The organism is Pontibacter fetidus, assembly GCF_010119545.1.
Taxonomy (GTDB): Bacteria; Bacteroidota; Bacteroidia; order Cytophagales; family Hymenobacteraceae; genus Pontibacter; species Pontibacter fetidus.
Genome location: NZ_JAAEAA010000008.1, coordinates 57,672 through 115,342, shown reverse-complemented (window position 1 = coordinate 115,342; position 57,671 = coordinate 57,672). Strand labels below are relative to the sequence as shown.

Annotated in this window: 52 protein-coding genes (1 of these 52 only partly in view); 16 read left to right on the top strand and 36 right to left on the bottom strand. The window is 46.1% G+C overall.

Annotation, left to right across the window (positions count from 1 at the left end; genetic code table 11):
• The 6 genes from GWO68_RS08045 to GWO68_RS08020 form a co-directional block, all read right to left on the bottom strand.
• Positions 1 to 696 carry the 5' portion of a nucleotide-diphospho-sugar transferase gene (locus GWO68_RS08045; RefSeq protein WP_162345918.1) on the bottom strand. 240 nt of this gene lie to the left of the window's left edge, so only the first 696 of its 936 coding nucleotides appear in the window; its start codon is at positions 694 to 696; its stop codon lies beyond the left edge, outside the window.
• A 49-nt stretch (positions 697 to 745) separates the two neighbouring features.
• Entirely contained in the window at positions 746 to 2,044 is a 1,299-nt protein-coding gene (locus GWO68_RS08040; RefSeq protein ID WP_162345917.1) for an O-antigen ligase family protein, read from the bottom strand.
• Complete coding sequence (locus GWO68_RS08035) at positions 2,041 to 3,282, bottom strand: glycosyltransferase family 4 protein (RefSeq protein ID WP_162345916.1); 1,242 nt, start codon at positions 3,280 to 3,282, stop codon at positions 2,041 to 2,043. The genes GWO68_RS08040 and GWO68_RS08035 overlap by 4 nt, the downstream gene beginning before the upstream one ends.
• Before the next feature lie 39 nt (positions 3,283 to 3,321).
• Entirely contained in the window at positions 3,322 to 4,839 is a 1,518-nt protein-coding gene (locus GWO68_RS08030) for a lipopolysaccharide biosynthesis protein (protein ID WP_162345915.1), read from the bottom strand.
• 88 nt (positions 4,840 to 4,927) lie between these two features.
• Positions 4,928 to 7,300, bottom strand: a complete 2,373-nt coding sequence (locus tag GWO68_RS08025) for a polysaccharide biosynthesis tyrosine autokinase (protein WP_162345914.1) — start codon at positions 7,298 to 7,300, stop codon at positions 4,928 to 4,930.
• Positions 7,301 to 7,308: 8 nt separating this feature from the next.
• Entirely contained in the window at positions 7,309 to 8,073 is a 765-nt protein-coding gene (locus GWO68_RS08020; protein WP_162345913.1) for a polysaccharide biosynthesis/export family protein, read from the bottom strand.
• A 349-nt stretch (positions 8,074 to 8,422) separates the two neighbouring features.
• Here GWO68_RS08020 and GWO68_RS08015 point away from each other — a divergent pair, with 349 nt between their 5' ends.
• On the top strand, positions 8,423 to 9,412 hold the full coding sequence (locus tag GWO68_RS08015) for a polysaccharide deacetylase family protein (protein WP_162345912.1): 990 nt from the start codon (positions 8,423 to 8,425) through the stop codon (positions 9,410 to 9,412).
• Positions 9,413 to 10,010: 598 nt separating this feature from the next.
• On the opposite strand, the gene GWO68_RS08010 is transcribed toward GWO68_RS08015, so the two are convergent.
• From GWO68_RS08010 to GWO68_RS07970, 9 genes are all read right to left on the bottom strand, one after another.
• Complete coding sequence (locus GWO68_RS08010; RefSeq protein ID WP_162345911.1) at positions 10,011 to 10,640, bottom strand: class I SAM-dependent methyltransferase; 630 nt, start codon at positions 10,638 to 10,640, stop codon at positions 10,011 to 10,013.
• A 148-nt stretch (positions 10,641 to 10,788) separates the two neighbouring features.
• Complete coding sequence (locus tag GWO68_RS08005; protein ID WP_162345910.1) at positions 10,789 to 10,998, bottom strand: hypothetical protein; 210 nt, start codon at positions 10,996 to 10,998, stop codon at positions 10,789 to 10,791.
• Between the two features lie 327 nt (positions 10,999 to 11,325).
• Positions 11,326 to 11,964 carry a hypothetical protein gene (locus GWO68_RS08000; protein WP_162345909.1) on the bottom strand — a complete coding sequence of 213 codons (639 nt, stop codon included), beginning with the start codon at positions 11,962 to 11,964 and terminating at the stop codon, positions 11,326 to 11,328.
• A 38-nt stretch (positions 11,965 to 12,002) separates the two neighbouring features.
• Positions 12,003 to 12,536: a CopD family protein gene (locus GWO68_RS07995; RefSeq protein ID WP_162345908.1), complete on the bottom strand. Its 534-nt coding sequence runs from the start codon at positions 12,534 to 12,536 to the stop codon at positions 12,003 to 12,005.
• Positions 12,537 to 13,398: 862 nt separating this feature from the next.
• Entirely contained in the window at positions 13,399 to 14,772 is a 1,374-nt protein-coding gene (gene hemN, locus GWO68_RS07990) for an oxygen-independent coproporphyrinogen III oxidase (RefSeq protein WP_162345907.1), read from the bottom strand.
• Between the two features lie 129 nt (positions 14,773 to 14,901).
• Entirely contained in the window at positions 14,902 to 15,195 is a 294-nt protein-coding gene (locus tag GWO68_RS07985; protein ID WP_162345906.1) for a type II toxin-antitoxin system RelE/ParE family toxin, read from the bottom strand.
• Positions 15,192 to 15,416, bottom strand: coding sequence for a hypothetical protein (locus GWO68_RS07980; protein ID WP_162345905.1), 225 nt, complete (start codon positions 15,414 to 15,416; stop codon positions 15,192 to 15,194). The genes GWO68_RS07985 and GWO68_RS07980 overlap by 4 nt, the downstream gene beginning before the upstream one ends.
• Before the next feature lie 62 nt (positions 15,417 to 15,478).
• On the bottom strand, positions 15,479 to 15,883 hold the full coding sequence (locus GWO68_RS07975; protein WP_162345904.1) for a hypothetical protein: 405 nt from the start codon (positions 15,881 to 15,883) through the stop codon (positions 15,479 to 15,481).
• A gap of 78 nt (positions 15,884 to 15,961) precedes the next feature.
• Positions 15,962 to 16,537: a hypothetical protein gene (locus GWO68_RS07970; RefSeq protein ID WP_162345903.1), complete on the bottom strand. Its 576-nt coding sequence runs from the start codon at positions 16,535 to 16,537 to the stop codon at positions 15,962 to 15,964.
• A gap of 131 nt (positions 16,538 to 16,668) precedes the next feature.
• Here GWO68_RS07970 and GWO68_RS07965 point away from each other — a divergent pair, with 131 nt between their 5' ends.
• Positions 16,669 to 17,781, top strand: a complete 1,113-nt coding sequence (locus GWO68_RS07965; RefSeq protein WP_162345902.1) for an alanine racemase — start codon at positions 16,669 to 16,671, stop codon at positions 17,779 to 17,781.
• A gap of 259 nt (positions 17,782 to 18,040) precedes the next feature.
• On the opposite strand, the gene GWO68_RS07960 is transcribed toward GWO68_RS07965, so the two are convergent.
• Positions 18,041 to 18,844 (bottom strand): hypothetical protein, encoded by an 804-nt coding sequence (locus tag GWO68_RS07960; protein WP_162345901.1) that lies wholly within the window; start codon positions 18,842 to 18,844, stop codon positions 18,041 to 18,043.
• 132 nt (positions 18,845 to 18,976) lie between these two features.
• Here GWO68_RS07960 and GWO68_RS07955 point away from each other — a divergent pair, with 132 nt between their 5' ends.
• Positions 18,977 to 19,372, top strand: a complete 396-nt coding sequence (locus GWO68_RS07955) for a hypothetical protein (protein ID WP_162345900.1) — start codon at positions 18,977 to 18,979, stop codon at positions 19,370 to 19,372.
• Here GWO68_RS07955 and GWO68_RS07950 read toward each other — a convergent pair.
• A complete protein-coding gene (locus GWO68_RS07950) occupies positions 19,369 to 20,385 on the bottom strand; it encodes an IS1595 family transposase (RefSeq protein WP_162345899.1) in 1,017 nt (338 codons plus the stop codon). The two genes, GWO68_RS07955 and GWO68_RS07950, sit on opposite strands and share 4 nt — an antisense overlap.
• A gap of 90 nt (positions 20,386 to 20,475) precedes the next feature.
• Complete coding sequence (locus GWO68_RS07945) at positions 20,476 to 21,135, bottom strand: hypothetical protein (RefSeq protein ID WP_235941989.1); 660 nt, start codon at positions 21,133 to 21,135, stop codon at positions 20,476 to 20,478.
• Between the two features lie 431 nt (positions 21,136 to 21,566).
• Between GWO68_RS07945 and GWO68_RS07940 the strand changes: the two genes are divergently transcribed.
• Positions 21,567 to 21,785: a hypothetical protein gene (locus GWO68_RS07940; protein ID WP_162345898.1), complete on the top strand. Its 219-nt coding sequence runs from the start codon at positions 21,567 to 21,569 to the stop codon at positions 21,783 to 21,785.
• A 36-nt stretch (positions 21,786 to 21,821) separates the two neighbouring features.
• On the opposite strand, the gene GWO68_RS07935 is transcribed toward GWO68_RS07940, so the two are convergent.
• The 6 genes from GWO68_RS07935 to GWO68_RS07910 are packed head-to-tail and all read right to left on the bottom strand — an operon-like array spanning position 21,822 to position 28,453.
• Entirely contained in the window at positions 21,822 to 23,213 is a 1,392-nt protein-coding gene (locus GWO68_RS07935; protein ID WP_162345897.1) for an alkaline phosphatase family protein, read from the bottom strand.
• Positions 23,206 to 24,438: a metabolite traffic protein EboE gene (gene eboE / locus GWO68_RS07930; RefSeq protein WP_162345896.1), complete on the bottom strand. Its 1,233-nt coding sequence runs from the start codon at positions 24,436 to 24,438 to the stop codon at positions 23,206 to 23,208. The genes GWO68_RS07935 and eboE overlap by 8 nt, the downstream gene beginning before the upstream one ends.
• Positions 24,439 to 24,449: 11 nt before the next feature.
• Positions 24,450 to 25,643 (bottom strand): 3-dehydroquinate synthase, encoded by a 1,194-nt coding sequence (locus tag GWO68_RS07925; RefSeq protein WP_162345895.1) that lies wholly within the window; start codon positions 25,641 to 25,643, stop codon positions 24,450 to 24,452.
• Between the two features lie 27 nt (positions 25,644 to 25,670).
• Entirely contained in the window at positions 25,671 to 26,582 is a 912-nt protein-coding gene (eboC, locus tag GWO68_RS07920; RefSeq protein WP_162345894.1) for a UbiA-like protein EboC, read from the bottom strand.
• A 1-nt stretch (position 26,583) separates the two neighbouring features.
• Entirely contained in the window at positions 26,584 to 27,525 is a 942-nt protein-coding gene (locus tag GWO68_RS07915; protein ID WP_394367161.1) for a TatD family hydrolase, read from the bottom strand.
• 37 nt (positions 27,526 to 27,562) lie between these two features.
• Positions 27,563 to 28,453: an EboA domain-containing protein gene (locus GWO68_RS07910; RefSeq protein ID WP_162345892.1), complete on the bottom strand. Its 891-nt coding sequence runs from the start codon at positions 28,451 to 28,453 to the stop codon at positions 27,563 to 27,565.
• A gap of 260 nt (positions 28,454 to 28,713) precedes the next feature.
• Between GWO68_RS07910 and mug the strand changes: the two genes are divergently transcribed.
• A complete protein-coding gene (gene mug / locus GWO68_RS07905; RefSeq protein WP_162345891.1) occupies positions 28,714 to 29,268 on the top strand; it encodes a G/U mismatch-specific DNA glycosylase in 555 nt (184 codons plus the stop codon).
• 683 nt (positions 29,269 to 29,951) lie between these two features.
• Here the strand turns inward: mug and glgP are convergent.
• Positions 29,952 to 31,604: an alpha-glucan family phosphorylase gene (glgP, locus tag GWO68_RS07900; protein ID WP_162345890.1), complete on the bottom strand. Its 1,653-nt coding sequence runs from the start codon at positions 31,602 to 31,604 to the stop codon at positions 29,952 to 29,954.
• Positions 31,605 to 31,926: 322 nt separating this feature from the next.
• Here glgP and GWO68_RS07895 point away from each other — a divergent pair, with 322 nt between their 5' ends.
• A complete protein-coding gene (locus GWO68_RS07895) occupies positions 31,927 to 33,003 on the top strand; it encodes a transglutaminase domain-containing protein (RefSeq protein WP_162345889.1) in 1,077 nt (358 codons plus the stop codon).
• A 614-nt stretch (positions 33,004 to 33,617) separates the two neighbouring features.
• On the opposite strand, the gene GWO68_RS07890 is transcribed toward GWO68_RS07895, so the two are convergent.
• The 5 genes from GWO68_RS07890 to GWO68_RS07870 form a co-directional block, all read right to left on the bottom strand.
• Positions 33,618 to 34,265 (bottom strand): YczE/YyaS/YitT family protein, encoded by a 648-nt coding sequence (locus GWO68_RS07890; protein WP_162345888.1) that lies wholly within the window; start codon positions 34,263 to 34,265, stop codon positions 33,618 to 33,620.
• 69 nt (positions 34,266 to 34,334) lie between these two features.
• A complete protein-coding gene (locus tag GWO68_RS07885; RefSeq protein WP_162345887.1) occupies positions 34,335 to 35,798 on the bottom strand; it encodes an aminoacyl-histidine dipeptidase in 1,464 nt (487 codons plus the stop codon).
• Between the two features lie 119 nt (positions 35,799 to 35,917).
• Complete coding sequence (locus GWO68_RS07880) at positions 35,918 to 36,202, bottom strand: GNAT family N-acetyltransferase (RefSeq protein ID WP_162345886.1); 285 nt, start codon at positions 36,200 to 36,202, stop codon at positions 35,918 to 35,920.
• Between the two features lie 448 nt (positions 36,203 to 36,650).
• Entirely contained in the window at positions 36,651 to 38,000 is a 1,350-nt protein-coding gene (locus GWO68_RS07875; RefSeq protein WP_162345885.1) for a TonB family protein, read from the bottom strand.
• On the bottom strand, positions 37,987 to 38,574 hold the full coding sequence (locus tag GWO68_RS07870; RefSeq protein WP_162345884.1) for an RNA polymerase sigma factor: 588 nt from the start codon (positions 38,572 to 38,574) through the stop codon (positions 37,987 to 37,989). The genes GWO68_RS07875 and GWO68_RS07870 overlap by 14 nt, the downstream gene beginning before the upstream one ends.
• A gap of 188 nt (positions 38,575 to 38,762) precedes the next feature.
• On the opposite strand from GWO68_RS07870, the gene GWO68_RS07865 reads away from it, so the two are divergent.
• Positions 38,763 to 40,619: a YfbK domain-containing protein gene (locus GWO68_RS07865; protein WP_162345883.1), complete on the top strand. Its 1,857-nt coding sequence runs from the start codon at positions 38,763 to 38,765 to the stop codon at positions 40,617 to 40,619.
• A gap of 114 nt (positions 40,620 to 40,733) precedes the next feature.
• Positions 40,734 to 41,360 carry a hypothetical protein gene (locus tag GWO68_RS07860; protein ID WP_235941988.1) on the top strand — a complete coding sequence of 209 codons (627 nt, stop codon included), beginning with the start codon at positions 40,734 to 40,736 and terminating at the stop codon, positions 41,358 to 41,360.
• 98 nt (positions 41,361 to 41,458) lie between these two features.
• Here the strand turns inward: GWO68_RS07860 and GWO68_RS07855 are convergent, their stop codons facing one another.
• The gene (locus GWO68_RS07855; protein ID WP_162345881.1) at positions 41,459 to 43,255 is read right to left on the bottom strand and encodes a glycosyltransferase family 2 protein; all 1,797 of its coding nucleotides are present in this window, start codon (positions 43,253 to 43,255) and stop codon (positions 41,459 to 41,461) included.
• A 134-nt stretch (positions 43,256 to 43,389) separates the two neighbouring features.
• Between GWO68_RS07855 and GWO68_RS07850 the strand changes: the two genes are divergently transcribed.
• Entirely contained in the window at positions 43,390 to 44,727 is a 1,338-nt protein-coding gene (locus GWO68_RS07850; RefSeq protein WP_235941987.1) for a glycoside hydrolase family 2 TIM barrel-domain containing protein, read from the top strand.
• A 1,141-nt stretch (positions 44,728 to 45,868) separates the two neighbouring features.
• Here the strand turns inward: GWO68_RS07850 and GWO68_RS07845 are convergent.
• Positions 45,869 to 46,768 (bottom strand): polysaccharide deacetylase family protein, encoded by a 900-nt coding sequence (locus GWO68_RS07845; RefSeq protein WP_162345880.1) that lies wholly within the window; start codon positions 46,766 to 46,768, stop codon positions 45,869 to 45,871.
• Between the two features lie 560 nt (positions 46,769 to 47,328).
• Here GWO68_RS07845 and GWO68_RS07840 point away from each other — a divergent pair.
• The 6 genes from GWO68_RS07840 (at position 47,329) to GWO68_RS07815 (ending at position 52,012) form a co-directional block, all read left to right on the top strand.
• Entirely contained in the window at positions 47,329 to 48,135 is an 807-nt protein-coding gene (locus GWO68_RS07840) for a M57 family metalloprotease (protein ID WP_162345879.1), read from the top strand.
• Between the two features lie 256 nt (positions 48,136 to 48,391).
• Positions 48,392 to 48,829, top strand: coding sequence for a hypothetical protein (locus GWO68_RS07835; RefSeq protein ID WP_162345878.1), 438 nt, complete (start codon positions 48,392 to 48,394; stop codon positions 48,827 to 48,829).
• Positions 48,830 to 48,987: 158 nt separating this feature from the next.
• The gene (locus GWO68_RS07830) at positions 48,988 to 49,428 is read left to right on the top strand and encodes a hypothetical protein (RefSeq protein ID WP_162345877.1); all 441 of its coding nucleotides are present in this window, start codon (positions 48,988 to 48,990) and stop codon (positions 49,426 to 49,428) included.
• 682 nt (positions 49,429 to 50,110) lie between these two features.
• Positions 50,111 to 50,545 carry a large conductance mechanosensitive channel protein MscL gene (gene mscL / locus GWO68_RS07825; protein ID WP_202923702.1) on the top strand — a complete coding sequence of 145 codons (435 nt, stop codon included), beginning with the start codon at positions 50,111 to 50,113 and terminating at the stop codon, positions 50,543 to 50,545.
• Between the two features lie 182 nt (positions 50,546 to 50,727).
• Positions 50,728 to 51,141: a hypothetical protein gene (locus tag GWO68_RS07820; protein ID WP_162345876.1), complete on the top strand. Its 414-nt coding sequence runs from the start codon at positions 50,728 to 50,730 to the stop codon at positions 51,139 to 51,141.
• 64 nt (positions 51,142 to 51,205) lie between these two features.
• Positions 51,206 to 52,012 (top strand): hypothetical protein, encoded by an 807-nt coding sequence (locus GWO68_RS07815; RefSeq protein ID WP_162345875.1) that lies wholly within the window; start codon positions 51,206 to 51,208, stop codon positions 52,010 to 52,012.
• 85 nt (positions 52,013 to 52,097) lie between these two features.
• On the opposite strand, the gene GWO68_RS07810 is transcribed toward GWO68_RS07815, so the two are convergent.
• From GWO68_RS07810 to GWO68_RS07800, 3 genes are all read right to left on the bottom strand, one after another.
• Positions 52,098 to 52,289 carry a cold-shock protein gene (locus tag GWO68_RS07810; RefSeq protein WP_162345874.1) on the bottom strand — a complete coding sequence of 64 codons (192 nt, stop codon included), beginning with the start codon at positions 52,287 to 52,289 and terminating at the stop codon, positions 52,098 to 52,100.
• 309 nt (positions 52,290 to 52,598) lie between these two features.
• Positions 52,599 to 55,037, bottom strand: coding sequence for an outer membrane beta-barrel family protein (locus GWO68_RS07805; protein WP_162345873.1), 2,439 nt, complete (start codon positions 55,035 to 55,037; stop codon positions 52,599 to 52,601).
• A 306-nt stretch (positions 55,038 to 55,343) separates the two neighbouring features.
• Positions 55,344 to 56,246, bottom strand: a complete 903-nt coding sequence (locus GWO68_RS07800) for a DUF3575 domain-containing protein (protein WP_235941986.1) — start codon at positions 56,244 to 56,246, stop codon at positions 55,344 to 55,346.
• 352 nt (positions 56,247 to 56,598) lie between these two features.
• Between GWO68_RS07800 and GWO68_RS07795 the strand changes: the two genes are divergently transcribed.
• Complete coding sequence (locus GWO68_RS07795) at positions 56,599 to 57,309, top strand: response regulator transcription factor (RefSeq protein ID WP_162345872.1); 711 nt, start codon at positions 56,599 to 56,601, stop codon at positions 57,307 to 57,309.
• A 91-nt stretch (positions 57,310 to 57,400) separates the two neighbouring features.
• Here the strand turns inward: GWO68_RS07795 and GWO68_RS07790 are convergent, their stop codons facing one another.
• A complete protein-coding gene (locus tag GWO68_RS07790) occupies positions 57,401 to 57,610 on the bottom strand; it encodes a response regulator transcription factor (RefSeq protein WP_162345871.1) in 210 nt (69 codons plus the stop codon).
• Positions 57,611 to 57,671: the final 61 nt, after the last annotated feature.

Genomic DNA, 57,671 nt, shown 5'->3' with positions numbered 1-57,671 from the left:
TGAGTTGCTATAGACTGTAAAATCCCACTGGTAATCCCACACGTCGCCTTTTTCTATATTCAGGTAAGTATCATCAACTTTGCTCAGGCGGTACGCTTTTTCAAACTTGTTGAGGAAAATATCGTCCAGGTACCCTTTTCGTTTCAGCTCAGGGTAAGTGGTAATGTTGAAGTCGTATAGTTGCCAGGCACGGCGCCAGGTAGCCCAACCCCAGCTACTGACTTTGTTAGAGAAATAATACGAGTAATCTGAATCACGGCGCCAGCCGTTCAGGTAGTTGTTGCCGCTGATGTGCATTACGCGGGTATCGTTTTTATACTTCTGCAGCAGTTCCTGGCAAAACCAGAAAAAGCTTTTTGAAGGCACACAGTCGTCTTCCAGAATAATTCCTGCTTCCTCGTTCTCAAAAAACCAGGTTATAGCCTGAGCCGGAGCAACACCACAACGCAGGTTCTCTTCCCTGAAAAGTGTTTTTACTTCGCAATCCCAGTCTACCTGCTCCACTATACGGCGGGTCTCAGCGCATTTTTCTATATCTGAGGGTACATGAGGGCGCGGGCCATCGGCAGCAACATATAGTTTGGTCGGCTTCACCTGGCGGATGCGGTCGAATACTTTCTGGGTCGTGTGTGCTCTGTTAAATATGATCAGCAGCACAGGCGTGTGCAACGGATTATGTTCAGTAGAAATACTCATGTTGTAAGGGTTTAATATAGCATACTGCTATTTTTTGCAGAGGTTGTGTTTAAAAGTACACTGCCGGCCTGCCTTGCTGGCGTCGTGCCATCATGCGGCTGGCAAAGTCTTGCAGGTAGGTTTGGCGTGGTACGCTTTCTTTCTCCATAGCAACTATACAAAGGCCTAAAACGCCATAGTAAAATGGAGGCAGCACGTACGAAATGCCAAATATGAAACCACTGCATACAAACGTAAACAGGATGATCTGGTTGGTAGTTAGCTGAAACTTTTTTATACCCTGGTAAATAGGGCGGAAGGCAGCCGTCAGAAACAGCGACAGCCCGATCATACCGGTATAGAATAGCACATCCACATAAAAACTATGGAAGAAGTGTCCTTTGCCATCTTCAAAAACTGGCTTGTCAATATCATCGCGGTAAAACTGTATAGGTAGTTCAAAGCCTTTAAAGCGCATACCGGTCACAAAGTTGTCCTGGATAAAAGGCAGGTACGACATCCATTGCTGGTAGCGCCAACCCCCTGTACCCTGCGACTCCATGTTCTCGATATCAGAGAAGTTCTCCATTACCTTGTCGATGATCTCGGGGTGGATGGAAAACAGGAACGCGCTGCTTGCTATGCCCATCACCAACATAACCGTAACTACAGGCAAAAGCTTAGTGGCAAAGTTTATAGGTTTAGGCGTCTTAAACTTGATGAGCAGGTAATAAATGGCCAGCATAACAGCTGTTACCACCCAAACCGTGCGGTGCTGGAAAAAGAAGATCGTGAGCAATACAAAAAAGGTCATACCCAGGTTATAGAGGCCACCTTTATAAAAGTAATTGCTCATGAAATAGAACAGCGGCAGCACCATCATATAAACCGAGGTAGAGTGAATACCGCGTTCGTGGTGCGTAAACGAAGATATACTTAGCGCATCCGGATTGATAAGTATGGCATTCATCCAGAAAAAGATAAGTATAAAGTATACCAGGTGTACAAACTTGAGGTGATAATGCCCTTTGTAAAACGTGTACATCGAAAAGATATAGTAAAACAGCAGCACCTTCAGGAAAACGTGCGGGTATACCATAAAGCTGTCGTACACATACTTCGACTCAAACACCAGGGCAAAGACGTAAGCAGTAAGCAACGCAAAGGCAAACTTCATGTAGTTTGACATGCGCCTGAAATAAAAGATGCTGTATACAAACGAGATTGCTGCGGACCCACGGATAATCAGGTTAAGCAACGCCCCCTGCGATGGTGGATCGTGTGGTGCGGCCAGCTCCATGAACATGTTGTCCATAGTGAAGATGACCATAAGGGGGATGGCAAATAATAGCGAGTAATTCAGTTTCATAAGAAAGTATAGCCTAACACGTTCGCAACCATAGATGCTTTGGCGATTACGTTATTTTGTGCTTTGGCTTCGGGTGCTATAGTTGGTTGATGTGTTTTCCCCAATACGTTGTTATAATAGTTCAGGTGTTGTTCTACGATCACGTCTTCAGAAAAATGCTGTGCAGCAAACCGGCGGGCATGGCGCTCATAACTGTCACGAAGGGAGGCATCTGCTAAAAGCCTGTGCGCGGCTTCCGAAATAGCAGCGGCAGAACGTATGTCGCAAAGTATACCAGCCTTTCCATAGTCGAGTAGTTTAGGTATAAAGCCGCTTTTTTTGCCACCTACAACCACTGTTCCGGCAACCATAGCCTCCAGCACCGCCATCCCGAAAGACTCTTCCTCTGAAGGATGCAACATTACTTTAGCGCCTGCCACATGCTTAAACAATTCGTCTGAGGTCATGCAACCTAAAAAGCGTACGCCTTCGGCCAGGTTATGTTTTTTAGCATACGCATGGGCCAGCCCGTTCTCTTCATAGTTTATGCCTATCAGGTGGTATTCCAGTTTAGGGTGCTGCTGCCGTAGTTTAGCAAATGCCTTCAGGGCTAACGGAATACCTTTTCGTTTAGTAAAACCCTGTACCACCGATACGATGTAATTGCCCTTAACTATAGTTTCGGGTAACAGATCGGGCAGGTGCTCGGGGTAAAAGTTGTTGATTATAGTCGTTTTTTTCCGGATCCAGGCAGGCAGTATACTATAGGTATAAGCTGAGTTGGCAACAAGGTGCTTTGTTTTACGCACCACAATTTCGTTCATCAGGAAACGCACAAAACGAAACACATCGAATTGTTTCAGCAGGATCTTATACGCCACATCATGTACCGACACTACCGTTGGTAACCCGGAACGTAAAGCCGCCCAGGCATACTCGTAGGTCCAGAAAGCGCTGATGATATCGGCTGGGTAGGCTAAGATATGCTGTTTAAGGCCTTCGATCTCTTGCTTGTAAAAGCGCCTGCCGGGCTGTTTCATTTCTAAACTGACGCATACCGTGAGGTGTGTGTCATGCAGAACTATAGGTTCTGGGATTGAATTAGAGTTTGTATATACTACCACGTCGTAGCCACGGCGCAACAAGGCGTTTACTAAGTGGGAGGTAAGCGGGAAAGCATTGGTTTCAGGAAGTGAGGCAGGCCTATTTTCCCATTCCAACAAACTTAAATTAACGGGTCCACAAATTCCTATCTTCATCTAATTATGTACTTTGGATTTCTGTAGCAGGCTTAACTTTTACTCTGATATAAGGCCTGTTCGCTGAATAATTTTGTGCAGGTATGAGTCTGTTTTACCTTGAAGACCAATTTTTTCAAACACTATCTGTAGTTCCTGGCGCAGCAGTTTATGCGGGAAAAGCAATGTAAGTACAAGAAGCAGTACAGCACCGGTTGCCATTTGTGCAATAAGTATAGCCAGTGCCGGCAACTCTGCCGACCGCATAACAGTGCTCACGATATAGATACCGACTGCTACCAGCACGCCGTTAATCAGGCCCGGCATATAAATAGCCAGTTGCTTACTGTGGGGCAGATCCAGTTCTTTATGCATAATCTGCTGGTACATCAGCATCCTTACAAACTCACCTAAAAGCACAGCGCCAGCAAAGCCAACCAACCCGTAGTCGCGGAACAACAAAAAGAAAACACAGATCACAACTATAAACAGTATGTTCAGAATGATCTTAGGGTTAAGTATAGCTTTGGCATCACAAACAATACCGGCAAACATGGTAATAAAGCCCATTGGTATCGCTAAAGCCAGCACCTGTAACACTGGCACCGATTCGCCCCATTGATCGCCTAATACGATGCGAATAATCTCTGGTGCAGCCACCATAATACCCAGGCAAATAGGCATAATTAGCGCTGCCAGCAGTGTTATACTTGACAGGTATACTTTCCCCAGTTTTTCGTTATCAGATTGCAGGCGACTGTACGACGGCATAGCCACTTTTATAAGCGTGCGCGTTAACTGGTACATAGGCAGGTTAACCAGCATAAACGCCCGGCTATACAAACCCAGTTTGTGAGTTCCTAAAAAGCGCCCGATAAGTACGGTAGGCAGGTTCGCGCTGATATACTCCATAAAACTGATAAGCGACATGCGGCTGCCATAGTCGAATAGCGGCTTAAACGATTCCCATTTAAATGAAGGGAGTACCGAATGGCGCACCGAAAAATAAGCCCCAAGTGCGTACGTAAGCGATTGCATCAGGGAAGCATACACCAGGGCCCATACCCCAAAATCAAGGTAAGCAAGTATAATACCTACCACTAAATAAGAGAAAATGTAAGAGCTCGTCTCGATGATGCCAATCGTCTTAAAACGCATTTCACGCTCCAACAGGCTGATTGCCGTCATGGAAAGGCCGTTTATCAGGAACACAAGGCCCATGACCCGCACGATGGGCGCTACATTTGGCTCTTTAAAATAAATAGCGGAGAACGGCGCGATGATCCAGGTTAGTAAAAAGAAGAAAATGCCCAGCGCTACTGAGGTGGTAAAAGCAGCCCGGATGTTATCTGCGGTTATATCTTCCTTCTGGATGATGGCTTTACTCAGCCCCATGTTGGCGAAGTAGCCGCTAAACCCCAGAATGGTACCGGCTATACTAACCAGACCAAAGGCCTCCGGAGCCAACAGACGGGCCATTACCGAAGTATAACCGATCTGCATCACAGCGTTTGCAAAAGTAGAAGCTGAGCCCCACTTTATCCCGCTTACCGCCTTGGATGCTAAATTTTTACTCATAAACTATAGTTTGTCTTTTACCTGGTGGCAACTATATCTATAGTTGCCACCAGGCAGACTTTATAAAGGGTTGTGTTTAGAGGCCGTGCTACACATAATAGTAGGATGCCTTTTTCTTGTAGCCGTACTCGTAGGTGTTGCTGTAATCCAGGTCGTTGATGACCATGTAGATATTCTTTATCTTTTTGGCAGCATACAATTCGTTTATCTGGCCCAGCATGGTCTTATCTGTATACTTATGCTTCACTACATACAGGTTGGTGTCCATGTGCTTCATCAGGATAAAGTATTCTGATACAAACCCGATCGGTGGGGTATCAACCACAACGTAATCATACTTTTCTTTCAGCTGATCGAGCAGTTCGCGCATTTTAGGTAACTCCAGCAACCTGATCGCATTTTCAGGAATAGGTCCGCACGGAATGATGTCCAGGTTCTCAACAGCAGTTTGCTGAATGACTTCTTCCAGTGGCAAGCCCTGCATCAGGTAAGACGAAAGACCGGCTGCATTATGGGTATCAAAATATTTTCCGAACGTAGGTTTGCGCATATCCGATTCTATCAGCACCACCCGCTTACCAGACATCGCCAGTTCGGAGCTCAGGTTAACAGAACAGAATGTTTTACCCTCGCCGGAGATAGACGAAGTAACACCAATCACTTTAAAGCTGCCCTCTGATAACAGGTACTGCAAGTTGATACGCACCGATCGGAACGACTCAGCTATAGCTGAACGCGGATTGTTCATAACAGCTAGTTTATCAGACTTACTGCCATGCGCAATTACCCCCAGGAACGGGATGCTTGTGATCGCGCTTAGGTCGTTTTTGCCTTGTATGGTGTTGTCTACGTTGCTCATCAAAACGATAAAGCCGGCAGGTATAGCTAAGCCAATAAGCAAGGCAAGCATATAGATCATTTTAGGCTTCACGTTTATTGGGCCTACACTGGCCAGCGCTGCGTGGTCTACAATCTTTTTATCGGTGGTGTTGGTAGCAAGCGAGATGGCAGCTTCTGCACGTTTCTCCAGTAAGAAATCGTAACGCTTGTTGATGAATTCCATCTGGCCCTGCAGGTCCATCAGGCGGCGCTCGTTCTCAGGTATCTTGGCCAGGTTGCCCTCAATCTGCCCCATACGGCGGTCCACATCCTGTATAGAAATGTCGGCAGAACGGATCAGGTTTTTAAGGTTGGCAACGATAGAGCTTTTAGTGCTTGCAATCTTGCCTTCCAGTACCTGTAGCAACTGGTTCTTTTGGGTAGCATTTACCTCATAACCAGCTTTTTGCTTGTTCAGCTCCGATAACTCTAAGAACAGGTTGTTCAGGTTAGGGTTCTGGATACCGGCTACCGTTGGCGACACCGACTGCGCAATGCCATTGCCGTTCTGGATCTGCTCCAGGATGTTCTGGTAGTATATTTTATCTGTAGTGATGCGGGCTTTTTCCATTTCCAGCTGCGATAGTTTCTCGTAGCTGATGTTAGACTGCACATCAATGTTGGCTATTCGGTTAGCTGAACGGAAAGAAGACAGGGCCAGTTTGCTCTGGCGAAGCGAATCTGTTAAAGAGGCCAGTTCATTTTCGATGAATTCCAACGTTTTGCGACCATTGTTATTTTTCTCCTGCAGGTCGTTGGCAACATAGGTATTCATCAGGGTATTAAGGAACAAGATCTCTTTGTCCGGTATACTTCCCTGGCTTACCAGCCAAAGCACGCGGGCTTCGCGCTCTATCGGCGAAACGGTGAGGTTGGCCTGCTGGTGTCCTACCTGGCTATCCAAACTGTTAATGGTAAAGTAATGCTTCTTAGCTGGCGATACATCAGCATCTTTGGTAGGTAAGAGCGTAAAGCTCATGTACTTATCTTTGTAAGGTTGGCCTACGGGCAGCACTTTGGTAAATTCTACCTCAGGCAGGTACTCCAGCACCGTGTGGTTCTTAAAGTTATAACGGGCTACATCTTTGCCTTTTACTGTCAGCTCATACTTGTTGCCTGGCAGCATTTTAACTTCCATGGGTACATCTACCAACTGGTTAGCATTGGTATCGAGTTTTATAGTATAAGGCGCCGTTTTATACTGTTCCTCCACTACAATGTTACCGATGCTGTTTAACCAGTGGTCCGATACTTTATAGTAGGATACATTAAAGTCCAGGTGCAGCATGGCTTTGCGAATCATCTCGGTAGAGGTCAGTAAACCAATTTCATCTTCTACTTTAATGCCTTTGTTCTGTACCTCAAGGAGGTTAAGCAGTTCCTGTGCTTTTTTAGAGCCGGTGTGCTGATCGCCAAGCAATAGGGTAGCGCTAAACTTATAAATGCGCTCCGAGCTTTTTACATACACGTAGGCACCTGCCAGGGCAATTAAGCTGCAGATTACAAACAGGTACCACTTTGCTCTGAACTTGAAAAGCCAGCTCTTCAGGTCTATTTCATGTTCTTTTGTATTCTTCTTCATGATGGGGATTACTTCACAAAATTAAATAACAGTGCTGCGGTCGAGATAACACTGAGTACCGTTGTTACTACCACCAGGTTTTCGCGCTTTAAATGTGTTTTGCGTGGCTCAACGTATAGTACGTCGTTCGGCAACAGGTAGTAGTATGGTGATTGTACGAGAGCGGGGTCGGTGAGGTCAAGTAAAATTACCTCAGAGCCGCCCGGTTTCTGGCGTATTAATTTCAGGTTCTGACGGTTGGCTGCCGGTGTAAGGTCGCCGGCAAGGGCCAGCCCTTCCAGCAGGTTTGCCTGGTCGTTATATACATAATAATATCCCGGCATTTTTACTTCGCCCAGTATGCTTATCTTAAAGCTGATGAGCTTTACCACTACGGTTGCCCCATTCAGGTAACGGTCCAGGTTTTGTTGTATCAGTTTCTGGGCCTGCAGGGTGTTCATTCCGGCTACTTTCAGTTTGCCTACGTTGGGCAGGTTAATGTTACCTTCAGCATCGATCGTATACCCGCTCAGGTATAAGCTACCCGGCTCAGCTACACCAAAACCGTTTGTAGGGCTGATTATGTTATAGATCTCAGATAACTCACTTTCGGCACTCAGTACCTTCACAGAAAGCACATCGTTTACCTGTAGTTTATAATCCGGAACATTGTTATTGAAAGTAGTAGGAGCGGTGTTCTTTAAATTTTCGTTTTGCATGTATACCAGCTCTTTTTTTGTTACACAGGAGCTGATCAGCACAAGGCCGACAAGAAAATAAAAAATGTTCTTCATGTTCAATGGTTAAGGGTGTTACGTCCTGAACGTAATGTGTTTGGAGTTACAGCCGGCAGCAGGTAAGCGAAATTGTTTGCGGTACCGGTTGCATTAATTCAGGCATATATACTGCGATAGCTTAAAAAAGATGCTGAAACATTTAAATATTGTGATGGATAAATAAGGGAGAAGTTTATAGATTGGTCTTACCTGCATAACACACAGTATACTTAGCGCGCTGCTGCAGCTGCTTTGCTTATACTATAGTTTCGGAATTTTAAGCAGAAATTATAACTAAGGGCTTGGCTGTGCAGTATAAGACGGGTAAATACCGGCAGGCTGCTGCCCTTATTAGTATTTACTTTGCATGAAGACAACTCTACGAAAGGCCATACACCAGGTGGATGTGATGATGGCGCCCCTTATACTTTCTGCTGTAAAAGAACAGAATGCACTTAATACATACTTATTCCATGCCTTATTTAGAGACGAGGAAGAACTTGCTCTAAATTGCTGCGACCCACAACAACAGGTTACTGTTGATACCTTCAGGAGGTTTGTAGCTTACCATAAAAGCAAAGGCTATACGTTTGTGTCTCCGGTTGATGTGCTGAAAGGCCTGGACCCCGACGAGCGGTATGTGATGATCACGTTTGATGACGGGTATTATAACAATCTGCGTGCCCTGCCTATACTGGAAGAGTTTAATGTGCCTGCCTTATTCTTCATTTCGGCTAACCATGTGCGTAAAGGCAAAGCTTTCTGGTGGGATGTGGCTTACCGCGAAGGCAAAAAAGCGGGCATGTCAGACGCTGCCATCGACCTTGAAAAAGAGCACCTGCTTACCCTGACCGACGATGCTATTGATTCTTATTTGACCAGGAAATACGGACCTGCCTGCTTTACGCCTATTGGTGAAACTGACCGCCCGCTTACCCCTGACGAACTGAATAAATTTGCCCAACACCCATTGGTGCACATTGGTAACCACACCTGCGACCATGCCGTGTTACCAAACTATAACGCAGCAGGTATAAAAGAGCAGATTGCAAAAGCGCAGGACATACTGGAAGATATCGTCGGTTACCGCCCGATAACGATAGCCTACCCTTGTGGCGAGTTTAACGATACTGTTTTAAAAGTTTGCCGGGAAGAGAATATTAAACTGGGTATCACAACGCAACATGCCAAAAACTTCAGCCCGCAACTATACGAACCAACCAACCTGCTTACCCTAAACCGGTTCACCATTTGGGGCAAAGAAGACCTCATCAGCCAATGTGATTTTTATAGGTCTGATTTCCATGTGCTGGATAAGATGAAGGGGATGATTAAGAGGCTAAAAGCGAAAGTATAGAGTATAAGTATTGTATTAAAAGGAAGAGCCTGATGTTTTGAAATCATCAGGCTCTTCCTTTTAATAGTATTTTTTGAGTATAGTAAGTCTGAAGACCTGGTAGTGCTTATAGCTTTATGTTTTCTATGTTGTCATTCCGAGCGCTAGCCGAGGAATCTTATATGTCCTATAGTTGACATTACTTGCTATCTGAACCAAGCCTTTTTTCAAATAACTTTTATTCCTGGGAGCTTTACTTACCTATAGTTTAATAGTTCACTTGGCTCGCTCCAAGCCCGCGAGGGCTCGTCTTTGGGCATCGCGCTGCTGCCTTCTTGCTATCCTCGTGCCTCGGATTGGCTCACGCCACCGCAACAAGTCAAAGGCGCTCAACCCAATGACTGTAATCTTTCTACTATTGACCTTTATCTATAGTTTGAACCTACTCGCTTCGAGATTGATCATGGTAATATTTTCGTAGGGACAGGTCGCGACCTGTCCGATCTTGGTCTGAAACTATAGAGCTGTAACTTCAACTATAGCTATAACCAGAAAAACTCCCTCTCCTGTGTTTAGGAGAGGGTTGGGGTGAGGTAAAACAACAGCTAGAGTGCTTAAACTATTTTGCACGCATAAAATCAAACACGTGGGTAGAGTCCGGGAAAGTCGTGCGTTGCGGAAGGCCTTCGTAAGCAGTTTTATAAAAAAGGTCTTTGCTTAGCTGTAATTCAGTTGGGTCGGTGATAAGGTCGTGGTTCCAGCCAATTTGCAGCAAGCCATCTGGTTTCAGAATGTTATGAAGGGCTTTGAATGTCTGTTCCTGCATTTCGGGAGTATTTACACCATGCCCGAAAATCCCGTTCAGCAACACTATATCGAAACTGTGAGGTTCTACAAACTTATCGATATCTAAAATGCTTGCTACCAGGTGTTTATCTCCTCCCCAAATCTCGTTGCATTCATCAATATCTACAGTCACAAGGTCTACTCCTTTATGGAACAGCTTTAACGACTCCCAGGTATAAAAAGCACAGCCAACAAATAAAATGCGACCCTGCTTAAGCTGAGACAGACGAGAGTATAAGTGACGGTCGAGCCAGATGCGGTCGGGTTGCTGCTTAAAATAAGTAGTATCGAGCTTGAAATTTAGCAACAGCCAGCGTTTTAAAGGCAGGTAAACCTGGTTTTTAAGGGATAGACCTGTTGGTGCGCCCATAGCATTGCCAGGGGTGGTAGCAAGTTGTGCCATGTAAATATAGGGTTAAGGGTAATATATTCCTGTGTCTATACTGTTATAGGCAAGCTTAGGTTAGGCGAAATGGCAAAAAAAGAACCACTCCCGGTTTTGCAAAACGCAATTTCAGGAGTGGTTCAACTTTGGCTTATTTTATTGATACCTATTCAATCCATTTTGTGCGTTTTTGCTTGGCAGGGCGCTGTTTACGTTGCATTCGTATAGCATCAGATGGCCTGCGTTCCAGTTGCTGGGCATAGCCACCGTTATGTTCCAGAATACTGCCTTTCAGTTTCCAGCCCATTGGGATAAAATCAGCCACTTCTGTAGCCAAAGAATCAAGATCAGGTGCGATTATAATATTGTACTCCATAATGATATCAACTAACTTCAAGTACAATATAGAAATTAATAACATAGGTTGTATGGCTGCGCTACGAAAATTTAGTAAATGGAGTTACATTCTTTCTAAATTTTTATCGAATTACTGTTATAGTTATAAATTAAGCCACAGTTTGCAGTAATTATGTGGTTTAAGTCCAATGTTAAACTATAGCGCTTGCAGCCATTTGAGGTATAAAAACACAAATTGCTGTTACACTGAGCGATACGTTTTTGAAAACGGATGTTAGTATAACAGCAATTTGCTTGTTTTATGAAATGTAACTTATTCAGTAATAAAAAGATAAGTTACTGTTGGTTATAGTTCAGGTTCTTCCAGGGTATCCAGTTTTATTTTCTCGATGAGCAGGTAGTTTTTAAACTGGTGTATAAGTCGTGTCATTTCCTGTTCTTTCTGGTCAAGTGCAGTTACTTCTTCATCAGAATCCTGTAAAACGGGGCGCAGACGGTTCAGGCTTTCCTGCATCTGGGCTATAGAGGTTACAATGTGCTGGCGCATCTGCTCACTTTGCTCTGTATGTAAGCTGTTCTCCAACTCATTTATGTAAAGCTCCAGAAATTCTACCAGGTGCCACGGATTGTTGGGGCGGTTCCAGGTGAAGGTTATGTTGCAGCGGCGGCATTTATACGTATTGCAGCGCCAGCCGTGTTCGTTGCTGGTAGTGCCTGTGCGTTTCAGCATATCGGCGTGCTTACATTGCGGGCACTGGGCATTGTCTTCTACTACTTTCTCCAGACGGGCTCGTTTTTCCAGTATAGCCGTTCGGTTGTGGGCATGGGTGTATAGTTGCTGCTCTAGGTTCTGACAGGCCGAGGTTAGTTTTTCGTGTTCCGGGTCTAGCTTGCCAGCCTCAATCAAGCTTTTGGCACGCTTGCTAAAAAAGCGGATAAGTTTGATCAGTTCGCGTTCATTGGCCTTCAGGTCGGGCTGCTTCATATAGGTAGTTATTGAATTGCTGATTGTTGCGTGTAAAATTACTTGGTTTTTTCGCGCACACGTTTATAAATGCGTATGGCCAGCATTAAGATAGCTGAAAAAAGGATAAGACCGATAATGCCCCACACCATGCTCAAAGTATTTTTAAGCACTACCAGAAACACAATACTGATCAGGAAAAGTGTGGCTACCTCGTTCCAGATGCGCAGTTGGGTAGAACTATACTTTAAAATACCCTGCTGTTGCTGCTTAAAAATGGCATGGCATAGAAAATGGTACACATAAAGCCCTACTACAAAGCTAAGTTTCCAGATAAGCCAGTTGGGGGTACCGCCAAATAAGTGCCACATGCTTAAGCCAAATATCAGCGTAAGCACCGCCGAGGGCCAGGTAATACCATACCACAGTCTTTTCTGCATTATCTTAAACTGCTCCAAGAGTATAGATCGCTCAGGCTCGGGCTTTTCAGCGGCTTCGGCAAAGTAAATGAACAGGCGCACAATGTAAAACAGCCCGGCAAACCAGGTTACCACAAATATGATGTGCAGCGCTTTAACGTAGAAATAGTCCATGAACTATAGGTATAGTTGTTTAGCAAAGGTAGTTTGATAAGTTAAGAGTTAAAAGTTGAGAGGTATGAGTTTGATAAATGTCATTTCGAACGCAGTGAGAAATCTATCTTGGCTTATAGTTGAACCGCTAACAAGCCTTCTCTTCCATAGCCACTACCAATCCTGGGAGCTCTACTTGCCTTTCGTTTCATCTTTTACTTTGGTGCCCTCACGGCCGGGAGGCCCCGTCTTCGGGCATCGCGCTGCTGCTTTCTTGCTACCCTCGTCCCTCGGGTTGCCTGTCGGCACCGCAACAAATCAAAGGCGCTCAACCCAAAGACTGCTAAATTTCTCATAGCTATAGTTTGTCTATAGCCTGACCCGGTAAGCTTCGAGATTTATCTTGGTTGTATTTCCGTAGGGACAGCTCGCGACCTGTCCGCTCACAGGCTATAACTATAGAACTATACTAGCAGCTCTATCTATAGCATAAATTCCTCTCTCGGGAGGGGCAGGGGTGGGTTATAGCGAAGGCTTAACCTCCCATCCCACAAGATCCTTTCAGGATGACAAAAGAAAAAGTAACAAAAACTTCCTCTCCTGTTTTTAGGAGAGGGTTGGGGTGAGGTAAAAACTGTAACTATAAAATTATATCTGCCCCTCAAAACGACCTCGGAGCGTCTACAGGATCAGCCGTTGTTTCGTAGCCAGACACTCGTAGGAGCTGCGCACACTACGAGGTCTGATAAAATCCTGCTAATCCATCATTCCAGTAAATCCTGATTCAAACAAAAAGAGCCGTCCCTAAAAACAGCTCCTTCCTAAAAATCGAAATCCAAATCTTAAATCATACCAATCCCAGAAATCCCCATTAATCCGTGGTTCAGACCGACTTGCTAAACACCGGCGTAGTTGGCTGTTGTGCCCATAATCTGGCATCGAGGCACATGGCAATGTTGCGCACAAATGGGTGGCCAGCAGGAAGTATCTGTATTCCTGTATTGGTATATTCAACCAATCCATCTTCTGCAAGCGGTTGCAGGCGAACCAGGGCATCTACAAAATAAGGTGCAACGGCTTCATCCCATTCAGTTTTAAACTGGCACATCAGGTCCAGGATATGTTTGCGGATCAGGCGGTCTTCAGCAGTTAGTTCATGGCCTTTCAGGATTGGCAAAATGCCGGAGTTTACAGCTGTTTCGTAGGCTTCTACTTCCTTAATGTTCTGCATAAAAGCGGTGCCGGTATCTGAAATACTGGAGCAACCTAAGCCAATTAACAGCTCGGTGTGGCGTGGGGTGTAGCCCATAAAGTTGCGGTGCAGGGTGCCGTTTTGGGCTGCCAGGTATAGTTCGTCGGTTGGCAGCGCGAAGTGGTCCAGACCTATTTCTATGTAACCGGCTTCTTCCAGCATGGCGCGGCCCATTTCGTATAAACCACGTTTTACAGATGGCTCCGGTAGGTCGGCTTCGGAATAGCGGCGCTGGGCTTTGCTCTTCCAGGGCACGTGGGCGTAACTATAAAACGCTATACGCTCCGGACGAAGCTCTTTTACTTTTTCTATCGTATGGCGCACGCTGTCGGCAGTTTGCATCGGCAGGCCGTAAATAATGTCTCCGTTTATTGATGTATAGCCAATTCTGCGGGCAGCATCGAAAGTCTCTTTTGTCCGCTCAAAGCTCTGAATACGGTTGATGACGAACTGAACTTTAATGTCGAAATCCTGGATGCCTACGCTCAGTCTTCTGAAGCCCAGGTCGTAAAGCACCTGTAATTGTTCGGCATTGGTGGCGTTAGGGTGCACTTCTATACTCAAAGCAGCATCCGGGGCCAGTTCGGCTTTCTCCAGCAGTTTGCCCAACATCAGTTTCAAGTTCTCGGCTCCGAAGAAAGTAGGCGTACCACCACCCAGGTGCAGTTCTGTAATGCGCGGCTTCCTTCCGAAAACCTGCAGGTAGCGTTCCCACTCTTTTAAAATGGCAACAATATAAGGTTCTTCAACGGCGTGGTTGGTGGTAATGCGCTTGTTGCAGCCGCAGTAGGTGCAAAGTTTTTCGCAGAAAGGCAGGTGCATGTACACACTAATGCCGTCCGTATCGTTGGTCTTATCAAAAGCCTGTTTTACGTGCAGCATCCAGGCGGCTTCGCTCAGGGGAGTTTCGTCCCAGAACGGCACAGTCGGATAGCTGGTGTACCTCGGCGAAGGCACATCGTATTTGGCAAGTAGTTCAGTTGGTGTAGTTACTGGTGCGGTCATAACGTACGTGTTTAGTATAGTTGCCCCAATTTCGGGCTGAGTTTATACTGCAAATGTCCGAAGAAGCTGCGCCGCAGGAAATGATATATGTCAGTAGTAGGGGAGTGGAAAGGGAGATATTTGTCAGGTTTAGCTTACCTTATCCGGGTTTTGCCTGGACTCGAATAAGTAAGCGATATAAATATGCTGATCTCTGAACTCATAGAAAATAATGGTCTGCTTTGTTAGAACTGCTTTTCGTAAGCGTGGTACAGAAGGAGAAACAGGAAATACGGTAGGGAATTTTGATATAATACTTAACTGCTCAGCTAATCGAGCTTTGAAGCTACTTGCTTCTTTTTCAGTCCATTTAGTGGAGAGATAGGAAAGTATAGTTTCTAAATTTCTAATCGCTTCATCTGACCAGAAGATCGGATAACTCATAATCCAAAGAGTTTCTTAACTTCTTCGTGTGAAGTAACCTTGTCTTGGTCAATGTCTTGTAATCCGCGTTCTATTCCTGCGCGCTGCTCTGGCGTTAAGTTTGGCCACCAGTCTTTCTCAGAAGCAGAGTCTTTTACAACTTTAAGATACTGAATGGTGTCTTCGTCGTCTAACTGAGCCAACCATTCAATTAATTCCAGTTTCAAAGCTTCGTTTCCCATTGTATTGCGGCTTATTTACCGTGAAATTAGTGATTTTTAAAACGTTTGCAACGAGCGTAAGGTTAGAACCTACTTGCTACAGAAGCCAACTTTTGCCTTACAATGTAAGGCGGATAAGTGTGTAGAAAAGCAAATGCGAAGATGAACCAACCAGTTATCGCAAGTATGGTATTAGGGATAGTTTTGTTTACTATTTCTTCATCTATAGTTAGCGTAACGGCTTCTGTAAATGGCGGAAGTAAAGACAAAAATAGAAAGATTAAACCAACTATAACCAGCGCAATTGTAAGTATATAGTTTTTCGTCCACCACTGGTTTATAGTTTTGTTAAACCTAATGGGCAGACCAACTATAAAGCACAATACTATAGTTAACCCGGAAAGTAAAACTGCTATTACTGGCTGGAAAACTAAAAGACCTAGAAATTTTTCGAACCCGCCAGAATAATCCAGCAGCGCAAAGAGCATATAAATGCCGATTAATGCTAAGAATGTAAATACTAGTTGAAGGCCAATAAGCAGTATGTTAAGGAGTTTGGTCAAGATTTATGAATCTAGATAAATAAGTAATCCAGTAATAGCAATTATTACTATCAAGATAATAAAATATTTATTACTCTCTCGTTCAAGCTTTTTGATTTTCTCAATCCTAACTTTCTCAACTTTTGATTGACTTATGTGAGATAAAGTTTCATTTGAGTGGAAGTTGTTTGCTTTAAGCGAAGATTCGATATATTTATTCTCTAGAAAATCAGATACTTTTTCTAATGAATTGATGTCTCCATTATATTTGTTTTCATTGACAAAAACAGCATATTCATTTTTGCTATCAATTTTGAGAGCTAGTATATTTTCATCAAAAAATCCGTGTTTAAAAAGATAACTCTCATTTGGTTTTTCAATCATCAGAGATTTATTTCCAAGATATTCCCATTTGCCTTTTTCAATTTTACCATCAGTAGAAATCAGCAAATCATTATTGTCTCTGAAATTATATACCTGTTTAGTATTATGAATATTATCAATTGATACCCAATGTTGTTCAGTTAATAAGGTCAGATTGTCAAGTTTTTCGCTAAATCTTTGGAGCTTAGGAAAAACATCAGATACGTAAGTTTTCATTATAAATTCAAGGTTGTTATTCTTCAGTCACAATATATAAACTTTATCTAATACTTTACCCTTCAAACTATAGAAGCATCTCTCCCCAAAACTTACTACTTTCACGGTTATACTTTACCCGAACCTGACTGATGAAGATAACCGTCCCAACCCTGCTGCTCGATAAGGAAAAATGCCAGCGCAACATCCGTATGATGGTGGAAAAAGCGAGGCGAAATAACCTAAGACTGCGACCACATTTTAAGACGCACCAGTCGGCGCAGGTAGGCGAGTGGTTCAGGCAGGAAGGTGTGGAAGCGATTACGGTTTCGTCGTTGCGCATGGCGCGGTACTTTGCCAACCACGGCTGGACCGATATTATGGTGGCTATACCCGTAAATGTGCTGGAACTGGAAACTATAAACGACCTGGCCAGCCGCGTGCGCCTGCACCTTATAGTGGTGAACGAAGAAGTAGTGCCTATACTACAACAGGGCTTACACCATAAAGTAGCTGTCTGGCTAAAGATTGATACCGGCTATCACCGCACCGGAATCCCGGCTACCGACTATGAAACTACAGACAACACCCTGCAAAAGATTGCTGCCTCCCGTAAACTGGAGTTTCAGGGCTTTATGGCCCACGACGGCCATACCTACAAACAAACCGATGCTGAAGCTATCCGAGCTATTCATAAAACTACTGTTGAGTTACTAAACCAACTACGCGAGCGTTACAAAGGCCAGTTCCCAACTATAGAACTCTCAATTGGCGACACGCCAAGCTGTAGCACCCTGGAAACTATAGTTGGTGTAGACGAGATCAGGCCCGGTAATTTCGTGTTTTACGACCTTACCCAGCAGCACATCGGCAGCAACAACTATAACCAGATTGCAGTTTGCATGGCCTGCCCGGTAATTGCCAAACACCCCGAACGTAACGAAATCATCATCCACGGCGGCAGTGTACATTTCTCCAAAGATGTGTTACCACAACCTGATGGAAGTAATTTGTTTGGCAGGGTAGTGGAATTAGCAGAAAACGGTTGGTCGGATCCTGTGGAAGGCATTAACCTGGTGTCTCTCTCGCAGGAGCATGGCATTGTAAAAGCTACACCGGAACAGTTTGCCAACTATACTATCGGTGATATCATATATATCCTTCCCGTCCATTCGTGCCTCACCGCCGATAGTATGAAAAGCTACCTGACGCTGGATGGTAAGCGGCTGGAGCATTTGTCGGGTTTGCCAGAAAGTTTTGTCTGAACCGGGATTAATGAGTTTGTGGGATTAGCCGGATGCAGAGACACTATGCCTTACGGCTCTGCAATGAAACTATAGATTTGAGCAAGATTAACCTTTTTTGCACCTATAAACATGCGAGTCCGGCGACTAATGCCCACTGTGTGGCACCAATTGGACACCGGCGCCAGGTATACTACACAAAAAAGAGACGCAAATTATTGCGTCTCTATAAACCAATATGATCTAAGAATCCCTTAGTCTACTTTTGCTCCGGTTCTGATTACCAATCATTCTGGCGTTCGTCGCGGTCGCGGGAGTAGCTGTTGTAGTCGGTATCGTCGTAGTAGCCACCCTGGTAGTAGCCGCTCATGCCATAAGGTTGGTCGTAGCTGCCGGTGCTTCTGCCCAGGTATCGGCCCGATGAGCCATAGTCGCCGCGTGTTGAACCATACTCGTTTCGGCGTGGTGTGCGCTCGTAGCCACTGCCCATGTAATTGCCGCGGTCGCCACCATAGCTGCGGGTTCTGTATTCGTCCCGGTCAAAATCATAACGGTCCTGATGCGATCCCTGAAAACGTCTGGAAGTATAATCGCCATATAAGTCGCGGTTACTGCCGCGTTCGTAGCTGTAATTGTCGGAGTTCTGGCCATGGCTGTCGTAGTCATTTTCATACCCGCGGCTGCGGCCCTGGTTTGTGCCTCTACCATAGTTTGTGCGCTCGTAGCGTCCGTGCCCGCTGCTAAATCCAGAGCCCATATCTGAAGACTGTCGCTGCGACGAATAGCCACCACGCGATGAGCCAAAGCCCTGGGCTCCCCCATAACTACCCATGTTGCCATAGTTGCGGGCGGTAGCATAGGTACTCAGGCCACGGTTGGCAATATGTTCGGGGTTCCAGTCCTGCGGGTTTCTGCGCTGGCTGCTCCTGTAAAAATCATTTCCATAGTTTGCCCTATCCCGGTCTGCGTGTCTGTTGCTGTCGAAAGAGCCTTCGCTGTATTGGTCCGGATTTCGGTAGCGCTCGGAGCGGTGTGTGTGGAAGCTGCCACGGTCGTTTTCGTAACGGTGCTGGTTGTAGTTCATAGCTTATAGTGTGTGATGGTTAATAATAATTGCTACTTAAATAAACGTGAGGCAACCTCCGAAGTTAAAAAATGTGGCTCTGTTATAAATAAAGGTTGATGCTTCTAATATATACATAAAAATAGAAGCAAAATGAAATATATAAGAGTATTTGAAAAGTTCACAGAGGAAACCATTGATTTATATCATGGCACATCAGCTTATTCTGCCGAATTATTATGTGAATATGGATGGAAACCATCAAATTATGGGATGGGTGGTAATGGTGGACAAAGCCGTTATTTATACCTTTCCAGTATGAGAGAAGATGCTTTGTGGTTTGCTGAGGAAAAAGGAGAAAGTAGTGTTGTGGTTGTCAAAAATATACCTATATCCTATCTTATTTTTGACCCCGAAGATGGAGATTATGATAGAGAAGTGTATCGCACTGTTTCCAATGCGGTAGCTGCGATAAAAGGTGGATTAAGACACCCTATAAAATTGACATTAACGAAGCCGTTAGATGCAAGCCATTTTGAGCAACACTAAGCTATCAACATCTGATAACGTTCTTCAAGATTAGAGTAACGGCTGATGGCAAGTTTGTCTTTTAAAGAAGCATGGTAAAATTCACTTATCATGCTTCTTTGCTTTTTAAACAGTTCGATAAAACGAAACAGGTTAAGATAGCTTTGGAGATACTTCGTAGCCACACCATTATATTGCTTGATGAAGTCTTTGAAACGCTTTGCAAGGTTGTTTAGGTTATTCACATGGTAGATTTTACCAACCGAATACTGCTTTTGAGAAGCATGAATACGGTAGTGCGTAAAGCCATGTGTCTTAGCAAAAGACTTGATAGATGGGTGCTTGTCAGAGCAAATGATGTTGGTATCAGCACTTACTTTATTACCTAAGATGCGGTCTAAATCCTTACGCTTTATCCTACCCATACAAGCCGTAGTCAGGTCTATGTTCTTAGAACGGTCTACGGAAAACAGAACCTTCGCTTGGTCATTGTTATCGCCACGCTTGTTAGTTCCACCACGCTTTCTTGGGTTTTGTAATCCACGTTTACCTTTCTCGCTTTTCAGAAACCACACATCATCCACTTCTACAATTCCGTTGAACTTGGTTTTATGTAGTTCTTCAAAAGCAGTCAGTATTTTGTGTCGCCAGTCAAAGGCGGTTTTCAGTGAAATATCCATTTTGGAAGCGATAGCACGTAACGAGTTACCTTCTACCATGAGCATGATATACTGCTCCCACAGGTGCTTCTTCTTGATATAGGATATGGCTGTTCCAGTTAAATCAGTAAAGGTCTTTTTACAATCTTTACACTGGAAACGGATGCGATTTTGTAGATAACCGTAACGCACGATAGACACAGAGCCACAAGTAGGACAGCCACGCTCTATACCATCGTTTATCTGCTCCGCAACTTGGTTATGTTGCTCCGATGATTTGGTTAATATCTCGATGATATTATTAGAAAGAAGTTTTAATTCTCTACTATCTAACTTCTGTATTTCTTTTAGAATATCTACCTTTGACTTTGCCATTTATCGCTTTGATTTATACAAAGATACAAAGAAATAACGACATTATCAACTTTTATCTATAACAGAGCCAAAAATGTTAATGCTGCCTGTCTATTTCTGCGCATCCTCTTTATGCACCAGGTATGCGGTAAGCTTGTTCCATTGCAGCCCCTGGAATCCGGCCCACCCACCTTCCGCAATCAGGGTGTTGGCTACGGCCCGGTTGCCTGCTTCTTCACCCTGGTTGTTTATCACTTCGTTCTTCCCGATCTCGTTAGCCACCAGGGTATTCCCGTTCAGCTCTACCCTGAATGTGCTGCTGGCATCCTTTGTAAAAAAGTGTTCGGTTACGTTTTCAGCAGCTGGTTCGGGTTGTGGTTTCTCGCTGGGGCGTACCGTAAACTCAGCCAGGTTTTCTTGTACTTGCACGTCCGTTACCTGCACCCAGTTTTCAGGGGTAGGGCCTGGGAGTTCAATTTTAATATAGTAGCCCGGCGCATCAACTGCTTTGTTTAATTGATTTCCGGTAGCATCGTAAAGTGCAAAAGTGGAATTGATGCCTGGTAGCGCTGACCAGCGGTTTACGTCAAACAGTTTTGCCTTTGCCTGCTCAAATGCTTCGCGGGCCAGCGCCGCATCCGGGTAGGTGTTGTCGTTGCTGTATAGTTTATCTTTTGCCGCATCGCCTTTCAGCGCATCTGCTTCCTTCTTCACTTTTTTCAATAGGTCTTTCAGTCCCATGGCGTTGTGGTTTAGTTCGTTTACGTTCATAGAATTACGCACCTGCCAACACAGAGTTAAAAGACAAGCCACAGTTAAAGCACCTGAATCATGAATAAAGTCAAAATACAAAGCATGACATTGTGTCTTATTAATTTGTGCAACGATTAGGAAATCAGTAAAATACAGGTTTTGTTTTAAAGTTTAACTGAAAGTTTGTTTTTGACAGGAGATGCAGTTTGGCAGGTATAGTATGCAACAAACTATAGTCTGCTGGTTGCATTTAAGGCAGGTATAAGGTTTACAGGGTTTTAAGTACAGTTTGAATGAGGTTTAAATAGACTTTTGTAACTGAGTTTAGGTTAAAGTATATATTGTTTTAAATGAATATAATAGACTGATAATGTTTGTTATAAACTGAATTTGTTTGTTATCGTTTTAAACTATAAAAAGGGATTGTAACAATGGAAACACCCATGCACATGGAAAACTTCTTCGCTGGTATCGGGTTGGTCGGGCTGATACTGGGGTTGGCAATGTTTATACTCTATTGCTGGAGTGTGGTGTGGGCTTACAAAGATGCCCAGCGCCGTAACAAACCGGGCTGGCTGGTAGCTATAATGGTGGCGTTACTAGCCTGGCCGATCGGGTTGGTTGTATGGTTGATTTTCCGGCCATCTGTAGCTGAGCTTACCGATTGAAATAAAAAGAGCGACTTTTGTGAGTCGCTCTTTGTGTTAGTTTAGTACAAGTTCTGGTTCTTTGAGATGTTGCAGGATTACGTTAAAAACATCGGTTGCCAGTAGGTCTGTTTCCGGTAAAAGTTCTTTTTGTCGCGTCAGTAAAACGGGCCATTCTCCTTTGTCTTCGGGCACCCTTCCATGCGATCCTTTCACCAATGTAGCATCCAACGGTATCACATCCATCAGTGTCCGGAAGCCTAGTTTCTTTTTCAAAAGTTTGAGACCTAGCAGTGGTTTCGGGAATCGTATCGTTGGGTCGATGAACATTTCTACCGGGTCGAAGCCGGGCTTTTTATGGATGTCGACCATGCGGGCATAGTCTGGTGCTTTGGTATCATCCAGCCAGAAATAATAGGTAAACCAGGAGTCTTTATTAGCTATGGCAACCAGGTCGCCGCAACGGTCATGGGCCATTCTATACTTGTCGCGTTCGTCACCTTCCAGCACTTCCTGCACACCCGGAACATGCGCTATCAGATCTTTCACATCTGCTATATCGGCAGGGTTGTTCACATAAATGTGTGCTACCTGGTGGTCGGCTACGGCGAACGCTTTACTCACGCCGGCATCCAGCAACTCGGTGCCGCGCTCCTCCCGCAGGGCAATGTAGCCTTTCCGGCGCAGCACGCGGTTCAGGTGCACGGGCCGGCTTACTTCCGATATCCCATACTCTGAAAGCACGATTACCTGGGCACCTTTGGCTTCATAGAAGTTGATCAAGTCAGCGCATACGGCATCAATTTCCTGCAGGTCTGTTGCAATGCGCGGGTCTCTGGGCCCGAAACGTTGCAGGTTATAGTCCAGGTGCGGCAGGTAGATAAGTGTTAGTTTCGGATCGTACAGGTCGTCGGTTATTTTAGAGGCATCTGCTATCCATTTACTCGATTTGATAGAGGTCATCGGTCCCCAGTAATTGAAGAGCGGGAAAGTGCCTAGTTTAGCCTGTAACGTATCGCGTAGGTCAGCTGGTTGGGTATAGCAATCCGGCAGTTTACGACCATCTGCCAGGTATTGTGGGCGCGGCGTAAGCGAGTAATCAGCACTGGAGTACATGTTATACCACCAGCACATGTTGGAAACTGTAAAGTTTGGATCCATCGCCTTTGCTACTTCCCAGATCTTAGGTGACAAAATCAGCTTGTTAGACTGACGCCAGAACTTGATTTCGCATTCGTCTTTAAAATACCAGCCATTACCAACTATACCATGTTCTTCGGGCCATTTGCCGGTTAAGTAGGTAGCTTGCACCGAACAGGTAACCGCAGGCATAGCAGGCTGTATAGTGGCATTTCGGGCACCAGCGGCCCATTGCTTCAGGAAGGGAGTATTGTTGCCTATCAGCGAGCCGGAAAGGCCCACGACGTTCAGCACAACGGTTTTACGCATTTTCTTTTACTTGTGTATGTTGCATTACCCATTCCAGTTCGCGGGCAATGGATGTGGAAAGGTCAGTTTTCAAGCCCTCCGGAAGCACCTCCCAAGTATAGGTCTCCACTTCCAGGTGGCTGGTCAATTCCGGATGCTCAGTAATGTAGTTCAGTACTGTTGCTACGTCGCTTTGGGTAGATTCCAGGCCGTTGTATGCCTCTGTAAAGAGCGGCACATGGAAGTGCGTGCGCCATTCACGGGCGGTTTTCTTTTGGATATGCTGCAAGGCGTAAGGCAGGTCGCAGTAATAATTCAGTTTGCCGTTACTGTCGCGCTCTACCACCTGGTGCAGGTATGTAGATTCCGCAAAAGGCTTCAGTTGCTCAGCTATAGTTGCGCGTTCAGTTTCGCTTTCCGGCAATTCGGTTTTTAGAGCAGCGCTCAGTTGTATCTTGCCGATTTGTATACCAGCAGCCTTTAACCGGGCAAACGTATCGGAAGGGGCCTCGTAAGCCAGCGCAAAGTGACACACATCATAGCACACCCGGATATGGTGGAGCAGCGCATTTACAGCTTCGTCCGGAGACATGCCTCTGGTGCAGGCCAACCGTTTGCAGCCAATGTATAACAGCCATTTCTGGTAAAAGTGGATAACCTCCTGTGTGTTCTCTAAAAGTCCGTCCGGCTCAGGTTCAATATCAATATGGATGGTTTTGCCTTTGGTTTCTTTTAAGTATAAAAGCTCTTCGGTAACCATAGTCAAATGCATCGCCGTAAGCTCGAATACTTCCTTAAAACGGTCTTTGTTAAAACCTGACCAGGGCTTGTAGGAGAGTGGCGAGGTTGAAATGCCGCCTTCCATGCCTTCGGGTAGCAATTCGGCAAGGATGTAAGCCAATCTTATAGTATAGGCCAGTCGGTTTTGGGTGGTCCAGTCGGGTTTGTGTACGGCATCTTTTACTACTTCCTGGTGAAAACCGCCATACGGAAAGCCGTTCATGGTAAACACATACAAACCTTCTGCATCCAGCCAGCTTTTAAAATCAGCCAGGTTATTGCCTATCAAAAGTTCCTGGCTGGCCAGGTTCGAGAGGCGCAGGCCAACCCCAAAAGGTGCCTCCGGCGATAGTTTCTTTTTAAGATCGGGTAAGTATAGTTTGAGGCTGGCCAGCACATCCTTCCAGTTTTCGCCGGGATGGATGTTGGTGCAATAAGTAAGGTGGGTGCCGTTTGGTAAGATCATGGCTAAGGGTATTATAAGGGTACTACATGTTCGGTATCTTGTTTGGCTGAAAGTTGATGATGGAACTGCTGCAGCTCTGTAACGGCAGCGTTAACGATGGATTCATGGATGTGGTGCACTTCTACGCCGCAACCTATATTTTCCAGTAACATAATGGTCAGTTGTCCGCCGAGGTGCTCTCTAAACTCAGTTAGCCCTCTCAGGATGCTTAGCTGGCCGTTTTCTTCTACAGATAAATGCTCAGAACATAGATCTAAACCAAGCTTATGAAGCAGATTCAGGATATCGGTACAGGCATCTTCCGGGAGCATCCCTGACAGTTTTGAGTAGATCACATCCAGGGCAATACCGATGGCTACTGCTTCGCCGTGGCGCAAACTATAGTTACTGAGCTGCTCGAGTTTATGGGCTGCCCAGTGCCCAAAATCCAGCGGACGAGACGAGCCAAATTCAAATGGGTCGCCGCCGCCAATGTGCTCCACATGCATTTCTGCACAACGATGTATCAGTCGGTTCATGGCGCGCATGTCACGCTGTTTTAGCAAGCTGGTATCCGCTTTTATGCTTTTGTAGAAGCTGGCATCTTTTATCAGGGCCACTTTTATAGCTTCAGAAATGCCGGCTCGCCAATCGCGGTCTTCTAAGGTTAGCAGGAAATTACTGTCATTAATAACGGCTACCGGCGGAGCAAATGTGCCCAGGAAGTTCTTTTTGCCAAATGCGTTCATGCTGTTCTTTACCCCAACCCCCGAATCGTTCTGTGAAAGCACGGTAGTTGGGATGCGGATATGGCGGATGCCACGGTGCGCAATGGCAGCTGCAAAACCAGCCAGGTCCAGCACAGCGCCACCACCTATGGCAATCAAGTACGAATGCCGGCAAACTCCATGTTGGTTTATATTTTCCAGTATTTGTTGCAGTATGTCCGGGTCGTTCTTGCAGGTCTCACCACCGGGTATTATTACAGGGTCGGCTGCCAATATAAGTGAATCGGCATTTGCTAAACTATAGTTTTGGATGGCTTGCAGCAGAAACGGATGCGTTTTGGCTACGCCGCTATCTACCACAAAAAGCACTTTTGCAGGCGCGTTGCTGTTCCGCTGTATAACATCGCGCAGCATGGCATTCTCCTGCTCAAACAAGCCCTCGGTAAAGTATACCCCGTAGTTAAACTGAACAGCAAATGTTTGTATAATTGGTCTCATAAGCCTTAATGGCGTGTAAAGTATAGATCAGGTTACGGCAAAGCGCCTGGCCATAAATACTGACAAGGGTAATAGCAACAACACCGCTAAGCCATATTGCCAACCGGCAAAACCGGCTGCAATGCTTGCGTTCATCACGATCAGTGCCAGAATACCAGCTTTAACGGCGCGCATAATAAACTGCGGCTCCGGCGAAGGCATAGCTCTGAACAAAGGCGGAAACACCAGGTACGCAAACAAACCCAGGAATGGCAAACTATACCAAAGCGAGAACTGCGGTAACAGCGCCAGGCTGGCAATGCCTGCAAAAACAACCAGGTATAAAACTATAGCTCCTTTTAGTGCCTTTGTGCTACCACCGTGCACTTCCCCGCGACTGATCATGGTGATGGCAGAGATGTAAATGATGGGTATAAACGCAATGAACCAAAGCTGTTCCAGGGCAGCAGGTATGGCGCTTACGCCGAGCAACAAGTTGCCGCCACGACAGCTGCCCATGTTTATCGGGCCAAGTATAGCGTGGTGCTTTCCTTTCCAGTCGTAAAGTATAGCTAAGCAGGCGACAACAGTGGCAATGATGGCGCTAACTATAGAAACCTGTAGCGCAGCGATTATACCTATTGTTAGCAGCAAAGCGCCAAGTATAGATGCCCCGGTTAAAGTCGCTTTTCCGCTTGGTATAGGTCGTTCCGGGCGCTCCACTCTATCCAGGTCCGCATCAAACACATCGTTAAAAACCACCCCACCGCCATACAATCCGATTGTTGAAAGTATAAGCCAGGCCAGTATCTCAACCCCATTTTCAGGGAAATTACCTCGTACCTGCGTAAACGTTAAGATCACCGCGCCGGAGGCAGCAAACCCCATCAGGATATCTGCTACTGCAGTAACGATATTGGCTGGCCGCATCAGGCGTATATATGCTCCTGGTTTGGTCATGTTAGCGGATAATGTTGGAATCAAAAACCGGATTTGTCCTGATCTCGCCTATAGTTGGCAGCTGCCCGCCGCGCAGGATCGAGTTATTGAAAAGTTTCTGGCTTTGGTCTATCGTTGTATTCTCAAGCCAGTCGCTTTCTTTCATCTGTCCGCTTTGCCCGAAAGAATCAAGAGCGTTCTGGTAACAAACTTTGTGGATGTCGTCGATGCTGATGCCTTTTTCTAACATTAACGAAGCCGTTTTCGGGACAGCCAGCGGGTCGCTGATGCCCCAATCGGCAGCACTGTTCACAATTATTCTTTCAGAACCATACTGCTTCACGATCTCCACCATGCGCTCGTTGCCCATTTTAGTGTTCGGGTAAATGGTAAAAGCCGCCCAGAAGCCACGGTCCAGTACGTCGCGCACAGTTTCTTCGTTGTTATGGTCCACGATCACCATGTGTGGGTCCAGGTTATGTTCCAAAGCCACTTCCATGCTGCGGATGGTTCCAGCTTTTTTGTCGCGGTGAGGGGTGTGTATCTGTACAGGCAGGTTCGCTTCCCTGGCCAGGTCCAGTTGCAATCTGTAGTATTTGTCTTCGGCTGCGGTCTGGTCATCATACCCGATCTCGCCAACACCCACCACGCCTTCCTTGCAAATAAACATCGGCAGCAGCTCCATTACTTCTTCGGCCAGCGCTTCGTTGTTCGCTTCTTTAGAGTTTAGGCCAATGGTGCAATAGTGCTTTATACCAAACTGACTTGCCCTGAAACGCTCCCAACCGATCAGGCTGCTGTAGTAATCTTTAAAAGAGCCGAGTTCGGTGCGGGGCTGGCCCAGCCAGAAGGCAGGCTCGATAATGGCCACTATACCGGCTTTCTGCATGGCTGCATAATCGTCGGTGGTGCGGGAAGTCATGTGGATGTGCGGATCGATGAATCTCATGTTCAGCGTGTTCATTAGCGTATGGGGTTTGGTTCGGGTAATGTTTTTATAGTTAGGCCATAATGGCTTTGTTGCTTATGTGGCTCCAGTTCAGCTGGCCTTCTTCAATTTTATACTTCAACAGCGGGTGCTCGTCTAATAAAGTTTGTGCTTCTGGATAAGTGCTTTGGGAACAAGCCAGCGCAGCGGCTTCCTGTTCGGTTTCGTTGAAACTGGCAAAGAGTTTTTTAATATCCGGAAGTATAGTTTCGTTGAGGTGAGGCCCAACAGGCCGCCATAGTTCCGGTGTTACAGTGCGACCAGCGGCCCAGCGCTCATGTGCGTAATCCGAAAGCATACGGGCTAAGTCCGGGTTGCTGCGCGCATCCAGTCCATATATCTTACTGATCGATTTTCCGGTAAAGATCGTTTTGAGTACCATCTGGTTCCAGGCTGCCTCGCTGAAATTTTCGGAAGGGAAGGGGTTATGCAGGGCGATGGCTTCGTATACATTGCCCATATTGGTCCGGATACCCTCTGTTGCCTGGTGTACAAATTTTTCAGGGTGAGGTAATAAAGGTAAAGCAGCATAAAGCGCTACCAGTTCGCCCATATCGGCAGTGCCAAAAAGCTTGAGTACAGTTTTGCTATAGTTGTCAGCGTTTTCTGAAGGGAGGCTCAGTAAAAGTATAGTTCGGGCAAGCTGGTCCAAGGTCCAGTTGGCAGGATAAAAGCCTCTGCGATGTTCGTTTGCCGTTTGTAAAGCTGTTGATGTCAGTGTTACAGGTGCCTTGCCCACATAACGCGGTGCCGCACTGAAGGGCAGGTACAGTGCTTTTCCTGTTTCGGAGGTGCGTACCAGTTCCTGTTTTTCTTTAAGCCAGCTAACTGCCTCTGTTGTGGCGTGTTGGCTAAAGAGAGTTTCCAGAAAAGCGTTTATAGTTGGTAAATATTTGCTATTCACTGGTTAGGTAGGTTTGGTAAAGATTTCTTATTTGCGGTATATAGCTAAATTTAAGTTTGATGCACTTAGAAATAAAATAAGCTTCCGACTATATAGATTTGACATAGTACGATAGCTACCCTATAAGGTTAAGGCAAATCGGAAATGCTACGACTGCTGTTACCGCCTCACCCAAAGGGATACTTCCGGGAAACACTATTTAAAGCTGAAAACGGGAGTTTTATGGCTGTAGCTTTTGTTATAGCTGTAAATCAAACCAAATGATAAAACCAACCAAAGCAGCCATTGCTGCCGCCCAGAACCAGACTATCCGCGATGTGATAGCTCCTGAACTGGATGTACTTTTCTGCGGGATCAACACGGGTTTATACTCGGCTGCTACCGGACACCATTTTGCCCGCCCCGGCAACCGTTTCTGGCCCACGCTGCACCGGGCGGGTTTTACGCCGGTTCTATTTACCCCGTACCAGGAATTGGAACTAATATCGCTAGGGTATGGCATTACCAACATTGTGGACCGCGCCACCGCCTCAGCTGCAGAGTTAACTATTGAAGAATTAAAACAAGGTAGCCAGAATTTGAGAAGGAAGTTAGAAGTGTTCAGGCCAAAAGTGCTGGCTGTATTAGGGATTTCAGCTTACCGAACTGCTTTTGAGTTACCTAAGGCTACACTTGGCCGACAGCCTGAAACAATGGGAGAAACTATAGTTTGGGTGTTACCTAACCCAAGTGGTTTAAATGCGCACTTCCCACCGGTAAAGTTGGCCGAGGTTTTCAGAGAGTTTAGGGAGGGGTTGGCGTTTATGGGGTTTTAGTGGTTTGGGTTATGGCGGGGTTTAGACGCTCCTAGGTTTTCAAATGCTCTCAGGTCGGTTATTCCTCACCCCAGCCCTCTCCTAAACACAGGAGAGGGGATTCTGTCTATGTTATAGTTGGAGTCATAAGTTTTATAGTTGGAGCTAAACATCCCCCTGCCCCCTTCAAAGGGGGACTTTTCTGACTTTGCTATAGTTCATGTTATAGTTTATGGTTTGAGTCCATGCACGGACAGGTCGCGACCTGTCCCTACGGATCTATAACCACGATAAAACTCGAAGCGAGTAAGTTTCAAACTATAGTCAAACAGAAGCTATGAGAAATTTATCAGTCTTCGGGTTGAGCGCCTTGTAAATATCTGGTGCCGTTAAGGCATTGCGAGGAACGAGCAAAAGAGATTTGCACCGCGCGATGCCCGAAGACGAGGCCTCCCGGCCATGAGGGCACCAAAGCCAACTATAAAACTGTAGGCAAGTAAAGCTCTCAGGATTAGAAGAAGTTAGAAAGGATAGCTTGTTGGAAGGAAATCAAACTATAGGACATATAAGATTCTTGACCATGCTCGAAATGACAAAATAGAACTAAAACCGCTGCAAACTTCAAGTATAGGAACCTGTACATCCAAAACAAAAAAGCCACTTTGCGATAAACAAAGCGGCTTTTTTAAGCGATAAACTATAGTCTAGTAATTGTACAGTTTCTCATAATACTCATGGGCCATACGGTCTGAGCCAAAAAACGGGAGCACATCATACATGCTTTGCTTCATAATGCTGAGCCACTTGCCATGATCGAAGTAGTAGGTCGGTATAATTTCGTGTTCCAGGATGTGCATCAGGTTTTTGTGGTCTTCTGTATCCTGCAGGTGATCTGGCAATGAGGTATCCACTACCGGAAGTATAAAACTGTTTTCGCCGTGACGGGAGAACTCTGGCAACCAGCCATCCTGTATCGAAAAGTTGATCGAACCGTTCATGGCGGCAGTCATACCACTCGTGCCCGATGCCTCCCGTGGGCGTCGTGGTGTGTTCAGCCATACATCCGAACCTTGTTTCAGGTAACGTGACAGCTCCATTTCGTAGCCAGTTAGTACGGCAAAGTTCGGCTGCTTAATAGACAGCTTTACAAGGCGGTTAAAGGTGTCGACTGCGCCTTCATCAAAGGGGTAAGGTTTACCAGCCCAGATTACCTGCACCGGGCGTTCCTTGTTATTTACCAGTGCCAGGAAACGCTCCAGATCACGCACCAGTAGGTCGGCGCGTTTATAAGCAGCAAAGCGGCGGGCCCACACAATGGTCAGCACTTCGGGGTTAAAAAGCTTGCCGGTCTGGTTAGCCACTATTTTAAATAGCTGGTGTTTCATTTCCTTTTTGCGCACTACCAGGTAGTTGTCGTCATTGTTCTGCAGGGCGTTCCACAGAAATCCGTCGGTCCAGTATTTGGCGTGCTGGGCATTAGTAATGGCTTTAATTTCACAGATACCGTGGTTCTCGTCCCACATTTCGCGGGCCACCTCGCCATGCAGCTGCGATACGCCGTTCGCTACTTTTGAAAGACGCAGTGCGGCCAGCGTATGGTTAAACATATGGCCTTCCATGTGGGTTATCCTGCGAACTTCTTCCAACGGCGTGCCATTAAAGAAGCTCATTCGGTCCAGAAAATGGATGTCGTGTTCTTCGTTGCCAGCTTTTTCGGGGGTATGGGTTGTAAATACCAGGTGCTCACGTACTTTTTCTACACTCCTGTAAGTGTCGAGCAGGTCAAAGGCAAGGGGCAGGGCATGGGCCTCGTTCAGGTGATAAAGGTCGGCGCCGCCCAGTGCCTCTACCACTTTACGGCCACCTATACCCAATACTATACTTTGCGCAATACGAGTGCTTACTTCGGGGTCGTAGAGCCGGTGCGAAATGGTACGTGCCAGGTAGTCGTTTTCAGGGATATCGGTTGTCAGGAAATACATAGGCACAGTGCCAAATACCTCCGGCTTCAGTACCAGTGCCTTAACACGAACTTCGTGGTTGTTTACCCTAACAGTAACCGTAATGCCAGTTTCTTCCAGAAAAGTGTAATATTTTTTAAGGAACTGCGCCCGCATGGTCTGATCGTCGTGCCGTACCTGGTCGTAATAGCCATATTTCCAAAGCATACCTATCCCGATCATGTTCTGGCGCAGGTCGTGAGCACTGCGCATATGTGAGCCAGCCAGGAAACCTAAACCTCCAGAGTATATTTTAAAAGCCTGATCGATGCCAAACTCCATGCTGAAATAAGCAACCCGCTTATTGTATTTTTCATCTATATCGTAAGGGTGATACCACCTGCTGTACTGTGTCATAAGCTTCAAATTTTAGTAAAAACTAACAAAGCAGGCCATGAGTTTCCGTTTAAAGCATAAACCTTAAATGTTACTTTTTGGCCTTCGTATAGTTCAAAACGTATACCTGCCCTTGCCTGTAAAGTGTTGCAACATTACTTCGTCTGTCCTGCCCAAACAAGTTGTTTACAAAATACATGCCTGTAACTGCTTCATTATCTTAGCTTTTTAACATGCCGGCCTTAGAATTGTATACTTACCTGCCTGTTTGCCGCGTTATAGTTGAACCAATACAGGTGCTTAGGGCATTGTGTTGCTGATTACCTATTTCATTACCTATTACATGCTCCTGAAAACTATAAGCCTTACCCTGATTCGCCTGAAAAATACGTTGCCTGCCGTTATGCGCCTGCAACTGTTACTGGTTATGCTGTTGGTGCCTGTTGTGCACGGCTTTGCTGCTAACATACCCAGCCCCGAACGGCTAAAAGAACTGGACCAATTTGCCTTTAGTACCGATGTCCGTTACACAAAAGATGTTAAAACGCTGGCCGCTTACCTCAATAAAGGTGCAACCTCAGATTACGAACGTGCCCGTATTATTTTTGCATGGGTTGCCAAAAACATCCGGTACAACGATTACGGCTATAACAGTGGTAATTTTGGAAACACATCGGTAGAGGCGGTGCTGGAAACCCGGCTTTCGGTTTGCGATGGGTATGCCCGTTTGTACAAAGCCTTAGGCGAGCAAATGGGTTTGAAGGTAGAGAAAGTAAGCGGTTACGCCAAAGGCTATAGTTATGCACCCGGCAAAAAATTTACACAAACCAACCACGCCTGGAACAGTGTATACCTGAATGGGCGCTGGCGCTTAGTGGATGCTACCTGGGGCTCTGGTGCCGCAGAAATGGTAAATGGTAAGCTAAAATCTAAATTCGATTACACACCTTACTGGTTCGATACTGATCCGTATGCGTTTTTGTTCAGCCATTTGCCTAAAAGCCCTGAGTGGCAGCACATACCAACGCCCATTACGCTGGTACAATACGAACGCATGATCTCTGTGGATGAATCGTTGTTTAAGCTGGGGGTTGATGCGTCTGACTTATTGCAAAACCTGCTATCAGGCCAGCTGCATTCCGTAGCTACCACCTGGCACCCGGCCTTGCCTATACAAATTGCCAACGCCCCGCTGGAAGGAAAATTACAACACGGCAAAACCTATACCCTGGCATTTACCACTTCCCCCGATGTAGAATTGATCGTGTTAAATAATAAAAAGTGGTTTTACTTCGAGACAAAAGGCACCACCCATAACTTGCAAGTAAGGCCCACAACCGGCAGCCTTGCGGTAATGGCCCGCAAAAAAGGCACTAAAGGGAATTATAGTTATTTTATGGAGTATAAGGTTGGAGGGTAGTTTACACTTTGTCATTCCAAGCGTTAGTCGAAGGATCTCATATGTCCTTTAGCTGAGGCATATACTTATTTGAACCAAGCTATCCTTTCAAATTTCCTCTAATCCTGGGAGCTCTACTTACTTATCGTTCCAATCTAACTCTGGTGCGCTCACGGCCGCGAGGCCTCGTCTTCGGGCGTCGCGCGGTGTACATTTCTTTTGCTCCTTCGTCGCAATGCCTGACGGCACCAGAAATCTACAAGGCGCTCAACCCAAAGACTGATAAATTTCTCATAGCACCAGCTTTTCTATAGTTGTAGCGGTAAGCTTCGAAATTGATCGTGGTCATATTTCCGTAGGGACAGGTCGCGACCTGTCCTTGGATAGGCTGTGACTATAGAATAATAAATCTAATTATAGCAATGCAGAAACTCCCCTCTTGAGAGGGGCAGGGGTGTGTTACTCCATCTCCTGTTAGGAGAGGGCTGGGGTGAGGTAAAACAGTACCTATAAAACTATAAACTCAACTATAGCACCAAAGCCTTAATCCTGTAAATCCTGATTCAGACATTCAGGTCAAAGTCTGGAGCCTCACGACACAATCATGAACTATAGAACTTAAAAGTAAACTATAGCTATCGCTTCACCTGTACCTGTTCAGTAGCCAGTTCATCATCCGTCAGGTGTAGGCGCAACTTCTGGAACCAACGCAGCGTGATCTGGAAAAGCGGGCTTTGAATGAACGTATACAGGAATGTAACCACCCCGATCGGGCCACCCAGCATAAAACCTATGGCTAATACAAAGCACTCTACCACAATCCGGGCCTGGCTCACCGACAGCTTTGTGCGCTCCGACAACGAAAGCATAAACCCATCTCTGGGACCAGCGCCAACACCGCCAGCCACATACAGGCCGCCTGCAATGCTACTGATCAGGATAGCCGTGAACAGCAACGCGTAATCCTGGAAACCATGTGTAGCATCGGGTAAAAAATCGAGCCACAGGAAAAAGTCCATGAACGGACCGATGAGCAGCGTGTTCAGGAAAGTACCAATGTTGATGTATTTGCGGTTTACGAACCAGGCGATACAGATCACAACCAAACCTACCAATACACTCCAGGTACCAATCGTGAAGCCAAATTTCTGGAAAAGCGATACGTTTAACACTTCCCAGGGGTGCAGGCCCAGGTATTTTACTTTCACGGCCATCGCGTTAGCAAACCCAAACAGCAGCAACCCGGCAAAAAAGAAACTATAACGGATGATCCAGTTTTTCATGGGGCAAAGATAAAAAGAAAGCGCCTGTGGTTGCAGGCGCTTTCATAACTAAATGTTTGGGGTATTGGTTTAAACTTTCACCGGGATGCGCTCCAGCGTTTCCAGTAAAAATCCCCAGTATTTCTGCACCGAACTGATCTGTACTTTTTCGTCAGGGGAGTGGGCGCCGCGAATGTTCGGACCAAACGAGATCATTTCCATGCCCGGGTAATTACCACCAACTATACCACACTCCAAGCCAGCATGACAGGCGTTTACATGAGGCTCACCTTCAAATAGTTCGCGATAAAGGTCGCTCATAACCTTAACTATAGCTGCACCCGGAAGCGGTGTCCAGCCCGGGTATTGGCCTTTAAAGGTAACATCAGCACCAGTCAGCTCAAATGTAGATTTGATAGCATTGGCCAGATCCATTTTCTCTGTGTCAACAGAGCTGCGGGTTAAGCACTGAATGCTGTATTCGCCATTTTTTACCAGCACGCGGGCCACGTTATTTGATGTCTGCACTAGATTCTCAATATCCGGGCTCAGGCGATAGATGCCATTCGGACAGGAGTAAATGCTGCGCAGCAACTTATACTGGAAATCCTGGGCCAGCACCTGTGTAGGAGCAGCTATAGTTTCAAGAGCAACTTCCATGTTCGGGTCTGTGGTGTTGTATTCCTTTTTCAGGATGTCTTTCTGAGAAGCTACGAAATCTTCGAAAGCTTTTGCCTTGTCCTGAGAAACAGCAACTATAGCAAACGACTCACGCGGGATCGCATTGCGCAAGCTACCACCATCAATCTCACTTACCTGTACGCCAAACTGCTCTGCCGCCAGGTATAAAATGCGGTTCATCAGCTTGTTTGCATTGCCACGTCCCAAATGGATATCCATTCCTGAATGACCACCAGTTAAGCCTTTTATAGTTAGCTTATAACCAGTTGCATTGGCAGCAGCGTTTTCAGAAGTATAGGTTCCGGTTGCCGTTACATCCACACCGCCTGCACAACCAATCGTTAACTCGGTATCGTCTTCAGTATCTAGGTTCAGCATGATAGATGCTTCCAGCATACCACCTTTCAGACCAAGTGCGCCGGTCATGCCTGTTTCTTCGTCAATGGTAAACAAAGCTTCCAGTGGAGGGTGCGGAATATCGTTTGCTGCCAGCAGCGCCATAATGGTAGCTACACCGATGCCGTTGTCAGCGCCCAGCGTAGTGCCTTTTGCTTTTACCCAGTCACCTTCCACAAACATCTCGATACCTTGTTTGTCGAAATCGAAGGTAGTGTCGGCGTTTTTCTGGTGTACCATGTCTAGGTGGCTTTGCAGCAGCACGGTCAGGCGGTTTTCCATGCCTTGGGTAGCAGGCTTTTTGATGATCACGTTTCCGATCTCATCTACCATCGTTTCCAGGCCAAGGCTGTTGCCGAAATCTTTCATAAACTGGATCACGCGCTCTTCTTTTTTAGACGGGCGCGGCACAGCATTCAGGTCGGTGAAGTAGTTCCAGAGCGCTTTTGGCTCGAGTTCTCTTATTTCTTCGTTCATAGTATGGTTTTGGCAGCTGCACCTTTAGGGCACAGTGCGTGTTTGCATTAGTTACAGGCAAATATCCGAAATTTTGAATACAGAAACTGCTTTTATTACCTATAGTTTAGTTGGCGCGATTAAGGCCAAAGCATGATGTCGTTATACTCAGGGTTGCGTTTTACAAAGGCTTCTACGGCAGGACAGGAGGCAATGGCTTTGCAGTTGTTCTCGCGGGCATAGTCCAGGCCGTGGCGGGCTAATTTATGGGCGATACCTTGTCCGCGGGCACTTTCAGGTACAAACGTATGGTCAAAGTCCATATCATTGTCTTCGGTGTAACTATAGGTCAGTTCGGCTTCTTCTTCGTCAATAACAATATAAAAACGCATGTCGTCCTGGTCGTGCTTTACTTCGTGTTCCATAGGTTAAGTTTGTTTGTGTCTGTAACTATACGGGTAGGGGAAATTGTTGATGGTTGGATGGTTTGTATATACCGCAAGTTTAGCGGTAGCATAACTTGTGGTTAAGTATGGTGCCAGTTTGTAACTGGCTTTCTGCGGCAGCAGAAAAATGACGATTGCTAATCTATACTTTGTTATGAAGTTTCAGTCGGTAAAGCTATAGTTTAATAGTTGCGAACTTTGGTAGTTCCCTGCTTTTTCAAAGCAAAGCAAGTTGCAAACTTGTTGCCATGTTCAGCCACAAGTTTGAGCGCAGCGGTAACTTGCGGCATGTAAGCATTTCCATGGCGCGAGTGTCTTCGCTCGTGTCAAACTATAGTTGGGCCTCCGGCCCAGCGAGTCTGGAGACTCTAACACAATAGTAAGGCACGAGTCTGGAGACTCGCGCCAGTAAAGTGTAATTTTACTCCTATCTAAACCTAACCACAACCTTCACCTGCTGCGCCTCAGGATTTCCATTTTGCATTGCGGGTTCCCAGGCTGGGCCTTGTTGAATCAACCGTATAGCTTCGGCATCAGCTTCAGCATTTAGACCACGAAGTACTTGCAAATTTTCTAACTGACCTTTCTCTGAAACAGTAAAGCCAACTGTAACTCTGCCTTTAACCTTAGTAGCAAGCGGACGCTGCTCATTTTTCAGGTATAGTTTGTAGGCGCGGTGGCCTATAGTTGGTTTGGGTTTTTCTATCACTGGCTCGTCAGCGCTTTCCACGGCGGCACTTTTACTATAACCTGTAACCACCACCTCAGACAAAGCCTGGTTATCCTGCTGGAGGTTTATCGCTAATAAGTTGGTTGCGCTGTCTATCTGCTGTTCTTTAGTTTGGAAGCCGATGTAACGGAAGGTTAGCGTGTTTTTACCATCAGGCATCTGCAGCGAGAAGTTACCATTTACATCGGTGACAGCACCCAGCATCGTTCCTTTAACTAAAACTGCAACGCCCGGCAAAGGATTTCCAACTTGATCAGTAACCTTGCCCTGCACCTGATTGCTTTGAGACTCATTACTCTGAAAATTTGATATGGTGCTCGTGCCCCTGATCGTTATTTTGGGTCCTGTGGCTGCAGCTGCTCTGGCTTTAGGCTTAGCTGTAGCTATAGTTGCGACGCTGTCAGCTTTTAAGTCAAAAGTAAGCTCTTCCAGCGCAATGCTTTCTGTTACTTCGGTTTCAGGAACAGCGGCTAAAGTCTCTCCTGAAAATATTTCCTCCTCAGTAAAGAAATCTTCCTGTGGATCAGCAACAGCTATAGGTTCAGAAAATTTTAGTCTCTGCTTAACTATAGGCTGCTCTGGTTGCGTTTCTTCAACTACTTCTTCATCCAGTAGGGCAACAGGTGGGGCATAATTTATAGTTGGTTCCGGCTCCTGAACTTTAGTTTCGGTTTGCTCTATAGCTATAGTTTCGGGTGTAGTTTGCAAGTTGGAATACTGGTAATACACCACCATCACGGCAGAGCAGAGCAGCACAAACACCGCAGCCACGGCGCGCCAGTCAGCATACCAGGCAGCTGCGACACGGCGTTTTTCTTTAGCTAAAGTTAAACGCTGGTTAATGTCTGAAACCGCAGCTTTGGTTTGGGTGTCATTTGATAAAGCCATGCCTTCCACCATATCCGCGCATAGCTCACAGTCCAGCAGGTGGCGCTCCAGCTGGTGGCTCAGGGCAGGAGACAGCAAGCCTTCCTGGTACTGCCGCAGCAATTCCAGGGTTGGGTGCCCGTCTGCACCGAAGTGTATGTGGCGGTTAGCGTGGTTCATGGTGTTTCTCCAGGTATAGTTTCAGGTTCCGTTTCCCGTTTTGTATGTAACTTTTTACCTTGTTCAGGTCGAAATTCGTTTGTTCTGCAATCTCTTTATAACTCTTTTGCTGCAGATAAAACAGCCCTACACAGGTCCGTTGTTCTGGAGGTAATGTTTCCAGCCCCTGCCGTAGCTGCTCTTCGCTCTGTTCCTGCAGTTCGGCATCACTATGATGAAAAAGAGCTGAATTTTCCATAAATGGTGGCGAAGCATCTTCCAAGCTTATCTGTTCTTTTCCTTTTCTGGCCCGCAGCTGCATCAGGCAATGGTTTTTGGTAATTACGTGCAGCCAGCTTTTAAAATTAGCGATGTCGTGTTTCAGCAGCAGTTCTGTCAGGCTCTCGAAAACCTGCATGGTGGCGTCCTTGCTGTCGTCTTCGTCACGCAGGTACTTCAGGCAAACCAGGTACACCATTTCGGTATGTCGCTCAAAAAGCTCGCCAAGGCAATCCATGTCGCCTGTAGCCCGGTACTGTTGCACCAATTGCAGGTCGTCGGGTGGGTCGGCCTTTTTGAAAAACTTTAGAAACATGCTTTACTGGACAAAAGAGATTTTGACAAAGGACAAATGACATGTTAGAGTACAGTTCCTATCCTTAGAATACTATAGTGGATTGTCACTTTAAAGAAACACAAAAACGATCAATTAAAAATTTTTAATATTTATTTATGGAATTGTGTGGAGTGCTGCATCATGAGAGAAACCAAACACAAACAGCCATGAAAAAGCACATCTACTTACTCGTATTCAGTTTCCTGCTGATCTCCACTGCAACTATAGCGCAGACCAGAACTATAACCGGTAAAGTAACTGATTATGCTACAGCCCAGCCTTTACCTGGTGTAGCTGTAGCTATTAAAGGAACAAACAAAGGCGTAGCCACCGATAAAGATGGAAACTTTAAGTTGCAGGTTTCTGCAAAAGATAAAGTTATTACATTTAAATACATTGCCTATATCACTAAAGAAGTGCCTTTAAAGCAGGATTCGGTTATAAATGTAGTCCTTGAACTTGATAATGTTGCCTTGAATGAAGTAGTAGTTTGGAACACCAAAAAAGGTACAAGCAGAGCCTTGGCTGGTAGAGTAACTGGTATAGCCGTGGGAGATGCAGCAGCATTCAACTATGCTCCGCCTGTATTCAATACCGAAGAGTATCAGAACATACAGGAAAGCATTTTTCTGGAAGCCAAAAAGAACCCGCTTTCTACTTTTTCTATCGATGTAGATAATGCATCCTACAGCAACGTGCGCCGCTTTATAAACGATGGCCAGTTACCGCCTGCCGATGCCGTGCGTATCGAAGAAATGATCAACTACTTCGACTATGATTACCCGCAACCAACCAAAGAGCATCCGTTTTCAGTAATGACAGAGCTGGGTGTAAGTCCCTGGAATAAAGAAAACCTACTGCTGCATATTGGTTTGCAGGGCAAAGAAATCCCTACCGATAACCTGCCTGCTTCTAACATAGTTTTCCTGATTGATGTGTCGGGTTCGATGATGATGCAGGATAAGTTGCCGCTGGTAAAATCCGGGTTTAAGATGCTGGTGGAGCAGTTGCGCCCGCAGGATAAGGTGGCTATAGTTGTCTATGCCGGAGCAGCTGGTTTAGTATTGCCATCAACCAACAAAAAAGCCGAGATGCTGGCTGCCATAGAAGCCCTGGAAGCAGGCGGAGCAACTGCCGGTGCGGCTGGTATTAACCAGGCCTATGCAGAAGCGGAAAAGAATTTTATTAAAGGCGGCAACAACCGGGTAATACTGGCTACAGACGGCGATTTTAACGTGGGCGTATCAAGCTCTGGCGAACTGGAAAGGCTGATCGAGAAAAAGCGTGAAACCGGTGTTTTCCTGACTGTGCTGGGTTTTGGAACAGGCAACCTGAAAGACTCGCGCATGGAGCAACTGGCCAACAAAGGCAATGGTAACTATGCCTACATCGATAACATACTGGAAGCCAAAAAAGTGTTTGTAAACGAGTTTGGTGGCACGCTGTTTACCATTGCCAAAGATGTAAAGTTGCAACTCGAGTTTAACCCGGCTCATGTAAAAGCTTACCGTTTGATTGGCTACGAGAATCGTGCCCTGAAAAACGAAGACTTTAACAACGACCAGAAAGATGCCGGCGACATGGGCAGCGGTCACACCGTAACGGCGCTTTACGAAATTGTTCCCGCCACATCAAAAAGCAACAAAACCGAACTGCAGAACGTGGATGACCTGAAATACCAGGAAACAAAACTGAATACCAAAGCTGCTGCTACCAACGAACTTCTGACGCTAAAACTGCGCTACAAAGAACCTGCCGGCAACCAGAGTAAACTGCTGCAAACTATAGTTACCACCAAAACTATAGTTCCGGAAAAACTATCCGACAACTATAAATTCTCAGCGGCAGTGGCGGCGTATGGCATGTTATTGCGCGACTCTAAGTTTAAAGGATCGGCCAACTACAGCCAGGTGCTGGAACTGGCACAACAGGCGCGCGGCAAAGACGAAGATGGCAACCGCGGCGAGTTTGTGAAACTGGTAAATGCTGTGCAGCTGATGGAGGCGCAAGTCAGTAAGAAGTAAACTATAGTTGTAAACTTATACCTGCCCCTGTTCAGTACGTACTTAGCTAAAGCTAAAATCTACAGAATGGGGGCAGTTTTTTTACGTTCAATCTATCAAATTATAGCCACTTGTTTGCTTGTAGCCGGCCTTACGGCTTGCACGCACGACGAACCTACACCGGAAAGCGAAACTGCTTTAGCGCAACTGTCTGAAGAGGAGGCTGCACGCTACAGGTTGGTAACGGAAACACGCGAAGAGCTGGACGATTGGTTTGATTTCTATAATCTGGATGCTGATTCGGTTTTTAAGCTGCGTGAAATCTGGAACACAGACCTGCTAACTGTGCCGGCAACACCTGACTGGCAGCAAGTTTACCGCAAGCACCGCAAGCGTTTTACACCCTCCCCAGACAAACAAAAAGTGCTTGACATCTATACTTTTAACCATACTTTAACTGCTGCAGGCAAGCACCCCATAACTACTACCCCAGACAGCGAAGCAGCTATAGTTGACTTAGAAACAGGAGAGCGGGTACGGCTGATGTTCTGTGGCAATGTATGTCAATACCATGCAGCGTGGTGGCGCAACCCCGATGAAATTGTAGTTGTAGGTTTGGTACGGGGCTTCGACCACAAAAACTTATATCCTGCTATCTGGCATATTAATATGTATACCCAAACTATAGAACAGTTTACTGCAACCAAACCCGCCGACCCTGATAAAAACAGGAATTACTTAAAGGAAGAAGTCTTTGATTAATACGAACCAAATGCTTAATGCGCTGGCATTTTAAGCTGGGAAGGGAACCTGCCAGGGTAGCGTCTCAAGCAAATCAGCGACTTAAACGCGTGTTGCTGCTAATCTTTAAATTTCCGGATGATGGATTGGAGCACAGTGCTCTCTTTTACCGGCGTGCCATGCGTTTCGGTTTTCGGTTTTTCTGTGTGGCCGGGCATTTCAAGGTAATGGTATTTGAGCAGCATAAAGCTGGAAGCAAGTATAGCGGCCAGCATGGTAAAAGTTAGCGCAAAGTACCGGATGCTGCCATAAAAGCTGTGCCGGGTTCTCCAGATAAATAACCTTACCGGCATCAGCATAGGTTGCAACACAGGCGCCTGCACTATAGTTGTCTTAATCCAGTACATCATCTTTTCCTGGCCAATCAGCACAATGCTGCCCAGTATCGACACATTTACAAGGGCAAATAGTGCCATCATCTGCACATAGGGGTTGTCGTAGAGGTGGCCGTACTCGTGCTGGCTGTAAATAATAGCCCAGATACTGATACCACAGATAGCCAGGTTGGGCAGGTTTAGGATGATGTTGTTCTTCGGTTTGTCGTCTTTAGGTGTTGGGATGTACGGTACTTTTATGCGGAGGATAGAATACACCAGCCCCAGGCAGAAAACCCACCATGTGCCTGTACGCAATATACCGCCAAACATATGGAAGCCGCTTTCGTTTGTTTCGTGGAGCCAGCGCTGCGCAAAATGCCTGATACAGATTGAGATACAGAAAAAAGGCGCAAACATCAGCACAAAATCGCCAAGCGGCACATACCACGGAAACTCTGCCAGCACCAGCGCTAATATAGGTATGGCAAAATCAATGAGGTTAAACACCCCGAACAGGTAATAAAGTGGCAGTGTGAAATAATGGATCTTCTGGCGCCAGGTAAAATGCCTGAACAGCTTGGGGTAAACCGCAAATAGCAGCTCAAAGGTGCCACGAGCCCATTTTATCTGTTGTTTATAGTAGGCGGCCATGGTAGCAGGCACCAGTCCGCGGGTTAAAATCTTGGGCACATACACCGATTTCCAGCCTTTGGCGTGCAGTTGCATGGCCGTATGCATGTCTTCGGCAAGCCCGGGGGCGTGGCCGCCTATACTATCCAGGGCCTTACGCCGGAAAGTACAGTTTGCCCCGATGGCCTGCACGGTTCCGTAACTGTTCATGCCCATCATCATGGGGCCATAAAAACTATAGGTCTGCTCTGCTGCGCCGTATGCTACCAGACTCTCTTTGCGGTTTCCGTAAGCCTGCACCACCTGTACAAATCCAACCTCAGGGTTTTCAAAAAATGGCAGCACTTCATCCAGAAACTCAGGCGAGGGTACGTGGTCCGGGTCCAGTATCAGGCAGATGTCGCCGGTTGCATATTGCAGGGCATTGTTTACGTTGCCGGCTTTGGCATTTACTTTTATAGTTCGGGTTACGTGTTTTACGCCCAGGCGCTCGCAGGCTGCTTTTAAAACCGGGTCGTTGCCTTCGTCGCAGAGGTAAGTAGTGTGCGGGTAACGTATGTTTTGTATAGCCTCCAGGGTGCCGATGATCATGCTGTGCGGTTCGCCGGGGCAGGCGGTGGTAAAAACATCAACCGTAAAGGGGGTTTTTAACTGCGGGCGCTTCGGTACACTTACCGAAAAATAATGATACCACTCGTGCAGGGTACGCAGCATTTTAAAGCCCAGGGCCGTAGTCAGCAACCAGTAAAGCGGTGCATAGCCCATATGGTCTTTGTCTATGAACCAGTAAAGGAAAGATGCCATGCAGAACAGCCCCAGCACTATCATAAACCGGATAGCCTGCACGTCACCTTTTTTAGGCTGTTTTAACTTGGCTGGGTTATGATGCTGTAAAGGTAACGGTAACATAGGCAGACGTAATCAGGGTGTAAAATGCCGGCGGCAGTAGGTATGAGTAGCAGAACATATAGGTATTGTAATAAACCTAAGCCTTCTATACTCGTAATCTGTGGCAGATGTTCTAAACTATAACAGGTTTTTTCATGAGCCTGTCGCTTAACAAAACCCTGATGCACCCTTACCGCACTTTACAGCTACTTACCCTATTTATTGCATTGCTATGTCTGCAAAGTTGCGGGTCTGGCAATGCTACCGACCGTACCTATGCCGCCAAAGGCCGAACCGTAGAGTTGGTGGGCAGCAACGGCAACTATACACTTTACAGGCATGGCAAACCTTACTTTATAAAAGGCGCAGCCGGCTATGATCACTTCGACAAGGTAAAAGCCTATGGGGGTAACTCTATAAGAGTGTGGCACACCGAAGATGCCGGACGTGTGCTGGACGAAGCCCATAAAAACGGACTGACGGTAACACTAGGTTTATGGCTGGGCCGCGAGCGCGAAGGATTCAACTATTATGACCGGGAATCGGTGGCGCAGCAGAAAGCAGAAATACGTAAGCTGGTACTGCAATACAAAGACCACCCGGCCCTGCTGATGTGGGGAATTGGCAACGAACTATACGCCGAAAGCGCCAACGTAAAGGTATGGGATGCCGTGAATGAGATCGCGGAAATGATACACCAGCTAGATCCCAATCACCCAACCACCACCACGGTCATGAATGTACCATTAAAAGACATCAACCTGATAAGCAAGCGCTGCCCGGCTCTGGATGTATTGTCCATCAACTCGTTTGGGGCAATGCATACCTTACGCGAAGAGCTGGCTCAGAGCAGCTGGAAAGGTCCTTACATTATTTCGGAATTTGGTGCGCGCGGCTACTGGGAGGCCTTTTATACCGAATGGCTGGCCCCAATAGAGCAAACCAGTTCTGAAAAAGCCACTTTCAGTCGCGAACGCTACGAACGTACTGTGTTGGCCGACACCGCCCGCTGCCTGGGCAGTTACGTGTTTATGTGGGGCAACAAACAGGAAACCACACCAACCTGGTTCAGTATGTTTTCGGAAAAAGGCGAGGAGACACAACAGGTACACGAAATAGCAGAACTGTGGCAAGGCAAAGACTCCCTTAAAAACGAGGCGCCTTACATTGCTTACCTCACCCTGAACGACAAGCACGCAAAAGATAACGTCTACTTGTCGCCTGGAAAAACCGCTACAGCCAGCGTATACGCCTTCGACCCTGAAGGGAAGCCCCTGCGCCTGCACTGGGAGGTTTTACCCGAAAGCAAACCAGAAGATGGCAATGCCGCCAAAGAGAAAAAACCAGCTGTAGTTGCCGGTGTTTTAGGGAAGCCAACAGGCCATAAAATTACTTTAACGCCCCAACAGCAAGGAGCCTACCGCCTTTTTGTATACATCTATGATGGCGACAACAATGTCGCCACCGCCAATATCCCTTATTTTGTAAAGTAAGTTCAGCAGGCGTAAGTTTGACGTGGCAGTGTTTATAGCTAATTCAATTATCAGATTGCCTATAGTTCCTTTGTCATTTCGAATAACTTGAGAAATCGAAGTGCTATAGTTTACTAAAGTTGGTGAAAACCTAGCAGCGTACGCAGTTCCTGCTAGCGTCTGGGCTATCGTTAATGTCTATTGCAGCTGGAAACAAGATGTTGTTTTATAACTACATCTTATCCTGGGAGCTCTACTTACCTATCGTTTCAATTAAGCTTTGGTGCCCTCACGGCCGGGAGGCCCCGTCTTTGGGCATCGCGCTGCTTTCGCTTCCTTTGCTCCTTCGTCGCAATGCCTGACGGCACCGGAACCTCTCGAGGCGCTCAACCCAAAGACTGTGATCTTTCTGCAATTAACCGGTAGCTATGGTTTGCACCGCTAAGCTTCGACGTTGATCGTGTTAGTATTTTCGTAGGGACAGGTCGCGACCTGTCCGTGGATAGGCCGCGACTATAGAACAATAATTCTAAATATAGCTGAGGTCTAATTATAGCAGAGGCAGAAAATTCCCCTCTTGAGAGGGGGCAGGGGTGTGTTATGACAAAGGCGTATCCTAGCTTTCCACAAGATCCTTTCAGGATGACAACTTTAGTAATAGCAGAAAAAACTCCCCGCCTTAGATTACTGGGAACGAGAGTTCGAAGGTAGCGAGCGCAGCTCTGAGGGCTGGGGATGGTTGGACCACGGCAACTATAAAACTATAGCTCCCAACTATAGCAACAACAGAAAGTCACTTTGAAGGCAGGGCCGTTAAGTTCTGCCGAGAACTATCCCCTTGAGGGGATTATAGGGGTGTTATTCAGGGCCAAAAAGCCTATTGTTAGCCAGTTTTAAATTCACCCGCTAATGCAAACACCCCTCTGCGCTCCCCTCAAGGGGAGAATTTGCTAGAACTTAACGGCCCTGCCCCTTTGAAGGGGGGAGGGGGATGACAATCAGCAACTATAGAATTATAGCTTTAACTATAGCTATAGCTAGAAAACTCCCTCTCCTGGCAGGAGAGGGCCGGGGTGAGGTGAAAACCTGGCAACGAGATGTTGAACAGCAACTATAAAATTTTAAATCCAACCAATAGCAGCATTCTAAAACCCAAAACTCCCTAAAAGCTATTCACCATACTGCGGTGCAATTGCTTCGGAGACCAGTATCCGCTGGCTATAATGCGACGGATGGTAAACATGGGATCCAGGGAATCGCGGGAGGTGGCTAACTGGAAGGCTGCCCGGAAATTACGTTTCTTGAGCTCCGGTATGGCCTGCTGGTTCCAGAGGCCGAACGGGTAGGCAAAGTAAAGCACAGGCTTACCGGTTATCTCCTGCAGTTGTTTTGATGGCTTTTCTATTTGGGTTACCCAGTCTTCGGGGTTATACTTTTTAACATTGTGATGATCCCAGGTATGAGAGCCTATGGTATGGCCGGCATCAGATAATGCTTTTACCTGCGCTTTGCTCATATAGTTTGGCCGCCCCAGCGATACGGTCATCACAAAAAATACACCCCTGAAACCATATTGCTCCAGCACCGGGGCGGCAACGGTGTAATGGTCCAGGTTGGTATCGTCGAAGGTAAGCATAATGGGTTTTTCGGGTAGCGGCTTGTTGTGCAGCAGGTAATCATACAGCTGGTCCGGGGAAATGGTGTGGTAACCGCTATCAGCCAGCATTTTTATCTGGTTCCTGAAATTCTCTTCCTCTACAATGTAGGTCTTTGCCATTTTAGAGTCGCGGGGGCGCCAGTTGCGGAGTTGGTGATAGCAAAGGATGGGCACCTGCTGGCGGGCAAGTATAGTTTTAGGGGTGGCAGGCGGCAAGGCAGCAGTATCTGGTGCAGGAGCAACCGCACGAGTTTTTGGTAAAGTGCCCTGATGAGTGTTAACTGTTACGGGCTTGGGCGGTGCGGCTATAGTGGCAGCGTCTGGTTTAAGCAGCAAAAAAGAAGTAACGGCAGCAACTAACACAAGGGCAAACAGCACAACAGGCCGGCGAAAATAGGTAAGCATAAACGTAAGTATAAAAGCTACCTAATATTACGCAAATCCGCGCATATCTGAAATTCCAAAGCAGTATTCTGTTAAAATAATATGAGGTGGTTTACAGCCTGTAAGCTATAGCGCTAATCAGCTAAAAAAATATTTTAACACAGTGCTATTTGCTGATGTTACTTTCAGGGGTATTTCTTCCCTTTTTTAACGTTGAGGCTAAGTTTAATGCCTGGCAACCAGTGGTATAACATTGTTTAGGCATGGTCAGTGGCTTTTTGGTTTTCTTTTTAAAGCAGCGCTGTTATGATAGCTATGTTCGGTTCACTATAGTTAGCAGTTCGGTGTATGAATGGCTGCTATAGCTTGCCTTAACATATAATGTAAGGTGTTGGCAACCAGCTTTACCGATGTTACTTTCTCCTTAAAAGCTTCCTGTTAAAAGTATATTTCACCTTATAAGTTTGCAAAATAGAAAATGTATTGCTGCCGGTTTTAGCGGTTCTATAGTCTTTTCTAAACCTGTACTTCTGCATTCGTTTTACTTTTTAATTATATGTTTCACTTTAACACCTTAACACATGAAAATTAAAAATTTACTCCTGCTGCCTGCACTGGCAGTTGCCCTGTTCTTCTCGTCTTGCGAGCAGAAAGAAGAAACAGCTGTAGCGAAGAACGAAGTTTCAGAAATGACGCTTTCGCAGATCGCGCATCTTGGTTTCAGCAAAAATAACGTGCAGAAAGTAGAGGGCGGTTACATTGTAGAAGGCGACATTATGCTGACTGAAAGCGACCTGACCCAGAACACCATGGTACAGGCCCTGCGCGTTGGCGAGTCTGAGCAGTACCGCACTTCTAACCTGGTATCAGTTCCTGGTTCGACACGTACTATCTACGTAGCGGTATCTACAAGCCTTCCATCTACTTATGTAGCTGCTGTAGACGAGGCTGTACGTCGTTACAATGCTGAAAACCTGCGTTTAAGATTCCAGCGTGTTTCGTCGGGTTATAACGTATTGTTCACAGCTGCTCCGGCTGGTTCTTCTTACCTGGCTTCAGCTGGTTTCCCATCAGGTGGTAACCCTTACAACAGCGTAAAAGTTAACTCAGCTTACTTAGGCTCAAACCCTGGTACTAACTACCTGGCTACTATCCTGGCGCACGAACTTGGTCACTGCATCGGTTTCCGTCACACTGACTATATGGACCGTTCTTACTCTTGCGGTGGTGCTTATACCAACGAAGGTGCTTCTACAGTAGGTGCTATCCACATCCCGGGCACGCCAACAACACAGGATCCTAATTCCTGGATGCTGGCTTGTATCGGCTCTGGTGTTAACCGTTACTTTAACGCTAACGACAGAACTGCCCTTAACTACCTGTACTAAGCCACAGCTAGTGTAACCTGAAACGCCCCGTTTGCCTTCTGCAGCCGGGGCGTTTTTGTATACTATAGTTTGGTAAGGTCTGGCAGCAGTTGCAGAGTAAACAGTGCACATGCATTTTACAGAATTGAGTATTTTAAATATTGTACTGTTTTAGCAAGTATAGCTAATTTATAGTGAGCAACCCGAAACAGTAAGTCGGAGCTATTAACTTAAATATATGATAATCGTACAATAAAATGTTAAAAAAATATCATATATGGCTCCAAGAGCATTGTTGCATAAAAAACTGAATTTTCGCACTGTTCTCCGGCGCGACCATGTTACCATCCGGCATTGCCCCGAAGAGAAACTGATCTGGAACGAATGGCGCGGAATGATACCAAGTGATAAACTACGAGACGCCATCATTTTTTCCTGCCAGTTCATCATAAAAAACGATATCGAGCTGATTCTGGCTGACTATACCCTGATGGCAGCACCTACCGTGGAAGACCAGGTGTGGGTAGCTAATCATTCGGCTGAGTTGCTGCAACATAGCAAATTAAGGCGCGTCGCCAACCTCATGGCCCAGGACCTTTTCCAGCAAATTGCCATCGAGTCTATTTACGACATGGCTTCTGAAGTAACTTTGCCCTGCACCTCCCGCGACTTTGTGGTAAAAGACGATGCCCTGGAGTGGCTTTTTTCAGGCTGAAGCAAAGTGGCAACCAATACCAGAAAATTGTATTTGCCTGCGAACACTTTTAGCCCTGGCTTTCCGTTTATCCGTAACTATAACTTAACATTTTTCTGTTCTATTTAACTATGGTCCAATTTTACTGTAACAAGTAGTACAACTTCATTTCCGAAAGTATGGCAGCATCATTGCACCTCCAAGATTATTATGTAGAAAAAATAGTACCTGAATACCATCTTTTCTATACCTCTTTTCATTATCCTTTAGACCATAGTCAGTTTAAGGAGGCTATGTTGCATATCGTAGATCTTATAAACAAGCATAAGCTCGAATACTGGCTGTTAGATGCCTCTTCCATCAGTTTTACCCTGCAGGACCAGCGCTGGGCCGTTGAGAGCCTGGGCCTTTTGCTGCGCGGTACGCCACTTAAGTGTGTAGCCATGGTGCGCCGCGAAGACCTGTTCCTGGAAATGGCCGCTGAAAACATGCGCGAAAAGATTTACAGCCTCTATGGTCACCAGATCCTGCTTGAGCATTTTCTGAATACCGAAGATGCCCTGAACTGGCTTTACCCAGGTGTGCCTTTAAAAAAAGTGTTACCTGCTGTGCGTCATTAATTTCCAACCTGTTTCAAGCCTTATCTGTAACTTCTATCCTGCTTACTGCTGGCAATTACTATAGCACCGACAAACTGGTGCAACTATAAACTGCAAACCAGACTCCAACTATAGTTATGTCGGTGGCGAGGTTACCTTACTATGTTGCAGGCTGTAACTTCCCTCAATAGCTAAAGCTGTAAACACTTAATGGCCTATCGCTAACTATAGGCTACTTATCTACTCCTTGTTCTTTCGGCGCAAAAAGATATTCTGATACAGCTTATGCTATAGCCAGTTTGTGTCAGAATTATAGGTACTACCTTAATACTATCTTCAGATTTGTAATTGCCGGACTGTGCGGTTACTATAGCCTTTAGCCTGTGCCTTTCTGTTTGTTAAAATACTATAGACTAAAGCTTGCCGAATACAACATTTATGCTATATTTACGTATCGTGATGTTGATATAGAAGCGAGAAGTGTGCCTGCCTTATTGCTGTACCGAAAAGCTTTTCAGCGTTTTGCATCATAGCTATAGTTGCAGCTTTTGCTTCGTGTTTCCATCAGAAAGTATAGCTATAGCAGTGTATTGTTAGTGAGCACGCGCGGCCTTGCTTGTTAAACCAGGTCATTTAAGCTGCTGAAAATATTTCTGTATCTGTGTTATTACTAAACCACATATAAAACTAAACGATCCGATTTATGGGAATGATTAAGGAATTTAAGGAATTTGCCCTGCGTGGCAACGTTATGGACCTGGCCATTGGTATCATCATTGGTGCTGCGTTCAGCGGGCTGGTAAACTCCGTAGTTAACGACCTTTTTATGCCGCTGGTAGGCAGCCTCATCGGCGACATGGATTTCTCGAACCTGTATGTGCCCCTTTCATCTGAAGTGCCCTCCGGCCTTGCTCTGGAAGAAGCCCGTAAACTGGGAGCTGTATTTGCCTGGGGTAACTTTATTACCGTACTGTTAAACTTCCTTATCCTGGCACTCATTATTTTCATGATCATAAAAGGCATGAACCGCCTGATGCGCAAAAAAGCAGCCGCTCCGGATGTGCCGCCAGCACCGACCAAAGAAGAAGTGCTGCTTACCGAAATGCGCGACGCCCTGCGCCAGATCGCATCCAGGTAGTTATAGTTTAGGGCTTTTTGCTAAAGGCTGCTTTCGCACGGGTTGTGAAGGCAGCCTTTTTTAATGGCCTGATCTTGGGCAATGTTATGCTTATGTAACCTAACCTGGTATATGTAGGGTATTATTTGGAGAAGGTGCCGCCTATTCTGTAACTTTACAACTGTTATTACAAACTTAACTACATGCTGCTGCACAAAGACGGATTAATTGAGCTGAACTATGACGTGAAGTGGGATGTTTTGTCGGTTCGCTGGCCCGACCTGAACGGCATTACCATCTCCGAGCTCGAGTTTTCGTTTGCCAAACTGATAGATACCCTGCGCCATTACGACATCAAAAACATGCTGATAGATACCACCGCCAGCAAAGTGTCTGAGATTACGCAGGAGCAGCACCTTAGCTTGCTGATAAGGTTTGTAAAACTTGTAATGACCACGCGCCTTCAAAAGCTTGCCCGCATAGAGACCGCTGACGCCGGTCGCGAAAATGTAGTGGATATTGCCGCCGAAGAAGCCATAAACCGCCTGGGCATCCAGTTCGATTTCCGCAATTTTTCGGATGAAGTATCGGCCCTTGAGTGGCTGAAACAGGCATAATACTATACCAGAACCTATCCTTTAGTTTCTGTCCTGCTTAACAGGTTTGCACCCAGACTACGTTATGAAATCAAGACTTATCTGCCTTTTACTTTTGTTGTGTGGCACAACCGCCTGCCTAGAGCTCGGCTCTGATACGGAGAAAGCAACACCTAAAACCGAGTGCCAGGTAATAAGCAGCAACACCAGTTTTAGCCGTTACGGAAGCAACTATAGCTATAACCTGATTTATACATTTAACAGCGCAGGCCTGCTTACCCACATCTCCAGTCCCGATACATCTGCTGTAAACATCCGCTTTGGCTACGATGCACAGCAAAGGCTTATAACCGAACAATTTGCCTCCTATACCTGGACCAGCACTTACAACGAGCAGGGGCAACTGGCAAAACAAACCCGTAGCTTTGAGGTTTCGGAGGGCAGGTTTGAGATTTACTTTCTGGAGCACTACTACAACCTTGCCGGCAAACTGGCAGAGTCGCGATACTATGCCCAGGAGCCTAACGGCGATGTGTTGCTTTATACTTACCATTATAGTTACACCGACGGCAAAATGAGCGGCATCGAGAAACTTTCGGCCCAGGACAGCCGCCACTACAAAGCCACCTTTACAACCGACGACCGCAAAAAGCCGCTGCCTTCACTATCCATGCACCTGCTCTTTATGTTCCGCGACGAACACCTGCCGGTAATGGGCATATTGCCAGGCAACATCACCAGTTTTACCAACCTTCAGGCAACCGACGACCCTGACTTTGAAGCCTACACCACCAATATTACCTATAACGATGCAGGTTACCCAACTACTATAGTTAAAACTTATGCCGGTGGCGGTACCGAGCGCACTGTTTATACCTATAGTTGCCGTTAAAAAACTATAGCCAACTATAGAAATACAAAAAGGGCTCACCATGCGGTGAGCCCTTTTTGTTGATGCTTGCAATTATATTTTTATACTAAGCACGCTTTACGTTTACAGCGTTTAGTCCTTTTCTACCTTCCTGCAATTCAAATGTTACTCTGTCGTTTTCTCTTACTTCATCAATCAATCCAGTAACGTGTACGAAGTACTCTTTTTCTGAATTTTCATCCTTGATGAAACCAAAACCTTTTTCGTTGTTGAAGAATTTTACTGTTCCGTTATTCATATTGTTGTTAAATTATACACCTACTACACCAATCAATTTGAAAATGTTCAGATTTTTTTTGAATTATTTAAATTTCAGCTGATAAAGTGCCTTTAAATGCACGGCAGGCTATTTTAATTTATGCACATTTTCAGTTTTGGGTGTAATAACAGGTGCTGAAGTTGTTGCAATTGTGTTTCTTTTATGCCTTAAATAGCCGCCTTTAGTATAACGCCTGACTTAGTTTTCTATTTTAAAATAAACTATAAACCCGGCGGCTCATCTATAGTAATTGGTAAGGCCGCCGGGTTTATAGTTTGCTGTGTATCGTTAGTTGCCGGTTCTGTTCAGCTCATCGAGGTTAACGTTACGCTTCTTGCTTTCGAAAGCTTTGCCTTTGTTAAAGTTGTAGCGCAGGTGTAAACGCACACTCTGTAAGCCGTGGTATTGGTTTATCCTGTTCGAGTTGCCATCTACCATGGTATCTATCTTTAACTGGCGACTTTTAAAAATATCGGTCACGTTCATGGTCACGGTCAGCTTGTCTTCCATAAACGATTTCTTCAGGCCGGCATCCAGCCACCATTGGTCACCGAACTCAAACAAACCATACACGCCAGGGCCCTGGTAAGCGCCGTTCACTTCTAGGCGCACGCCTTTTGGTAACAGTATGTTGTGGCTGCTTTGTGTGGTAAAGTTAAGTTGCTCGTTGGTCTGGCTAAAGTCGTCTATCTTTACAGTAAAGTGCTGGTAGGCCAGCGTTGCGTTATTATTGATCTCCCATTTACCAGGCACCACCCGGATAGGCGCAACCAGTGTCGCGTTTATACTTGTAAAATCATCCATGTTGCGGCGCTCAAACACGGTCTGGTTTTTTTCTTTGTAATATACCGGTACCTCGCCTATAAAGTCTTTGGTTACAGCATAGCCCAGCACCAGGTTATAGGTCTTTTTAAACAGCTGGGTTACTTCAAACGAGTTCGTGTACTGCGACTTCAGGTAAGGGTTGCCGGTTGCAAGCGTGTTAGGGTCAATGTAAAAAACGAACGGGTTCAGGTGGCCATAGTATGGTCTGCTGATGCGGCGGCTATACTTGTAACCAACCTGGTAGTTTTCGCTAACCTGCTGCTGCACAAATACACTCGGGAAAAAGTCCAGGTAACTGCGGTCGTTTGGTTTATTCAGGCCTTTGGCATCGCCTTCGGCCTGTGTGTGCTCAGCGCGCAGGCCCGCCTGTAGTTTCCAGGTTTCGCCAAAGCTGGTGGCATAGTTTGCGTACGCGGCCAGTATATCTTCTGTGAACACAAAGTGGCTGCTGCGGTCTTTTAATAAGGTTTGTACACCATCGTTTACAGCATAAAAGCGAAGCTCGTTATCCGATACCACATGGCTGAACTTTGCTCCTAGTTCCATTTTACCTTTTTTGCCAAGGGCCTGTGCATAGTCGGTTTTAGCGGAGTAGATATTGTAGTGTGTCGGATTTTTGGTGGCAAATTGGTTTACAAAAGCCGGGTCGTCAGCATTCAGGCGCTCAAAGCTGTGTATCATGGCCGTCTCATCGGTATTACTAATGGTAGCATAATCTGCGTCGGCGGTAAGGGTAGCACCTTTTGTACCGGGCTTACCAGTATAGTGCAGGTTAAACGTGCTGTTATAGTAGGTGCCGTTGGCATTGGTGGTGGACAGGATCAATGTGTCGTTAGCCGGGTTGGCATCCCGCAAGAAGCCCCTGGTAAAAAAGGTATTGGTATTATCAGAATACTGCAGGTTGGCTACCACACCCACGCTGTGCTTGTCGTTCAGATCGTAGTCGGTGGCGACGCGTAGCGTAGGCGACAGGCGGCGTCCTTCTTCGCGGCCATCCTGCGTCAACGACTTTTTGCCGGTCTTGCTATTCACGATGCGGGCCGTTTCTACATCCCTGAAACGCGGGCGTCGCGACAGATCGGCATTTACGGAGGTGTTCCATTTGCCATTTTTCAGGTTCAGGTTTCCGCCCGTAGTGTAAGCGTGCAGTTGGTTATACTGGTAGCCGGCATACACACCGCCATTCAGGCCAAACAGTTGGTTCTTTTTAAGGTTGATGTTGATGATACCCGAGGTGCCTTCCGCATCATACTTAGACGATGGGTTGGTGATGATCTCCAGGTCTTTCAGGTTTTCGGCAGACATGCCCTGTAGCAGGTTTTGCAGGTCCTTTCCGCTTAGGTACGAAGGTTTTCCGTTCAGCAGTATCTGTACCCCGCCTTTGCCGTTCAGGGTAATGTTACCGTCCTGGTCTACCCAAACCCCCGGCGATTTTTCGAGCACCTCATAGGCGGTGCTGCCGGTTGCCAGGGCTGTTCCTTCTACGCTCACCACCATTTTATCAGCCTCATTAACTATAGTTGGCCGCAACGCCTGCACCGTTACTTCCTTCAGCACCTTGGCATCCGCTTTTAACTGTAGTTTACCAAAGTCTCTTGCTATAGTTGGGCCACTTACCTCAAAAGGAGTACTCTGGTAAGTAATGTAGCCCAGGCTGTTTACCTTCAGCAGGTACGTTCCTTTGGCCGGTGTCTTAATTTTAAAGTTGCCATCCATGTCGGCGATGGCGCCGGTAACTACAGCCGATGTGGCCGCATTAAGTACGGCTACATTTGCAAAGCCAATACCTGCGTTTTTTTCATCGGCTATAGTTCCGGTTAGCATGCCATCCGGTTGGGCATAGGTTTTTGCTGAAAAACTGCAGAGCAGTACAAACAGCAGGAGGTAGTACATTTTTTTCATAGTAGTATTTTGCGTGTGTTGTAAAATGATGGAGCAAATATATACTAAGGTACTTTGTTATGCAAGGTACTGTTGCGTTTTAAAACTAACATTAAGCTAAACCTCCGGATTTTGCCGGCGAACCTCACAGGTTTCCGGACGAACAAGCGATATATTTGCAGTAAGAGATGGGAAACTATAGGAGGGCTATAAAAAAGTAAAGGCCACCCAACAGGGTGGCCTTTAGCTTATAGGGTAAGGGTTTAAAGAAAAAAAATCAGCGCGAAAGTATAGCTATCGTTTTATAAGATTGGGGTTCTTACAATATTAAAAGGCTATACCAATGTTAAAGCCAAGTCCGCGGATGCCGCCGAACGGGCTGTTTACTTTACCAAACATACCGTTGTCGTTTACGGTAGCGTCAATATATTTTCTGTCGCCGTTGCTGGCTATATCTTCAATCTCAGCTTCCAGGTCGGCTTTTTCTTCCTGAGACAAAGCTCTCAGGTCTGTTTTGCCGGTCAGGTCGCCGGTCAGTTTTCCGTAATGGCCGCCAACTATGTACCAGTCAAATGTTACGCGTTTGGCAATAAGCCATTGCGCACCCAGCATAACACCACCGCCAAAACCGTTTAGCTTTGCAACTATAGGCACATCAATATCCTGGCCAGCATCGGCTTCATATACATAAGTATGCGACAGGTTCATGGTTGTATAGCGGCCATATAACGAAGCGTAAAAGCCGCGGGCACCCGGTTTTTTTCCAGTGTAAAAACGTATTTCGCCGGTAATGGCATTAGACGAAACATTGGCGTTGTCCAGTATTTCCGTAATGTCTTCGCCTTCCGTGTTATCACCAGTTTCTGAATCGATCTCAGCCAATTCAATCCCTTTCTTTATCAGGGGAATATCGCCTGCTTTTGAGTCTGGAAGGATGCTGTAGCCGCCAACCAAAGTAATTTTGCGGGCAATGGCGCGCTCATAACTGAAACTATAGTTGCTGAATGCCAGCGACGACAGGTTCATTTTAACGCCGTTCTTCCTGAAAACTTCTGTGTCCATGGCCTGGGCAGCTGGCGAAGCAGGAGTCACAGCAGCAGCAGCAGGCAGCGTAGTTTGCAGGGAGGTGGTAGAGTCTACTGACAGGACAGGGGTGGCTGTAGTATCGGTCTGTGCTACGCAGATCCCGAAAGAGAGGCAGCACGCTAACGTGGTAAACAGGTGTTTCATACGCAGAAGCAGATTTTAATTTTAGTTGATGTATAAGTTAAGTTTATGTTATACTAGTGGTGTTATAAATTATATATACAAAGTTATATATAATTCTGTTACTATTTATACCAAGCATAAATAAGGTGCACGATGCCAAAATACCGTAACCTGCTGATATACAAGATTTATTTTTTAGATTTTCATAGTTGGGTTGCCCCGGGAGGCTGCAAAGGTCAGTAGATTTAGGAGCATTAGGAATACCCACTTTTGAGTATTTACAGGAGGTAGTGAGATAATATGCGTAATTAATGTCAGGGAATAATTTAAAATAAATATAAAATATAGTATATTTATTGATAACTGATCTCCTATGAAACAAACAGACACGCACCCTGCTTCTAATTCCGAAAATTCGCTGGAAGAGCGTATCCGGCTTAAAATTGACAGTATTGCAGCACTTGCCGATGACCTGCCTGCCGTGGTTATCATCCACAACTTTCAGAAAGGCATGTCGGTGGAGTACATTTCGCCGCGCGGTGTCCGGGAACTTGGCTTTACAGTAGAGCAGATCCGCGAAATGGGCGAGGAATACCATTCCAAATTCTTTAACCAGGAGGATATTCCGGAGCAGATAGCAAAAATGACAGACCTGCTGCAGAAAAACAGCGACGAAGAGATTGCATCGCTTTTCCAGCAGGTGCGTGCCTCCGAAAATCATCCCTGGGCCTGGCACCTGACTACTATAAAAATACTGATGCGTGATGACGAGGGAAAAGTGCTGCTCACCATTGCGCTTGCCTTCCCGATAGACCCTTTGCACCATGTTACGGCTAAGGTAGCGCGGCTGCTGGATGAGAATATATTTCTGCGCAAGAACTATAGCCGGTTCAGTAAACTATCGGCAAGGGAGAAAGAGATTCTAAAATATATTGCTTTGGGCAAAAGTGCAGCAGAATGTGCAGAGGAGCTGTTCATTTCTGTGACAACCGTAGAAACGCACCGGCGCAACCTCAAGAAAAAGCTTGGCACCAGTTCCTCCTTCGAGATCAGCCAGTATGCCCGCGCTTTCGATCTGATTTAGCCCAGCTCAGAAACCGTAAACAAAAATGCGCGGCAGTATGGTTGCCCCGCATGGTTTGTATAGTAATCTAAATGTTAATAGTTGAACAGTCTTACGAGATAATGGCCTCGCGGTAGGCCCAGTTTATAAGCTGGTATGTGCTTACAAAGCCCTGTTTCAGAAGCATATTCCGGATATCCGCTTTCACGGCTTCCTCCGTTATCAGAAGCTGCCTGCTGATATCGGTTTCCGGGTGGCCGTCGGCAAGCAGGTATAGTATCTGCTGTTCCCGTGGACTCAATAGTTGCACGTTTCTTTCCATACCTAACGTCTTAAACTATACAGTAAGTATAAAATTACCAGCCTGGCCGGTTTACTATAAA

Excerpts from the sequence above, each read along its gene's own strand:
- GWO68_RS07800 (WP_235941986.1), bottom strand. The coding sequence starts at position 56,246 with ATGAAACACCTGTTTACCACGTTAGCGTGCTGCCTCTCTTTCGGGATC.
- GWO68_RS07970 (WP_162345903.1), bottom strand. The coding sequence starts at position 16,537 with ATGAAAACTTACGTATCTGATGTTTTTCCTAAGCTCCAAAGATTTAGC.
- GWO68_RS07865 (WP_162345883.1), top strand. The coding sequence starts at position 38,763 with ATGAAAAAGCACATCTACTTACTCGTATTCAGTTTCCTGCTGATCTCC.
- mug (WP_162345891.1), top strand. The coding sequence starts at position 28,714 with ATGATAAAACCAACCAAAGCAGCCATTGCTGCCGCCCAGAACCAGACT.
- GWO68_RS07940 (WP_162345898.1), top strand. The coding sequence starts at position 21,567 with ATGGAAAACTTCTTCGCTGGTATCGGGTTGGTCGGGCTGATACTGGGG.
- GWO68_RS07975 (WP_162345904.1), bottom strand. The coding sequence starts at position 15,883 with ATGCTCTTTGCGCTGCTGGATTATTCTGGCGGGTTCGAAAAATTTCTA.
- GWO68_RS07960 (WP_162345901.1), bottom strand. The coding sequence starts at position 18,844 with ATGAACTACAACCAGCACCGTTACGAAAACGACCGTGGCAGCTTCCAC.
- GWO68_RS08010 (WP_162345911.1), bottom strand. The coding sequence starts at position 10,640 with ATGGCACAACTTGCTACCACCCCTGGCAATGCTATGGGCGCACCAACA.
- GWO68_RS07980 (WP_162345905.1), bottom strand. The coding sequence starts at position 15,416 with ATGGGAAACGAAGCTTTGAAACTGGAATTAATTGAATGGTTGGCTCAG.
- GWO68_RS07935 (WP_162345897.1), bottom strand. The coding sequence starts at position 23,213 with ATGCGTAAAACCGTTGTGCTGAACGTCGTGGGCCTTTCCGGCTCGCTG.
- GWO68_RS07885 (WP_162345887.1), bottom strand. The coding sequence starts at position 35,798 with ATGAACGAAGAAATAAGAGAACTCGAGCCAAAAGCGCTCTGGAACTAC.
- GWO68_RS08035 (WP_162345916.1), bottom strand. The coding sequence starts at position 3,282 with ATGAAGATAGGAATTTGTGGACCCGTTAATTTAAGTTTGTTGGAATGG.
- GWO68_RS07895 (WP_162345889.1), top strand. The coding sequence starts at position 31,927 with ATGCTCCTGAAAACTATAAGCCTTACCCTGATTCGCCTGAAAAATACG.
- GWO68_RS07810 (WP_162345874.1), bottom strand. The coding sequence starts at position 52,289 with ATGAATAACGGAACAGTAAAATTCTTCAACAACGAAAAAGGTTTTGGT.
- GWO68_RS08025 (WP_162345914.1), bottom strand. The coding sequence starts at position 7,300 with ATGAAGAAGAATACAAAAGAACATGAAATAGACCTGAAGAGCTGGCTT.
- GWO68_RS07805 (WP_162345873.1), bottom strand. The coding sequence starts at position 55,037 with ATGAAAAAAATGTACTACCTCCTGCTGTTTGTACTGCTCTGCAGTTTT.
- GWO68_RS07890 (WP_162345888.1), bottom strand. The coding sequence starts at position 34,265 with ATGAAAAACTGGATCATCCGTTATAGTTTCTTTTTTGCCGGGTTGCTG.
- GWO68_RS07850 (WP_235941987.1), top strand. The coding sequence starts at position 43,390 with ATGAGCCTGTCGCTTAACAAAACCCTGATGCACCCTTACCGCACTTTA.
- GWO68_RS07835 (WP_162345878.1), top strand. The coding sequence starts at position 48,392 with ATGGCTCCAAGAGCATTGTTGCATAAAAAACTGAATTTTCGCACTGTT.
- GWO68_RS07950 (WP_162345899.1), bottom strand. The coding sequence starts at position 20,385 with ATGGCAAAGTCAAAGGTAGATATTCTAAAAGAAATACAGAAGTTAGAT.
- GWO68_RS07880 (WP_162345886.1), bottom strand. The coding sequence starts at position 36,202 with ATGGAACACGAAGTAAAGCACGACCAGGACGACATGCGTTTTTATATT.
- hemN (WP_162345907.1), bottom strand. The coding sequence starts at position 14,772 with ATGACCGCACCAGTAACTACACCAACTGAACTACTTGCCAAATACGAT.
- GWO68_RS08020 (WP_162345913.1), bottom strand. The coding sequence starts at position 8,073 with ATGAAGAACATTTTTTATTTTCTTGTCGGCCTTGTGCTGATCAGCTCC.
- GWO68_RS07985 (WP_162345906.1), bottom strand. The coding sequence starts at position 15,195 with ATGAGTTATCCGATCTTCTGGTCAGATGAAGCGATTAGAAATTTAGAA.
- GWO68_RS08005 (WP_162345910.1), bottom strand. The coding sequence starts at position 10,998 with ATGGAGTACAATATTATAATCGCACCTGATCTTGATTCTTTGGCTACA.
- mscL (WP_202923702.1), top strand. The coding sequence starts at position 50,111 with ATGGGAATGATTAAGGAATTTAAGGAATTTGCCCTGCGTGGCAACGTT.
- GWO68_RS07965 (WP_162345902.1), top strand. The coding sequence starts at position 16,669 with ATGAAGATAACCGTCCCAACCCTGCTGCTCGATAAGGAAAAATGCCAG.
- GWO68_RS07915 (WP_394367161.1), bottom strand. The coding sequence starts at position 27,525 with ATGAACACGCTGAACATGAGATTCATCGATCCGCACATCCACATGACT.
- GWO68_RS07955 (WP_162345900.1), top strand. The coding sequence starts at position 18,977 with ATGAAATATATAAGAGTATTTGAAAAGTTCACAGAGGAAACCATTGAT.
- GWO68_RS08015 (WP_162345912.1), top strand. The coding sequence starts at position 8,423 with ATGAAGACAACTCTACGAAAGGCCATACACCAGGTGGATGTGATGATG.
- GWO68_RS07995 (WP_162345908.1), bottom strand. The coding sequence starts at position 12,536 with ATGGACTATTTCTACGTTAAAGCGCTGCACATCATATTTGTGGTAACC.
- GWO68_RS07795 (WP_162345872.1), top strand. The coding sequence starts at position 56,599 with ATGAAACAAACAGACACGCACCCTGCTTCTAATTCCGAAAATTCGCTG.
- GWO68_RS07790 (WP_162345871.1), bottom strand. The coding sequence starts at position 57,610 with ATGGAAAGAAACGTGCAACTATTGAGTCCACGGGAACAGCAGATACTA.
- glgP (WP_162345890.1), bottom strand. The coding sequence starts at position 31,604 with ATGACACAGTACAGCAGGTGGTATCACCCTTACGATATAGATGAAAAA.
- GWO68_RS07830 (WP_162345877.1), top strand. The coding sequence starts at position 48,988 with ATGGCAGCATCATTGCACCTCCAAGATTATTATGTAGAAAAAATAGTA.
- eboC (WP_162345894.1), bottom strand. The coding sequence starts at position 26,582 with ATGACCAAACCAGGAGCATATATACGCCTGATGCGGCCAGCCAATATC.
- GWO68_RS07820 (WP_162345876.1), top strand. The coding sequence starts at position 50,728 with ATGCTGCTGCACAAAGACGGATTAATTGAGCTGAACTATGACGTGAAG.
- GWO68_RS07945 (WP_235941989.1), bottom strand. The coding sequence starts at position 21,135 with ATGAACGTAAACGAACTAAACCACAACGCCATGGGACTGAAAGACCTA.
- GWO68_RS07875 (WP_162345885.1), bottom strand. The coding sequence starts at position 38,000 with ATGAACCACGCTAACCGCCACATACACTTCGGTGCAGACGGGCACCCA.
- GWO68_RS08000 (WP_162345909.1), bottom strand. The coding sequence starts at position 11,964 with ATGAAGCAGCCCGACCTGAAGGCCAATGAACGCGAACTGATCAAACTT.
- GWO68_RS07845 (WP_162345880.1), bottom strand. The coding sequence starts at position 46,768 with ATGCTTACCTATTTTCGCCGGCCTGTTGTGCTGTTTGCCCTTGTGTTA.
- GWO68_RS07855 (WP_162345881.1), bottom strand. The coding sequence starts at position 43,255 with ATGTTACCGTTACCTTTACAGCATCATAACCCAGCCAAGTTAAAACAG.
- GWO68_RS07840 (WP_162345879.1), top strand. The coding sequence starts at position 47,329 with ATGAAAATTAAAAATTTACTCCTGCTGCCTGCACTGGCAGTTGCCCTG.
- GWO68_RS08030 (WP_162345915.1), bottom strand. The coding sequence starts at position 4,839 with ATGAGTAAAAATTTAGCATCCAAGGCGGTAAGCGGGATAAAGTGGGGC.
- GWO68_RS07925 (WP_162345895.1), bottom strand. The coding sequence starts at position 25,643 with ATGAGACCAATTATACAAACATTTGCTGTTCAGTTTAACTACGGGGTA.
- GWO68_RS08040 (WP_162345917.1), bottom strand. The coding sequence starts at position 2,044 with ATGAAACTGAATTACTCGCTATTATTTGCCATCCCCCTTATGGTCATC.
- GWO68_RS07815 (WP_162345875.1), top strand. The coding sequence starts at position 51,206 with ATGAAATCAAGACTTATCTGCCTTTTACTTTTGTTGTGTGGCACAACC.
- eboE (WP_162345896.1), bottom strand. The coding sequence starts at position 24,438 with ATGATCTTACCAAACGGCACCCACCTTACTTATTGCACCAACATCCAT.
- GWO68_RS07870 (WP_162345884.1), bottom strand. The coding sequence starts at position 38,574 with ATGTTTCTAAAGTTTTTCAAAAAGGCCGACCCACCCGACGACCTGCAA.